Origin of the sequence: Emergencia sp. JLR.KK010 (genome assembly GCF_037018265.1) — a bacterium.
GTDB classification, from domain to species: Bacteria; Bacillota; Clostridia; order Peptostreptococcales; family Anaerovoracaceae; genus Senimuribacter; species Senimuribacter intestinalis.
The window spans coordinates 403038-460708 of record NZ_CP143550.1 but is presented as its reverse complement, the minus strand read 5'-3'; the positions used below and the strand labels follow the sequence as shown (position 1 = coordinate 460708).

The 57671-nt window shown below is 44.4% G+C and carries 57 protein-coding genes (2 of these 57 cut by a window edge); 46 read left to right on the top strand and 11 right to left on the bottom strand.

Annotation, left to right across the window (positions count from 1 at the left end):
• The 4 genes from oraE to orr form a co-directional block, all read left to right on the top strand.
• Positions 1-1118, top strand: the 3' portion of a protein-coding gene (gene oraE, locus V1225_RS02245; RefSeq protein ID WP_334296739.1) for a D-ornithine 4,5-aminomutase subunit OraE. The gene continues 1090 nt to the left of window position 1, outside the view; the window shows 1118 of its 2208 coding nt (coding positions 1091-2208); its start codon lies beyond the left edge, outside the window; it ends in the stop codon at positions 1116-1118.
• 370 nt (positions 1119-1488) lie between these two features.
• Positions 1489-2283, top strand: a complete 795-nt coding sequence (locus tag V1225_RS02240; protein ID WP_161908751.1) for a hypothetical protein — start codon at positions 1489-1491, stop codon at positions 2281-2283.
• A gap of 19 nt (positions 2284-2302) precedes the next feature.
• Positions 2303-4048, top strand: a complete 1746-nt coding sequence (locus V1225_RS02235; protein WP_330588323.1) for a GlmL-related ornithine degradation protein — start codon at positions 2303-2305, stop codon at positions 4046-4048.
• Between the two features lie 10 nt (positions 4049-4058).
• Positions 4059-5147, top strand: a complete 1089-nt coding sequence (gene orr / locus V1225_RS02230; RefSeq protein WP_338547492.1) for an ornithine racemase Orr — start codon at positions 4059-4061, stop codon at positions 5145-5147.
• Between the two features lie 41 nt (positions 5148-5188).
• Here the strand turns inward: orr and V1225_RS02225 are convergent, their stop codons facing one another.
• Both V1225_RS02225 and V1225_RS02220 read right to left on the bottom strand, forming a co-directional pair.
• Complete coding sequence (locus V1225_RS02225) at positions 5189-5869, bottom strand: hypothetical protein (RefSeq protein WP_338547491.1); 681 nt, start codon at positions 5867-5869, stop codon at positions 5189-5191.
• Between the two features lie 108 nt (positions 5870-5977).
• A complete protein-coding gene (locus V1225_RS02220) occupies positions 5978-6331 on the bottom strand; it encodes a cyclic-di-AMP receptor (RefSeq protein ID WP_161908744.1) in 354 nt (117 codons plus the stop codon).
• 309 nt (positions 6332-6640) lie between these two features.
• Here V1225_RS02220 and V1225_RS02215 point away from each other — a divergent pair, with 309 nt between their 5' ends.
• The 7 genes from V1225_RS02215 (at position 6641) to V1225_RS02185 (ending at position 14841) form a co-directional block, all read left to right on the top strand.
• Positions 6641-8158, top strand: coding sequence for an ABC transporter substrate-binding protein (locus V1225_RS02215; RefSeq protein WP_338547490.1), 1518 nt, complete (start codon positions 6641-6643; stop codon positions 8156-8158).
• An 88-nt stretch (positions 8159-8246) separates the two neighbouring features.
• Positions 8247-9236, top strand: a complete 990-nt coding sequence (locus V1225_RS02210; RefSeq protein ID WP_161908742.1) for an ABC transporter permease — start codon at positions 8247-8249, stop codon at positions 9234-9236.
• Positions 9217-10116, top strand: a complete 900-nt coding sequence (locus V1225_RS02205) for an ABC transporter permease (protein WP_160200947.1) — start codon at positions 9217-9219, stop codon at positions 10114-10116. The genes V1225_RS02210 and V1225_RS02205 overlap by 20 nt, the downstream gene beginning before the upstream one ends.
• A gap of 12 nt (positions 10117-10128) precedes the next feature.
• A complete protein-coding gene (locus tag V1225_RS02200; protein WP_338547488.1) occupies positions 10129-11139 on the top strand; it encodes an ABC transporter ATP-binding protein in 1011 nt (336 codons plus the stop codon).
• Between the two features lie 2 nt (positions 11140-11141).
• On the top strand, positions 11142-12098 hold the full coding sequence (locus tag V1225_RS02195; protein ID WP_161908741.1) for an ABC transporter ATP-binding protein: 957 nt from the start codon (positions 11142-11144) through the stop codon (positions 12096-12098).
• Positions 12099-13250 carry an amidohydrolase gene (locus tag V1225_RS02190; RefSeq protein WP_161908740.1) on the top strand — a complete coding sequence of 384 codons (1152 nt, stop codon included), beginning with the start codon at positions 12099-12101 and terminating at the stop codon, positions 13248-13250. It abuts the gene before it with no gap.
• Between the two features lie 238 nt (positions 13251-13488).
• Positions 13489-14841 (top strand): AAA family ATPase, encoded by a 1353-nt coding sequence (locus V1225_RS02185; RefSeq protein WP_338547486.1) that lies wholly within the window; start codon positions 13489-13491, stop codon positions 14839-14841.
• A 69-nt stretch (positions 14842-14910) separates the two neighbouring features.
• On the opposite strand, the gene V1225_RS02180 is transcribed toward V1225_RS02185, so the two are convergent.
• A complete protein-coding gene (locus V1225_RS02180; protein ID WP_161909354.1) occupies positions 14911-15138 on the bottom strand; it encodes a helix-turn-helix transcriptional regulator in 228 nt (75 codons plus the stop codon).
• A gap of 261 nt (positions 15139-15399) precedes the next feature.
• On the opposite strand from V1225_RS02180, the gene V1225_RS02175 reads away from it, so the two are divergent.
• The 9 genes from V1225_RS02175 (at position 15400) to V1225_RS02135 (ending at position 21804) form a co-directional block, all read left to right on the top strand.
• Positions 15400-16095: a LytTR family DNA-binding domain-containing protein gene (locus V1225_RS02175; RefSeq protein ID WP_338547483.1), complete on the top strand. Its 696-nt coding sequence runs from the start codon at positions 15400-15402 to the stop codon at positions 16093-16095.
• An 18-nt stretch (positions 16096-16113) separates the two neighbouring features.
• Positions 16114-17415, top strand: coding sequence for a GHKL domain-containing protein (locus tag V1225_RS02170; protein WP_338547482.1), 1302 nt, complete (start codon positions 16114-16116; stop codon positions 17413-17415).
• Positions 17416-17649: 234 nt separating this feature from the next.
• Positions 17650-18339 carry a hypothetical protein gene (locus tag V1225_RS02165; protein WP_338547481.1) on the top strand — a complete coding sequence of 230 codons (690 nt, stop codon included), beginning with the start codon at positions 17650-17652 and terminating at the stop codon, positions 18337-18339.
• Positions 18340-18582: 243 nt separating this feature from the next.
• Positions 18583-19464, top strand: a complete 882-nt coding sequence (locus V1225_RS02160; protein ID WP_338547479.1) for a hypothetical protein — start codon at positions 18583-18585, stop codon at positions 19462-19464.
• A 131-nt stretch (positions 19465-19595) separates the two neighbouring features.
• Positions 19596-19925, top strand: a complete 330-nt coding sequence (locus tag V1225_RS02155; RefSeq protein ID WP_160200938.1) for a hypothetical protein — start codon at positions 19596-19598, stop codon at positions 19923-19925.
• Complete coding sequence (locus tag V1225_RS02150) at positions 19918-20112, top strand: hypothetical protein (protein WP_160200937.1); 195 nt, start codon at positions 19918-19920, stop codon at positions 20110-20112. Before V1225_RS02155 ends, V1225_RS02150 begins: the two co-directional genes overlap by 8 nt.
• Positions 20113-20306: 194 nt before the next feature.
• Entirely contained in the window at positions 20307-20615 is a 309-nt protein-coding gene (locus V1225_RS02145; protein WP_338547476.1) for a hypothetical protein, read from the top strand.
• 121 nt (positions 20616-20736) lie between these two features.
• Positions 20737-21354, top strand: coding sequence for a hypothetical protein (locus tag V1225_RS02140; protein WP_338547475.1), 618 nt, complete (start codon positions 20737-20739; stop codon positions 21352-21354).
• Between the two features lie 69 nt (positions 21355-21423).
• Positions 21424-21804 (top strand): hypothetical protein, encoded by a 381-nt coding sequence (locus tag V1225_RS02135; RefSeq protein ID WP_160200934.1) that lies wholly within the window; start codon positions 21424-21426, stop codon positions 21802-21804.
• Positions 21805-22057: 253 nt separating this feature from the next.
• Here V1225_RS02135 and V1225_RS02130 read toward each other — a convergent pair whose 3' ends face one another.
• Positions 22058-23440: an ISNCY family transposase gene (locus V1225_RS02130; RefSeq protein ID WP_338545996.1), complete on the bottom strand. Its 1383-nt coding sequence runs from the start codon at positions 23438-23440 to the stop codon at positions 22058-22060.
• A gap of 616 nt (positions 23441-24056) precedes the next feature.
• Here V1225_RS02130 and thiS point away from each other — a divergent pair.
• From thiS to V1225_RS02075, 11 genes are all read left to right on the top strand, one after another.
• A complete protein-coding gene (gene thiS, locus V1225_RS02125; RefSeq protein WP_251613944.1) occupies positions 24057-24251 on the top strand; it encodes a sulfur carrier protein ThiS in 195 nt (64 codons plus the stop codon).
• Positions 24251-24901 (top strand): thiamine biosynthesis protein ThiF, encoded by a 651-nt coding sequence (thiF, locus tag V1225_RS02120; RefSeq protein WP_338547473.1) that lies wholly within the window; start codon positions 24251-24253, stop codon positions 24899-24901. Before thiS ends, thiF begins: the two co-directional genes overlap by 1 nt.
• Positions 24902-24916: 15 nt before the next feature.
• Entirely contained in the window at positions 24917-25690 is a 774-nt protein-coding gene (locus V1225_RS02115) for a thiazole synthase (protein WP_160200931.1), read from the top strand.
• A 12-nt stretch (positions 25691-25702) separates the two neighbouring features.
• Positions 25703-26956 carry a 2-iminoacetate synthase ThiH gene (thiH, locus tag V1225_RS02110; protein ID WP_338547471.1) on the top strand — a complete coding sequence of 418 codons (1254 nt, stop codon included), beginning with the start codon at positions 25703-25705 and terminating at the stop codon, positions 26954-26956.
• Complete coding sequence (locus V1225_RS02105; protein WP_251631459.1) at positions 26949-27500, top strand: thiamine phosphate synthase; 552 nt, start codon at positions 26949-26951, stop codon at positions 27498-27500. Before thiH ends, V1225_RS02105 begins: the two co-directional genes overlap by 8 nt.
• A 150-nt stretch (positions 27501-27650) precedes the next feature.
• Positions 27651-29441 carry a phosphoenolpyruvate carboxykinase (GTP) gene (locus V1225_RS02100; protein ID WP_275557657.1) on the top strand — a complete coding sequence of 597 codons (1791 nt, stop codon included), beginning with the start codon at positions 27651-27653 and terminating at the stop codon, positions 29439-29441.
• 239 nt (positions 29442-29680) lie between these two features.
• The gene (locus tag V1225_RS02095; protein WP_338547470.1) at positions 29681-31093 is read left to right on the top strand and encodes a transglutaminase-like domain-containing protein; all 1413 of its coding nucleotides are present in this window, start codon (positions 29681-29683) and stop codon (positions 31091-31093) included.
• A 158-nt stretch (positions 31094-31251) separates the two neighbouring features.
• Positions 31252-32649, top strand: coding sequence for an AbgT family transporter (locus V1225_RS02090; protein WP_160200926.1), 1398 nt, complete (start codon positions 31252-31254; stop codon positions 32647-32649).
• Positions 32650-32711: 62 nt separating this feature from the next.
• Positions 32712-33884, top strand: a complete 1173-nt coding sequence (locus tag V1225_RS02085; protein WP_160200925.1) for a M20 family metallopeptidase — start codon at positions 32712-32714, stop codon at positions 33882-33884.
• A gap of 2 nt (positions 33885-33886) precedes the next feature.
• A complete protein-coding gene (locus V1225_RS02080; RefSeq protein WP_160200924.1) occupies positions 33887-34132 on the top strand; it encodes a hypothetical protein in 246 nt (81 codons plus the stop codon).
• A 115-nt stretch (positions 34133-34247) separates the two neighbouring features.
• A complete protein-coding gene (locus tag V1225_RS02075) occupies positions 34248-35609 on the top strand; it encodes an amidohydrolase family protein (protein ID WP_251613928.1) in 1362 nt (453 codons plus the stop codon).
• Between the two features lie 740 nt (positions 35610-36349).
• Here V1225_RS02075 and V1225_RS02070 read toward each other — a convergent pair.
• Complete coding sequence (locus V1225_RS02070; protein WP_160200922.1) at positions 36350-38053, bottom strand: sigma 54-interacting transcriptional regulator; 1704 nt, start codon at positions 38051-38053, stop codon at positions 36350-36352.
• Between the two features lie 332 nt (positions 38054-38385).
• Between V1225_RS02070 and V1225_RS02065 the strand changes: the two genes are divergently transcribed.
• From V1225_RS02065 to V1225_RS02030, 8 genes are all read left to right on the top strand, one after another.
• Positions 38386-39744, top strand: coding sequence for a carboxyl transferase domain-containing protein (locus V1225_RS02065; protein WP_160200921.1), 1359 nt, complete (start codon positions 38386-38388; stop codon positions 39742-39744).
• 11 nt (positions 39745-39755) lie between these two features.
• Positions 39756-40091 carry an OadG family protein gene (locus V1225_RS02060; RefSeq protein WP_160200920.1) on the top strand — a complete coding sequence of 112 codons (336 nt, stop codon included), beginning with the start codon at positions 39756-39758 and terminating at the stop codon, positions 40089-40091.
• A gap of 12 nt (positions 40092-40103) precedes the next feature.
• On the top strand, positions 40104-40466 hold the full coding sequence (locus V1225_RS02055; protein WP_160200919.1) for a biotin/lipoyl-containing protein: 363 nt from the start codon (positions 40104-40106) through the stop codon (positions 40464-40466).
• Between the two features lie 15 nt (positions 40467-40481).
• A complete protein-coding gene (locus tag V1225_RS02050) occupies positions 40482-41606 on the top strand; it encodes a sodium ion-translocating decarboxylase subunit beta (RefSeq protein ID WP_160200918.1) in 1125 nt (374 codons plus the stop codon).
• A 12-nt stretch (positions 41607-41618) separates the two neighbouring features.
• Positions 41619-43022: an oxaloacetate decarboxylase subunit alpha gene (locus V1225_RS02045; protein ID WP_160200917.1), complete on the top strand. Its 1404-nt coding sequence runs from the start codon at positions 41619-41621 to the stop codon at positions 43020-43022.
• A 49-nt stretch (positions 43023-43071) separates the two neighbouring features.
• Positions 43072-44310: an aminotransferase class I/II-fold pyridoxal phosphate-dependent enzyme gene (locus V1225_RS02040; RefSeq protein WP_160200916.1), complete on the top strand. Its 1239-nt coding sequence runs from the start codon at positions 43072-43074 to the stop codon at positions 44308-44310.
• A gap of 114 nt (positions 44311-44424) precedes the next feature.
• Positions 44425-44853: an Lrp/AsnC family transcriptional regulator gene (locus V1225_RS02035; RefSeq protein ID WP_160200915.1), complete on the top strand. Its 429-nt coding sequence runs from the start codon at positions 44425-44427 to the stop codon at positions 44851-44853.
• Between the two features lie 25 nt (positions 44854-44878).
• A complete protein-coding gene (locus V1225_RS02030) occupies positions 44879-45076 on the top strand; it encodes a hypothetical protein (RefSeq protein WP_160200914.1) in 198 nt (65 codons plus the stop codon).
• Between the two features lie 394 nt (positions 45077-45470).
• On the opposite strand, the gene V1225_RS02025 is transcribed toward V1225_RS02030, so the two are convergent.
• Together V1225_RS02025 and V1225_RS02020 are read right to left on the bottom strand one after the other, a co-directional pair.
• The gene (locus V1225_RS02025; RefSeq protein WP_160200913.1) at positions 45471-45896 is read right to left on the bottom strand and encodes a DUF4430 domain-containing protein; all 426 of its coding nucleotides are present in this window, start codon (positions 45894-45896) and stop codon (positions 45471-45473) included.
• 69 nt (positions 45897-45965) lie between these two features.
• Positions 45966-47375: an amidohydrolase family protein gene (locus V1225_RS02020; protein WP_161909369.1), complete on the bottom strand. Its 1410-nt coding sequence runs from the start codon at positions 47373-47375 to the stop codon at positions 45966-45968.
• Between the two features lie 67 nt (positions 47376-47442).
• On the opposite strand from V1225_RS02020, the gene V1225_RS02015 reads away from it, so the two are divergent.
• The 4 genes from V1225_RS02015 (at position 47443) to V1225_RS02000 (ending at position 51393) form a co-directional block, all read left to right on the top strand.
• Complete coding sequence (locus V1225_RS02015) at positions 47443-47994, top strand: DUF2284 domain-containing protein (RefSeq protein WP_161909370.1); 552 nt, start codon at positions 47443-47445, stop codon at positions 47992-47994.
• Positions 47984-49357, top strand: coding sequence for an MATE family efflux transporter (locus V1225_RS02010; RefSeq protein ID WP_160200910.1), 1374 nt, complete (start codon positions 47984-47986; stop codon positions 49355-49357). The genes V1225_RS02015 and V1225_RS02010 overlap by 11 nt, the downstream gene beginning before the upstream one ends.
• Positions 49358-49439: 82 nt before the next feature.
• A complete protein-coding gene (locus V1225_RS02005) occupies positions 49440-50147 on the top strand; it encodes a response regulator transcription factor (RefSeq protein WP_160200909.1) in 708 nt (235 codons plus the stop codon).
• The gene (locus V1225_RS02000) at positions 50119-51393 is read left to right on the top strand and encodes a HAMP domain-containing sensor histidine kinase (protein WP_338547461.1); all 1275 of its coding nucleotides are present in this window, start codon (positions 50119-50121) and stop codon (positions 51391-51393) included. Before V1225_RS02005 ends, V1225_RS02000 begins: the two co-directional genes overlap by 29 nt.
• Before the next feature lie 97 nt (positions 51394-51490).
• Here the strand turns inward: V1225_RS02000 and cysK are convergent, their stop codons facing one another.
• A complete protein-coding gene (gene cysK / locus V1225_RS01995) occupies positions 51491-52423 on the bottom strand; it encodes a cysteine synthase A (protein ID WP_251613919.1) in 933 nt (310 codons plus the stop codon).
• Positions 52424-52783: 360 nt separating this feature from the next.
• Between cysK and V1225_RS01990 the strand changes: the two genes are divergently transcribed.
• Positions 52784-53197, top strand: coding sequence for an Rrf2 family transcriptional regulator (locus V1225_RS01990; protein WP_160200907.1), 414 nt, complete (start codon positions 52784-52786; stop codon positions 53195-53197).
• A gap of 4 nt (positions 53198-53201) precedes the next feature.
• Here V1225_RS01990 and V1225_RS01985 read toward each other — a convergent pair whose 3' ends face one another.
• Genes V1225_RS01985 through V1225_RS01975 form a run of 3 tightly spaced genes read right to left on the bottom strand, consistent with a single transcriptional unit; the run spans position 53202 to position 56311 of the window.
• Entirely contained in the window at positions 53202-54230 is a 1029-nt protein-coding gene (locus tag V1225_RS01985; RefSeq protein ID WP_251613916.1) for a serine hydrolase, read from the bottom strand.
• A gap of 60 nt (positions 54231-54290) precedes the next feature.
• Positions 54291-55898 carry a sigma 54-interacting transcriptional regulator gene (locus V1225_RS01980; RefSeq protein ID WP_338547459.1) on the bottom strand — a complete coding sequence of 536 codons (1608 nt, stop codon included), beginning with the start codon at positions 55896-55898 and terminating at the stop codon, positions 54291-54293.
• On the bottom strand, positions 55895-56311 hold the full coding sequence (locus V1225_RS01975; protein ID WP_338547457.1) for a hypothetical protein: 417 nt from the start codon (positions 56309-56311) through the stop codon (positions 55895-55897). Before V1225_RS01975 ends, V1225_RS01980 begins: the two co-directional genes overlap by 4 nt.
• A 250-nt stretch (positions 56312-56561) precedes the next feature.
• Here V1225_RS01975 and V1225_RS01970 point away from each other — a divergent pair, with 250 nt between their 5' ends.
• The gene (locus V1225_RS01970) at positions 56562-57260 is read left to right on the top strand and encodes an amino acid racemase (RefSeq protein ID WP_160201917.1); all 699 of its coding nucleotides are present in this window, start codon (positions 56562-56564) and stop codon (positions 57258-57260) included.
• Between the two features lie 187 nt (positions 57261-57447).
• Positions 57448-57671, top strand: partial view of a serine hydrolase domain-containing protein gene (locus V1225_RS01965; RefSeq protein ID WP_338547456.1) — the beginning only. It continues 1189 nt past the right edge of the window; 224 of the gene's 1413 nt are visible here — the first part of the coding sequence; it begins with the start codon at positions 57448-57450; its stop codon lies beyond the right edge, outside the window.

The following is a 57671-nucleotide window of genomic DNA, read 5'->3' as shown; positions in this document are numbered from 1 at the left end:
TGAAGAAAGATGGTCCGCTCCGTGAAATGGCTCGTGACCTGAAAGAAAGAGCTTGCCTGTTCATGGAAGAAATCATCGAAGTCGGCGGATATTTCCAGGCAGTTAAGGAAGGCTTCTTCGTTGACTCTGCAAAATATCCTGAAAGAAACGGCGATGGTATCGCAAGAAATCCAGAAGGCGGCGTAGGTTACGGTTATATCTTCGAAAGAGAAGAAGATTACATGGCTCCTGTAACTGCACACTTCGGTTACAATAATGTAGAACAGTACGGCGGAGATCCTGCAGATCCAGCAGCACTCATCGGCGGATGTACTTTTGAAGATAGAAGCAAAATCGTCTTCATCGATGAGCTGGATGAAGAAGACTGCGTAGATCGCAGACTTGAAAAAGTTGCTAAGTATCTGGACGGCGAAGCTATCAAGCCTGAAATGGAATGGTGCGGAGACGGCGTAGTCATGATGACTATGATGATTCCTGCAAATACCAGAACTGCAGAAGCTGCAGCGCTGGAAATCGGCAAGAAGCTTGGTCTTGAAAATCCTGAAGTAATCAGTAAGGAAGTAATGCAGGAAGCAGAAGGAACCAGAATCGAAATGAAGGGTAAGGTTAACTTCGATGTTGACCCTAGTGCTCTGGAAATTCCGCCTGAACCACATCATCTGGATGATGCAACTCTGTACAACGAATTTGAAAATCATCCGATGGTTGTCGTATGCGGTACTGTTGGTGAAGACGAACACTCTGTAGGTCTTCGTGAAATCATCAACATCAAGCACGGCGGTATCGAAAAATGGGGAATCAAAGTAAACTACCTGGGCACTTCCGTTCCGGTAGAAAAGCTGGTTGACGCTGCTGTAGAATTGAATGCAAATGCAATTCTGGCATCCACCATCATTTCCCACGATAATATTCACTACAAGAATATGAAGAGAATCAATGACCTGGCTGTTGAAAAGGGAATCAGAGATAAGGTAATTATCGCTGCCGGCGGTACACAGGTAATTCCTGATGACGCTGTAAAGACTGGCATTGACGCTGGATTCGGCAGAGACTCTCACGGTATCGACGTTGCAACTTTCTTATGTGAAGAAGCAAAGAGACGCAGAGGCGAAATGTAATGAAAGACCTAAGGGGCGGGCAAATGCCCGCCCCTGTTTTGCAAATGCCGCTGCTTAGGCAGTCATAGCGCAGGACATGGCGCTACTTGAACTGACTGATACAGGGAAAAAATTTAAAAAAAGGAAAATAATGGTTGAAAGCGATCTGCAAACATTGTACAATGAAAGTAGAACCGCTTTGTCATTATTATATTTTTGCAGTTACGCTTAACGATCCACAAAAAATTTTAGGAGTTGCGTTGAAATACTGACAAAGCAGACAAAATAGATGATTTTTGTCAGTTTTGTCAGCTTTTCCACCCAAAATCCTGACTAAAATGACAAAATAAAAGAAATACGTCAGTTTTGTCAGGAAGGGGGCTAAAAAACTGTGATTTTGGGGATCAAATTAGAAGAAATACTGACAGAAATACAAAAAAAGCAGGATTCTGTCAGCAAAGAATTGAGAACTTGTCCACCGGGTACATTGCTGCAGGTTAAAGAACGGGGTAGAACTGTGTATTATCATAATGTCTGGATAGATGGAAAAAGGCAAAGATTCAGCTTAAACAAACATCCGGAGATGGTGGCGCTTTTGGCAAGAAAAAAGTATTTGGAAATGGAAGCAAAAATACTGGAAAATAACTTGAGTGCATTGCGAAAAGCCATAGATGGATTTTCTGATACGACTCCCGAACATATTCTGAAACAGCTTCCGAAAAAATACAAAGAATTGCCTAACTCATTATTTTTTCAAACTACAGAGCAAACGGAAGCAGAACGTTGGCAAAATGAACTCTTTGAGCAGAGTGATTATATGCCGGAAAAGAAAATTCATTTGACATCGAAAGGTCTTGCGGTCCGTTCAAAATCAGAACTGATTCTTGCAGAAAAGTACTATGAATTCAAGGTACCGTTTCGTTATGAGCAGATTCTGAGAATCGGAAGGTATACGTTAGCGCCAGATTTCACCCTCCTTGCCGCCAGCGGCAAAATTTATTACTGGGAACATTGTGGTCTGACCGGAAATCCGGCGTATATGAAGAAACACAAATGGAAAATGGATGTATATGAATCAGCAGGTATTGTCCCTTGGAAAAACCTCATTGTTACCTATGATAATGAGCAGGGCACCATTGATATTCCGATTATAGAAAGTGAAATTAAAAATAAATTGATAATATAACAGATGGGGAGGTATACGAGTGAAAGTAGACGTTTTAGTAGCCGAAATTGGTTCGACCACCACAGTAGTAAATGCGTTTAAAGATTTGGATACAGAAAATCCATTATTTTGGGCGCAGGGGCAGGCACCGACTTCGGTCATGGATGGCGATGTACGTATCGGACTGCAGGGAGCTATTGATGATCTTTGCAGAAAAATGAAGATAGACAGTTTGGAGTATGATGAAATGCTGGCGACCTCTTCGGCAGCAGGCGGTCTGAAAATGACAGTGCATGGACTTGTCTATGATATGACTGCAAAAGCGGCAAAGGAAGCAGCGCTCGGCGCAGGCGGCATTATCCATTATGTAACTGCCGGAAAGCTGAGGAGAACTGACCTTGCAAAAATTAAAGAAGTCAACCCGAACCTGATTTTGATTGCAGGCGGTGTAGATTACGGTGAACGGGAAACTGCTATCGACAATGCGGAGAAAATTCGTGCATTAGGACTGAATACTCCGATTATTTATGCCGGAAATATCGAAAATCAAGAAGAAATGAAGCTGATTTTTGACGAGGAAAGCGGACAAAAGTTATATAACGTAGAGAACGTTTATCCTAAAATTGACGACCTCAATGTGGAACCTTGCAGAAAGGTAATTCAGGATGCTTTTGAGGAGCATATTACCAATGCGCCCGGTATGGAACACGTGCGGGATATGGTAAGCGGACCGATTATTCCGACGCCGGGTGCGGTGATGGAATGTACTAAGCTGCTCTACGACTGTTTGGGAGACCTGATCGTACTGGATGTTGGCGGCGCGACCACAGACCTGCATTCCGTAGCAACAGAATCCGATAAAATCGCTCGCATTATGGTTTCTCCGGAACCAAAGGCGAAACGTACAGTAGAGGGAGATTTAGGTGTTTATGTAAACCGAATGAAAGTCATCGAGTCCATCGGCGAAGAAAAGCTGCGTAAGGAATGTGAAAAAATGGGAATCGACCTCGACAAAACCCTGGAAACCTATGTTGCCATTCCTAAGACAGAAGATGAATTTAAGCTAGTAGAACGCTTAACAAAGGAAGCGGTTTTGAAAGCAGTAGAACGCCATGCAGGTATTATCCGCTATATCTACGGACCGTCCGGCAGAAGTACCGTAGCTGAAGGCAAGGACTTAACTCCGGTAAAATATATCATAGGAACCGGTGGCGCTCTGACCCGTCTGCCGCACCGCGTTGAAATTATGCAGGAAATTGCAAAACATAATGAGACCGGCATGATGCTGTTCCCGACTGAGCATGCACAGATTCTGGTAGACAATGACTATATCATGGCGTCTCTGGGCGTCTTATCTAAACACCATAGAGAAGGTGCAATTCGTCTGCTGGAAAAGAGCCTTGGCTTCAAGTTCCCTGAGAAAAAGGAGCAGGATTTTACTGCAGTAAGCAAAGCTATGGCAGATGTGAACCGAGAAGCAGAAGAAGCAAAGCAGAGGGACGAAGAATATCGCAAACACATTGAAGAAATGGAAAGCCTGGGTTATGATATGACAGCCTTCAAAGAGGAAGAAAAAATCGGCGGAGCCAGCGAAGAGGAACTGAAAGCTGCCCGTGATGCTGCTTTGGCGAAGAGCGAAGAAAAGGAAAAAGCAGAAATGCGAAGCGGTCAGGGTGTCAAAGGCAAATGGGCTGCAACAACTGAAGGAGGTGGGCAGTACATGGGAGACTGTACCCACGATTGTAAGCACTGTACGAGAAAAAATTGCCCGAACCGGGTAGAGTAGGAGAGTAACGATGTATCCAAAATTACAGATAAATTTAAAGAAACTGGAAGACAATCTGAACGCCTGCGCAGCTATAACCAAAGAACGGGGTGGCTGCTCACTGATGATTGTTACCAAAGGACTTTGCGCAGACAAAGAGATGGTAAAGATGGTGGCAGAAAATCCTCATGTGGATTTTATCGCTGATTCCAGAGTGAAAAACATTGCCAGTTTTTCGCAGATGGCACGTACAAACGGAAAAAAGACTGTGCTACTGCGTATTCCGATGCACTGCGAGGTTTCCGAGGTCGTCAAATATGTGGACTTGTCCTTTAATTCAGAGCTTTCAACCATCAGGCTGCTGAGTGAAGAGGCGAAAAAAGCAGGCAAGGTTCATGACATTCTGCTGATGATAGACTTGGGCGATCTGAGAGAGGGGATTTTCTTCCAGGATGAGGACCTGATTGACGAAGCAGTCGAAGAGATTTTGAAAATGGAAAACATCAATCTGTATGGCATTGGTGTAAATTTGACCTGCTACGGCGCAATTATTCCGAAGAAAGAAAACCTTTCCCAACTGGTTGCAATCGGTCAGCGCTTGGAAGAAAAGTACGGTATCAAGTTAGAAATGATTTCCGGAGGCAATTCCAGTTCCATCTATCTGGTGGACAAAGGGCAGCTGCCAGAGGGAATTAACAACTTGAGACTTGGCGAATCTTTCCTATTGGGCAATGATACTGCATATGAGACCAAACTGCCGGGTACTGTCAGCGACGGGCTGATTCTGCAGGCACAGATTATTGAACTGAAAGAAAAACCTTCCCTTCCTATCGGGGAAGTAGGCGTCGATGCTTTTGGAGAAAAACCTTACTATGAGGATAGAGGTATTATGAAGCGTGCCATCATTGGTATCGGTAAGCAGGACACCGACCTTGGCAGTATGACGCCCCTTGATACCCAGATTGAAATCATGGGTGGCAGTTCCGACCACATCATTTTGGACGTGACCCACTGCGATAAAGATTATCAGGTCGGAGACATTGTGGAATTTGAACTGGGATACGGCGGCATGCTGAAAACAGCAACAAGCCCGTATGTAGAAAAGGAATATCTAAGATAAAATAGAAGAGAGAAGCCAAAGAAACGGGCTTCTCTTTCATTTTATGCATATGCCGCCGGACAAGTTTCTCGTAGTCTACAGAAATCGCAGGCACGGAGTGATTCCTCTACATCGCGTCCAATACCGATGAAGCTGCTGACCGACTTTTGCGGGTGCATCATAAGGCTTGGTGACAGGGTGATGCCGATATCTTCAGGTCTGAGCAGGGCGAAAAGCTCCCGCTGAAGTTTGATATCCACTTCGTGCTGCCCTGGACTCCACGGAAACGAAACGCTTGCGCCGGTGTCGGAAAGCTGATTCTTTATTTTGTTTCGGAGCCAAGTGTGACCGCAGTCTGCTATGGCAGAACCCCAGCCGTCATAGAAAAGCTGTTTCAGATTATCACTTTCGCTTTCAGCTAGTTCATCGTAGCTAAGAACGGTGATGGCTGCAAATACGATTTCCTCTGCACCGGAAAAAAGATGAGACAGCATTTCGCTGCGGATAGTCGTACCATCAACGAGGCGGATATTCTCCCCAGAAATAGTATCAACGGCAAAGGACTCACATATGCCCCTTACAGTAACCGAGTCGAAAATCCGCTGCCGGGTTTCTTCGTACTGGGCAGAAAAACGCTTCAGCGCTTTTTCTTTCTTCATCTCGATGAGTTTGAAAAACATGTCGTCAAGACCTTCGATCTCGGTAATGGGAATATCAAAGGTCTGCCTTTGCAAAAGTGCCATGGAAATCACCTCTCTTAATTTACTGGTATTTTCGATTGAAAAGGACACGTTGGGGAAGTCGGACTTCTTAAAAGTGTGTGCTTATCAATCGAAGATACATGTTGAAATTTAGAATTTCTCAATACTGCATAAATCCATGATGAATACGGTTATGCCGCCTGCAGGCTTTTTAATAGGAATTGGCGGAACCAGACTCATCTGTTCGCATCCTGGCGCAGTCACGTTTTGATAGGTGGTCTTTTCACGCACACCGGCGTTAACCTTGAGTATTTCTAAAACTTCTGCACACTTAGACTCGTCAGTACCAATCATAATTGTTACATTCTTTTTACGAAAAAAGCCGCCGGAAGAGTTAAGTACAGTGACGAAAAATCCGTTCTGTGTTAAATCATGAATGGTGTCCTCATAGTCATCTCCGTTTAATACAGCCATAATTAACTTTTGCTGTTCTTTTTCTTTCATTAGTCTACCTCCCAATTGATTCTTGATTTATTATACCATGGCGAAACCTCTAAATATAGAGTCGCAAGCCATGATTCAATGTTCTCTCAGGCGTCAAAATCTTTGATTTTATTTGCGCCGTGAGGTTATTATACCACAAAATATGACCAAAACTGAATAAAATATTTTGGTAAAATGGGAAAATACATAGGGAAAATAGTACTTTTGTGAGGTCAGGAGAAGTAGTGAATTGATTTTAATACAAAAAAATGTTAAAATAGTCTCACATTACTTTAAATGGCTAAAGAAAAATGAAAGGAAGACAGTATTATGAAAATGAAGAAATTAATTGCTGTACTGATGGTTGCAGCCCTTCTCTTCACGACAGCAAGCTGCGGTGGCGGCGATAATGGTGGCGGCGGAGAAGCAAAAGATTCTCTGACCATCGGTATTGATGCGGACGCTGTAGCACTTGACCCGCTCCGTATCAATGATACATTGACAATGTCCATTCTGTCTAACGTATATGAACCACTGGTTCGTATGACTAACGATGGTGAAATCGTTCCTGCGCTGGCAGAAGAATGGAAAGTTTCCGATGATGGATTGGTGTATACGTTCACAATCAGAACGGACGCAACTTTCCACAATGGAGATCCAATTACAGCAGAAGATGTAAAATATTCACTGGAAGCTGCTGCAGAATCCTCCTACACCGGACCGTACATGAACTTTATCGATTCCGTTAAAGTCGTGGATGAAAAGACAGTAGAAGTTACACTGCAGTACGCATATGCACCGTTCCTGGCACTTTGTACAACTTATTCTCAGGTTGTAAAAGAGGACTTCTATAAAGAAGGCGGCGAAGTAGATATGTCCAAGAGCCCGATTGGTTCCGGTCCTTATAAGTTCAAGAACTGGGCACAGGGTGACAAGATTGAATTCGAAGCATATGACGGATACTATAAGGGCGAACCTAGCATTAAGAATTTAACTTATAAGATTATCCCGAACTCCAGCACTGCAACAATGGCACTGGAAAGCGGCGAAATCGACCTGTCTCTCAATGTTTCAGAGGCTGACATTAAGGCACTGGAAGAAAAAGACGGTATCACATTACTGCAGAAACCGTCCACTGCGTTCTACTTTATCGGTATGAACACTAACGTAAAAGAACTGAGCGACGTAAGAGTTCGTCAGGCTATCGCAAAATGCATCAACAAGCAGAATATGATTGATGGCGCACTGAACGGTTACGGAACTCCGACCAACACTTTCATCGCTGAAGGTGTTTTAGGCTATGATCCGGATTTCAATCCGCTGCCTTACGATGTTGAAGGAGCGAAGAAGCTGATGAAGGAAGCAGGATACGAAAATGGATTCAAGATTTCCATGAGTATTCCTGAAAACCGCAGCACCCACGCACAGATTATCAAATCCGACCTGGCTCAGATTGGTATCGACTTAACAATCAATATCATCGAAACCGGTAAGTTCTGGGACGATCTTGAAAATCTGGATTACGAAATGATGATTATGGGCTGGTCCTACGTTGTTATGGACCCAGATGTTGGTTACTATTCTCTGTATAAGAAAGACGATATGTCTGGTAACTATACTGGATTCGGTGATGCAGAGACTGATAAGCTTCTGGCAGACGGTCGTGTAGAAAGCGATCCTGATAAGAGAGCCGCTATCTACGCAGAACTGGAAGAAATTTATCAGACCGCAGCACCTTACGTTCCGCTTTACTGGAGAGTAGACGCTGCAGCACACAACTCCAACCTGACAGGCGTTGATATTCCTCCATGCGGATTCTACTACGTATACGACTACGCATGGAAATAAAAAAGACAAGTAAATCAAACTAGAAGAAGAAACGCCGGACCCTTCGGCAGGATGCGGTCCGGCATCTTGTATTTTACGGAGTGAACTTATGTATAAATATATCTTAAAGAGACTGGTAATGATGATACCGGTACTGATAGGTATCTCGATCATCATCTTTACCATCATCTCGCTGACACCGGGAAACCCGGCGAGACTGATACTGGGAGAGCGAGCCACGCAGGAAGCCATAGACAAGCTCAATGACGAACTGGGATACAACGACCCACTTCCAGTAAAATACGTCAACTATATGATTGACCTGGTACAGGGCGATATGGGAACCTCCTACAGAACAGGAGGCAGCGTAGTCAGCGAAATTGCAGAGCGATTCCCAACCACACTGCTGCTTGCAGTGCTGGATATTTTTCTGACATCAGTCATATCCATACCCCTGGGGGTATACATAGCAATAAAGAAAAATTCCATAGCAGATAACGTGTTTACCATAGTCGCGCTGATCTTTACAGCCATGCCGTCCTTCTGGCTGGGCATGCTTTTGATGCTTGCCTTTGCGGTAGGGCTAAACTTGCTTCCGGCAACAGGTTCAGATTCCTTCGCCTGCTTTATCCTGCCGGCATTTACCGTAGCGCTTTTATCGGTAGCACAGATCATGAGAATGACACGATCCAGCATGCTGGAAACCCTGCGTTCAGACTACATGAGAACCGCAAGAGCAAAAGGCGTAAAAGAAAACAAAATCATCTGGAAACACGCAATCAGAAACGCACTGCTTCCAGTTGTAACGACAATGGGCGTAAACTTTGGATGGGCACTGGGCGGCTCAGTCATCACAGAAACCGTATTCGGCATGAGCGGCGTCGGAACACTGACCCTGCTTTCCGTTCGTTCCAAAGACGTACCGCTGGTCATGGGATGCGTACTGTTCATGTCCCTTCTGTTCAGCGTCATCACCCTGATCGTAGACATATCCTATGCGTTCATCGACCCAAGAATCAAAGCGCAGTACGGATTTAAGAATAAGACGAGAAGAAAGACCAGAAGAAAGGAGACTAGTAATGTTCAACCGCAAAGCTAAAAACCTGGAACTGGCGCTGGAAGTGCAGGAAAGCCGCAGCTTCTGGCAGGACGTAGGCAGAAGATTTATCAGAAACAACAAGACCATCATAGGCCTTGTGATGCTTGCCATCATCGTACTGATGTGTCTTTATGGAATGATTTTCCTGGATTACGAGACACAGGTCATCAACCAGGATATCCCAAACAAACTGCAGACACCTTCCCTGGCGCATCTGTTTGGAACAGATGACCTGGGACGAGATATCTTTAACCGTATCGTATACGGAGCCAGATATTCCCTGTTTATCGGATTTTCAGCCACCATTATCAGCCTTTCAGTAGGTAGTATTCTGGGCTGTATCGCAGGATACTTCGGCGGAAAAACCGACAACATCATCATGCGTTTAACCGACGTATTCATTGCCATTCCGTCCACACTGATGGCAATCGCAGTAGTGTCCGCACTGGGACCGAACTTCGCAAACCTGATCATCGCCATCGCCCTTGGAGATATACCGGGCTATGCGAGAATCATCCGCTCTTCCGTACTTTCCATCAGAGACAACGAATTCGTAGAAGCCTCTGTGGCAGTCGGTGGAAGCAGCATACACATTATGGCACAGCACATCTTCCCAAATACCCTGGCAGCACTGATTGTACAGGCGACCCTAGGCGTAGGATATGTAATCATCGCGGCCTCCGGACTGAGCTATCTGGGACTTGGTGTTATGCCACCTGCACCGGAATGGGGCGCAATGCTCAGTGAAGCGCAGGCACAGATTCGTTATTTCCCTCATCAGGTAATATTCCCGGGTATCGCAATTGTAGTAACCGTACTGGCATTGAACCTTTTGGGCGATGCACTGCGCGATGCGATTGACCCGACCCTAAAAGACTAAGGAGGAGACAGTATGGAAAACATGGAAAATAAGAACAACGACATCCTCCTGAACGTTGAGGATTTACACGTACAGTATGATACCAGCGATGGAACCGCCTATGCCGTCAATGGAATTTCATTCCAGATTAAGAGAGGGGAAACCTTTGGACTTGTCGGAGAGACCGGCGCAGGCAAAACGACGACAGCCCTTTCCATCCTGAAACTGCTGCCCCAGAAAGTAGGGAACATCAGCAAAGGAAAAATCGAGTTTGAAGGAAAAGACCTGGTACAGTACTCAGAAGATGAAATGCGAGATATCAGAGGAAGCCATATCAGCATGATTTTCCAGGATCCGATGACATCACTGAATCCAGTACTGACCGTAGGAGACCAGATCGCCGAAGCCATCGAAACCCATCACCCGGAGCTTTCCGATGAACAGGTAGAAGCCCGTGTAGACGAAGTATTGAAGCTGGTTGGCATCACAGAAGACAGAAAATATGAATATCCGCACCAGTTTTCCGGCGGTATGAAACAGCGCGTTGTCATCGCCATGGCGCTGGTGTGCGATCCGATGCTGCTCCTTGCAGATGAACCGACCACAGCCCTTGACGTAACCGTACAGAATCAGGTACTGGATATGATGAGTAATCTGAAGGAAGAGTTGAACACTTCCATGATTATGATTACTCACGATCTGGGCATCGTATGTCAGATGTGCGACAATGTAGCCATCATGTATGCAGGAGAAATCATCGAAATCGGCAGCGTATATGATATCTTTGACTTTGAAAAACCGCACCACCCTTATACCAAAGGACTCTTCGGATCTCTGCCGAGTCTGCAGGGAAGTTCAAACCGCTTAAAACCGGTAGACGGTCTGATGCCAGATCCGATGGATCTGCCTGGCGGCTGCAAGTTCCATCCAAGATGCAAACATTGCGAGGAAATCTGTAAGAGCAAGGCGCCGGAGGTGTTCACTGAAGGAAGTCATTCTATCAGATGCCACCTTTACGAAAAATTAAAGGCAGGTGAGATTTAAACATGGGAACACCACTGATTGAAACGAAACATTTAAAGAAATATTTTAAGACCGGTTCCGGCATGCTCCATGCAGTAGACGATGTCAACATCAGCATTGAGCGGGGACATACTTTGGGCGTAGTAGGCGAATCCGGCTGCGGAAAAAGTACCCTTGGAAGAACCATACTGAGACTGCTGCCTGCAACATCGGGCAGCGTGCTTTACGAAGGCAAGGACATTCAGAAGCTGGGCGCTTCCGATATGAAGAAAATGCGTTCCGAAATGCAGATTATCTTCCAGGATCCTTATGCCAGCTTGAATCCGAGAATGTCAGTCAGCCAGATTATCGAGGAACCGCTGAAGGTAAATCATATTTACAAGGATAAGGCGGCAAAGGATCAGAGAATTCTGGAGCTGATGGATACAGTAGGACTTGCAAGAAGGCTTGCTAACAGCTACCCACACGAACTGGACGGCGGCCGCCGTCAGCGTATTGGTGTAGCAAGAGCTCTGGCGCTGAACCCGAGCTTTATCGTCTGCGATGAGCCAGTATCTGCACTGGATGTATCCATTCAGGCACAGGTTCTCAATCTGATGATGGATTTGCAGGATTCCATGGGGCTGACTTACATGTTCATCACCCATGACCTTTCGGTCGTACGTCACATTTCCACCCATATTGCAGTGATGTATCTGGGGCAGGTTGTTGAATACGCACCGTCGCAGGAACTCTTTGATGATCCGAAGCACCCGTACACCAAGGCGCTTCTGTCTGCCATTCCGATTCCGGATCTAGCGTACAGAGGAAAGCCGAGAGAGTTGATTAAGGGTGAAATCACAAGTCCAATTGATCCGAAGCCGGGCTGCCGGTTTGCGACTCGCTGTCCTTATGCGACGGAAAAGTGTACGGGCAGAAATCTGGAACTGACAAATGTAGGGACTGAGCATCAGGTTGCCTGCGTGCTATATGAGGAGTAAATGATGATTATTAAAAATGCTAAATTGTTTTTAGATGAACCTGGCATTTTTGAGCAGCTGGATATTCGATTAGAAGGTGAGAAAATCGCTGAAATCGGTGCAAATATCATGGGTGGCGTCGATGAGGAAATCATCGACGCCGCCGGCTGTTTTGTGACGCCGGGACTCATCGAAGCCCACTCCCATATCGGTATGTATGAAGAAGGTATCCAGTGGGAAGGCGATGATATCTGCGAAAACGAACCGGTAACGCCGGAAATGCGTTCTATTGATGCACTTTTTCCGGGCGATGTGGCTTTTGCAGAAGCCTTGACCGGCGGCGTTACAACCATGTGCACAGGCTTTGGCAGCGGCGGTGTTGTAGCAGGGACTGCGGTTATCGTAGAAAATAACGGTTCTTTGATTGTTGATGACATGGTTTTGGTTTCCGATGCGGGTATGAAGTGTGCCTTTGGGGAAAATCCGAGAGATTTTGGTCGCAGAGGAAAGCAGCCTAACACCAGGGCTTCAGTGGCATTTATGCTGCGGGAATGTCTGCAGGACGCTGTTGACTATAAGGCGGAAAAAGAAGAGGCATTGAAAAAGGGTGATCACTTTAAGATTGACCTGGGCATGGAAGCAATGGTTCGGGTCATCGATGGTGAAATTCCAATCAAAGCTCACTGCCACCGCTCTGATGATATCTGTACGGCAATTCGAATCTGCAAGGAGTTTGGAGTTCGTGCGACTTTAGATCACTGCACTGACGGGCACCTGATTGCAGAGCATATTGCAAAATCAGGCTATCCTGCCATCGTAGGACCGACCTTTGGTTCCAAATCTAAATATGAGCTTAGAAACAAGTCCTTTGATACTGCAGCGGTTTTAGTCAATGCAGGGGTTAAGGTTGCAGTGACTACGGATCACAATGTGACGCCGCAGGAATCTCTCAACTGGCTTGCCGCCATGTATATGAGAAATGGACTGTCTGAGGCAGATGCCCTTCGCTGTATCACCTGCAATCCTGCCGATATATTGGGAATTGCAGAGCGAAAAGGCAGACTGGCTGCCGGTCTTGATGGCGATGTTGTCATTTGGGATAAACACCCGCTTGATCTGCAGGCGAAGCCAAAACGAGTTTACGTCAGGGGAAAGGAAATGTACCGGGCGTAAATTTTGATTGAAAAGTGCATAGAAGGTAAGAATATAAAACGGAGTTGTCTGTGCGGACAGCTCCGTTTGGGCTATATGATGTGAATTATGAAGGAGTAGTTAAGCTTTCGAAAGAGGTATGAGAGGGAGAAATCAGGGTGGAATTTAAAAAGATTTTTGATTTTCGTACATTTTATGATAAAAAGATTTGCGATTTTCGTACAAAAGTGATATTATGTAGGAAAAGAGGAGGAATGAGATGGTCTTTAAACGGAAAATTTACGAGAAAATGATGGAATGGAAAGAACTGTCCGGTAGCGAGAGTGCACTTCTAATAGAGGGAGCGCGTCGAATTGGAAAGAGTACCATTACTGAAACTTTTGCACGCAGTGAATACGAAGACTATATTCTACTCGATTTCGCAAAAGAGAAGAAAGAGATTTTAAGGAACTTTGAAGAAAATATAGGCGATTTGGATACTTTTTTTAGAAATCTATTTCTCTTAAAAGGGAAATCTTTGAAACCGAAGCAATCCGTAATCATTTTCGATGAAGTGCAGCTTTTTCCATTAGCAAGACAGGCAATCAAGTACCTGGTTGCAGATGGAAGGTATGATTACATTGAAACGGGGTCATTGATTTCGATTAAGGAGAATGTAAAAGATATTTTGATTCCATCGGAGGAGTATAAACTGAAAATGTATCCGATGGATTTTGAAGAATTTTTATGGTCGACGGGCGATGAAATTACATTCTCTGTTGTGAAAGAAGCTTTTGAAAGAAAAAAAGCTTTGGGTGGGGATATTCACAGGCAAGTTATGCAGAAATTCAGGACTTATATGGCGGTAGGAGGCATGCCACAGGCAGTAAGCGCGTTTGTAAATGGCAGAACTTATGAAGAAATTGATTTTGTAAAAAGAAATATCTTGGATTTATATGAAGATGATTTAAAAAAGCATGATACCAATCACAAGGAAAGGGCCTCCGTTGTTTTTAAAACGATACCGGAGCAGCTTTCGAATCATAATTCTCATTTCAAGTTATCTATTTTAGATAAGAAAGCAAGATATGAGCGTTATGTGGACGCAATTGATTTTGTTGCGGAGTCTATGATGGGTAATGTATGTATTAATGTAACGGCACCGGAGGTTGCGTTGGAACTGTATGCAGATAGGGGAAACTTCAAACTCTACATGGGGGATACTGGGCTGCTGGTGACTCAAATTATGAGGACAGGTGATACCTCTGATGAGAACCTGTATAAATCGCTGATATTCGATAAGCTGGGAATCAACCAGGGTATGATTATGGAAAATATGGCAGCGCAGATGTTGCGTGTAGGTGGTAGTGCGCTGTATTTTCATGAGTTTAAGTATCAAGGGGCAGATGCAGCAAAGGAAAGTAAGTATGAGATTGATTTCCTGACAGTGAGAAAGAGAAAAATTGTTCCCATAGAAGTAAAATCATCAGGATATAAGCAACATAAATCTTTTGATTATTTGCTGAAAAAGTATGACTTAAAAGTGCAGGATAAATATATCCTGTACACAAAGGATTTGCTGTATGAGGATGGAATCACATATCTTCCGATTTATATGGCGGGATTAATATAAGGACAAAAAACAGAGGCGGTCATATATGACCGCCTAAACTTTTTAATTCTGATTGTGACAACGCAACCATTAGTCCTTTTTCTTTGGTTTCGGATATGGGGTCGGGTCATCGGTGAATCCGTAAATATAGTCGACACTGGTCTCAAAAAGATGGGATAAGAGCTCTGCCTGGTCGGAAGTTGGCTTGCGTTTACCTGATTCCATCTTAGAATAATTGGACTGATCGATACCGGTCTTGAGTTGCACTTGGAGCTGTGTCAAATCTTTGTTTTTTCTTAACTGTTTAAGTCGACTCATTGCAAGTTAACCTCCTTTCTAAGAAATATTATGACAAATTACCATACAAAAAATAGGTCAATTTGACCTATTTTTGGAAAAGACGCAGGAGGCTGGAATAATATCCCATTTTTGACCAGTTATCCGAAAAAACGACCAGTTATCCGAAAATGTTTGTAAGGCGCTTGACGTTATGCTAGAATTAGGGTGAATTAACATATTCATATACATATTTTTATGGTATAATTTCATTAAGAATCATTATGATTAAGGGGAATTACAATGAAAGTATGTATTTGTGATGATTTAGCAGAAGAACTTGAGCTGCTGAAAGCAGCTTGCCAGACATTTTTTGCAGAGAGAAATGTACAGGCGGAGATTGTATGTACGCAGGATCCGGAACACCCCATCAAGCATGAATATGATCTTTTGATTTTAGATGTGGAAATGCCAAAGAAGAAAGGTACTGCTGTAAAGGATCAGTTGATGGGAAGGGAGCGGCCGTTGATTATTTTTGCAACCAGCTATCAGGAAAACATCGTGGATGCTTTTGGAACTAATGTGATTGGATTTTTAGCAAAGCCTTTGGTATGGGAAAGTTTTGAGCTAAAGATGGATTTGGCTGTACGGCTGCTTTTAGCTGGCAGGATGCTGGAACTTTCTCCTGTGCTGTATGAGCATAGCGAGAAGATTATTATGTTTTATACGGAGCAGAGATATACGAAAGCGCTTCTGGCAGACGGCGAAAAAACGCCTTTATCCACGAAAAGCCTCTCCACATGGGAGAAGGAGCTAGAAGATTTGTATTTTGTTCGAGTGGATACATCTCATCTGGTAAACTGCAAGCATATTGTGGATGCATATGACGATATCTTTGTACTGCGTGACGGGCAAAAGCTGAAAGTCAGCAGAAGGCGAAAAAAGGACTGCTTTGAGAAATTGCGGCAGTATAACTTGCGGTTTTCTAAATTTGCATAAAGAATAGGAGGAAACGGTATGACACCACTTGCACAGCTACTGGAAGTATTAGTTTTACTACTTTTGTTTAAAGGCGTTCTTGGCTATGAGTTTAGAGAAGAGAATCGGTTTCTTTGTGTAGGTTTGGTGATTCTGTTTGTTCGCTGTGCTATGCTGTTTATCTTGCCGGAAGATTATACTTATTTAATCTGGCGCAGTATACTGTTTCCGGCAGCGGCGATGCCGTTTTTCTTTCATGGCAAGTGGAAAATCAATCTGGCAGCGGGAATCTGTATGATGCAGATGGTTTGGGTCATGTATAGGCTGAATATGGGAATCTGGATTGTAGCAGTCAAAGGTGATGTCATTAAAGTTGAGCTACCTCTTTGTTATTATCTGGGTCTTGCAGAGTGTCTGGTGGCTCTCTGTGTGCTGAGCTTGATATTAAGGAGAAAGAAGGAAGGAATTTTCACGCATATGGAGCTTTTGAATGTGTGGATGTTTGTTCCTTTTTTTGTTTGTATTTGGGGAATAAATAATACTGGCTGGTCTTTTAGCACAAGTACTACCGGAAATATTGCTGAAATTGTTCAAGGAAAAAATTTAATTAGAGACGGATTTTTAGGAGTCTTAGTCCTTTTTATTTTTATTCTCACCTGCTGCATGCAGTCTCAGCGGAGAGAGATGAAGCGTCTGCTTTTACTGAATCAGAAATGCCTCGCCGAGCAGACGGAGCAGTATAGCAGGCAGAGCCTGATGGATGAGGAGCTGCGTAAGTTCAGGCATGATTACATCAAACAGATTACAACGCTGCAGCAAATTGCTGAGGGAACGGATATGGACAGAGTTCGGGTTTATCTGGAGCAGATTGCCGGAGAAAAGATAAAGAGTGAATCTTTCTTTTTAACCAATCATTTGGTCTGTGATGCGATTCTGAACAGATATGGGGATGCCTGCAGGAAACAGAAGATGAAAATCAGCGTGGAAGGAAAGTTCCCGGAGCATCTGCATATCCCTGAGGTGGATTTGTGTGTCATTCTTACCAATGGGCTGCAGAATGCTTTTGAAGCGGCAAGCTTTTGCAAGGAGGGAGAAATCTCTGTAAAGGTTGAGAATAGAGAAAACTTTGTTACGATTTCCATTCGCAACAGCACGCTGCAGAAACCGCAGCGGCAGGGAGACGGACTTGCAACGACTAAGGACGATAAAAGGAATCATGGGATTGGAACCAGAAATATGGCAGACGCCGCGCGGAAAAGTGGTGGAATGGTTGAATGGAATTTAGAGGAAGAGGGATATGTTACGGCAAATATTCTGATTCGAGGAAAAAAGAAAGAATAGAAAAGGACGAAAGGCAATTGGGAAAACCACCTGATTGCCTTAAAATTTTGACATAATCTGGAAAATTTGACCAGTTGACCGAAAAAATGACCAGTTATCCGAAAGTTCTTGCAATTTTGCTGACATGATTTTATACTTGAGACATAAAGAAACACAGAATAAAAAACAAAATTGAAAGAAAGGCAAAAGATGAAAAAGAAATTATTATGCGCAATATTAGGATTATCATTAATTATGACAATAGCAATTATGCCGGCATTTGCAGTATCCGTCCCCGTAGGTAATACGAGTGGAGAACAGGACGCTGCAGGAAGTGTTTCCATTTCAAAGCAGGAAGCGGAGGAGCTTTTGTCTGAAAAGCTGGATGAAGTAGCGGATGTGCTTGGCGATGAAAACCTGGACACGGCGATGTGCCCGATGAGCGATGGAAGTCTATATGCAGTGAAGGCGTACGATATGGGAGATGGCTGTACGTTGACTGTAGAATTGAGAGACCAAAGTGAACTTGCCGTGGAAATTCCGTCTGTCATGCCTCTTGCGACATCAGGCAGCAATGAGATGTGGAAAGACTATGGAAATCGCTACTTTACAGGAAAGGCGACGGTGACAGTTGGAGGAGCTAGTGTTACTTTGGGATTAGAAAATCATTATATATTGTCTGCAAATGGGATTGATGAGAACTTTGGCAAGGATGTGAAAGATGCACCTGTGGGTTATATTGTTAATGCAGGAACGCCGGTTGTCACCACCAGCACAGCGAGAAGCGTAGGTTCCTCAGTCAGCATGTACTGCAATTTCACTTGCAAAGCAGGTATGACAACCGCCAAATACAAGATGAATACCAGTGTTAAATACCTGGCGCAGAACAAGACCGATAAACAGGTCAAGGTGGGACATTCTTGGAATTTGACAAAGACATCATAAGGAAGAATGAGGGTATTGGGAAATAGAGAAATCTAGCGAAAGGAGGCGGGAAAATTGAGAAATTTTCAGGGAAGCGGATAGGCAGATGAAAACCTGCAAAGAAAAAGAGTTTTCTAAAATAGCAAGTTGGATTAGGAGCCCAATTTAAGTTATTTAGGAAAACTCTATGGAAAAATTATACGATAAATTTGATGAAAAAGCAAGACTTGAGAGACTTTGATTAGGAATCGAAAGGAGAACGGCATGAGAAAGTTTTTATGCATGATATTAGTATTGTCTTTGGTTTTAGGAATGGGAACGGCAGCGTTTGCGGAGACATCGAATGACACAACGGGCAAATTAGGTCATACAGTGGAAACATCTACTTGTAATGAATATGCAATGCTGAAAGAGCTGGCTAAAGAAAGTGAATTTAGTCTTGTTAAACAAGGCTACACAAAATCTGAGATTGTAGAAATCAAGGATTACAAAGAAAATTATACCAAGCATCTTGAAAAGTTGGATAAACTGGAGGATCAAGGGCTAACTAATCTCGGGTATGATGAAGAACAAATAAAAATGATTAGAACATTTAAAGGAAGTGAAGCAGAATTGTATGGACTCTCAGCAACACTGTCTTTAAATGTCGTAAAGACTGACTTTCGATACAAGGAAACAGAACGTTCAAGAGGGACTTTTTCATACGAATGGACATGGAGTGGGATTCCGATGTCGACCTCAACGGATATAGTTGCAGCAAGTTGGAATGACTGGGAAATCGTTTCCCGTAGTAGTACAATTAAGTACTATGATATGACGACTGGTAGTTATGAAAAATCCACTACTGGTACAAGAAAAGATCCAACCTCTTCAGGAGGGATAGCAGGTGCAGGGTATACATTTCCGTTAAGAATTTCGAAAGAAAATTTATTTGCTAAAAATGGAAAAGTTTCTCTTAATTTGATTTCAGATGTATTTTCAAGGAAAGTTTTCTATTATTATGCAGCTTATGGGCATACGGTACTATCAGTATCTCCATCGTTTGCATTATCTGGTTCAGGTATAAATGTCGGAATTGAATTCAGCTCGGGAGTTGAAAAGTTGAGTCCTAAAAAAGGAAATAGTACACCAAAAGTTATTTCTTAGAGCATTGCAAAAATAAGAAAAGCAAAGATTGATGTTAAATAACATATAATAAAACATACAGGGGGGTTTTAATGAAACCCCCTATATATTTAAAAAGAATTGCTTAAAACGAAAATCAAGGAGATGCGGTCATGAAATTGGAACACTCAGAAAACAAAAAATTTTTCCATGTTGAGGGGGAGCGTATTAAAGACGAATTTGCCGCCAAGAAAATTGCTGACGGAAAAAATTCCTTTAGGGAAAATTTGCGTAAAGGGATAAAAGAATTGGAATTCGATATCTGGAGCGCACTGATTATAATTACAATTGTGGCAATTTTTGTAATGCAGGGAAAGATAGAGGGACAGATTGTAAAAACAAGAGATGCCATTGATGCCTTTGAGAGAAAAGCGATGGTACAGGCTGAAAATTTGAACTATTTTATGAATGAGTTAATTGAGGAGGGAGACAGTGATGATTAAAAGAAGCACATTGAAAAAAATAATTCTTGTGGTTCTTGTAATCATTTTAATCAAGCAAGTGCTCTTTTATGAAGATTTGCTGAAATGGTGGGAATGCTACGGTGCTCAGGGGAAAAATTATGATGACAGCATGTTGGGAGGCTATTTGGAGCGCTTGCAGGAGCGAATTCTTGAGTTTTTTTGCTGAGAGATAAATAGATTTATATAAGAAAATCATAGAAGGAGAAACTGGATTAAGAAGAAAAACGTCTATTTCTTTGCCGCTGTATCGGGTCTCTGCTACTTTTGCACATTTATCTTTTTCGTTTTCATCAGCCCGAGACAGCCGGAATATAAAAATGGCCTACTGTAGAATACATATATACTACAGTAGATGGTGAAATGAACGTTCCGGACAATCGGTTTTGCGGTTGTGACTGGGATTTCGATGGGTATGAAAAGTCGGTAGAAGTTGATACGAGCAATCGCAAGGTGACGATAGTTTTAGAAGAAACGACTGGCCTTGCGTTGAATGTAATTTATCCGAAGCAGCCTGAGCGAATCGTCGTAAAAAGGTTTTCAAACGGTGACTTTCCGGAAAATGCGGAGGAAAAAAGTATTACAAAGGATTCAAAGCATTTTTCCATCAGCCCGGGTTATAATATTTGTTTGAATTGTGGTATGACGAAGAGCACGTTACTTATGCGCTGAGATGTGAGCCTTTTGACGAAATGAGTGAGGCTTGACCGGTTGTCTTGAAGAACGGGCTAGGCGCTAAGAGTTTTCGATATCCTTAAGAAAATTGTAAAAGTGTGATAGGGAAAGCAAAGAGATGAAGAAGAAAACGAACAGGGGAACGCTGGTAACCTGGATTGTCATTGTGGTAATCCTACTGGTTTTAAATGTTCCATGGCCGGTACACAAGGAACTGACCGGTATTATGATAAAAATGGATGACTCGGAATTTTGTGAAGAGGTTTCCATTGAACTTGACGGAAGCTACTACGTTAATTTCCTAAAGGAAGATGAATACTGGGGATATTTTCGCCTTTCCAATGATAAAATGACACAGAACGAGCAGGTCGCTTTCAATCTGTCAATTGGTGCGGATTATGAAGAAGACCTGAGCTATCGATTTTACGAAAAGGAAAATCCGTGGGAATTCGCACAAGCCTGCAATGAGTTAGGCGCATATGAGTCGGGACGGCTTTTGTCCAAACGATTCCTTCGCAAAATCTGCATAGAGGTGCCGGATTATGTGGAAAATGGATATGGTATCTATGATGGGATAGAGGAGCGTACCGGATACATGATTGTCACCGGTGTAAGCAATTATAAAGAGGCAATGAATAGGATAGATGCATGCTACAGCGATATCGTATTCATGCCGGAGCATTTGAAAGAGTGGCCCAACCGGGTGAAATTTTCCCACAAAATTCATACTTCGTAGTGTGTTTTTTAGGCATGTGACAGGAAGTATATGAAAAGATCGGAGATTCGGTAAAGGAGGACGAATCCTATGAACAAAAGCACCACATCTATGTTTGCTGTATTAATCATCGTTTCCCTGTTCGCGTCAGCTTTTGCGGCATATGACATATTCTGGAAAGAAACGGTAAAAGAAAAAGAACTGGGAAAACTCGAAAAAGGCGAAGTTTTTAGTTTGCGGACGAATAAGAAGCTGGTCGGCGGTATAGCAAATGAAGAGGATCACAGCATTATTCTTTCTATCAGATATAATAAAAATCGAAACCGGACTTTTGAATGGCAAATAAAGGATTATCCAACGGAAAAGTTTGCACCGGAGGAAGAAGCGTTTTGGCATGATGTGATTGACTATGCGGAGAAACGGATTACCGAGGCTAATGTAATCGAAGTACAGCATTTCCTTTTATGGTAGGCGATTGAAAATGGAATCAATGCCATAGTTGACGCAAAAGGGATTGTTTAGAAAAATAAATACAGATTTTTAAGAGGGGGTGCAAGAATATCTGAATTTCAAAAAAACATGGCGGATTATTTTGTGATATGTGTAAATGAATTTAGCAACAATGATTTAATCGCTCACCAAATCTCTATCTGTCAACCGTAATTGAAAAAGTCCAAAAATAAGTGCAATATTAGCACCAAAAAGCAAGGGTTACCGTGAGCAGTTAAACAGCCCAGGTTGCTTCGTTACCATACATAGCGTAGACATGTTTCATAAAGTTATCTTTGCGCCAAGGATGATGCATAGGCGGGATATTTTGCTTCTTTGGCTTCTTCGCTGCTGCAAGTTCTTTTTCTGTATTGAAATTCCGAGATACTTCTTCATGCAACGGAATCTCTTCCAAGGCGTAAATTCGCCCGTTTACGTTGCAAAACAGCCTGCCGCTAAGGGTCTGCGCTACCAGCACCTGCGTTCCTTTGTAGTAGTTTGTATGCATGCCGGATTCATCCAACATTTTGTACCGATGGTTGTTGAACCGAATGGAATGACCGGCATCCACTATACGGGGTGTGAGCAAGGAAAGAAACAGGTCGATTTTGTCTTTTGAGGGTTGTGTTTCAAATACAGACGTGGTAGGATTAAGGGGTAGAGCGAACTGTGCGTTGAATTTCTTTATGTAGGAGTGAAGGAATTCATTTGCCTGCTCCAGGTTTTTCACGCCTGCCAGTCGTAATTCGACAGGCAGGCGTGATTGTAAGGTTTTAAAAAGACGTTCAACTCTGCCCTTGGCTTGTGGTATACTGGTTGTTTTTAAATCGACACCGAATTGCTTGCATGCATAAGCAAACTGCGTAAATGTATCATTCTCCAAATTTGGAGAATTTTTCTTTTTGTATTCAAATACGGTTCTGCGGTCAGTGTAGAACATATAGGGAATGCCATAATTTTCAAGAATTTGGCGGAAGACCTGGTAGTATCCATGTAAGGTTTCCTGGCTGTCAAAATATGCGCCGACAAGGGTTCCCGTGGCATCGTCAATGGCGGCATGCAGATGGCTTTTGTTTTCGCCAAACCAAAGATGTACAGACGCATCCATTTGAATCATCTCACCGGCATAGGAACATCTGGCTCTGGTAGGATGTGCATCTTCCAGGTCAACGATTGCAGTCTGAAGGCTTTCTTTTTCTGTCTTTGATGTTGCAGTATCCTTTTGGGTTTTTAGCTTGTCTTTGAGTTTCCTGCGAGTCCGTTTCCATGCAAGGGGAGAGAGAATGTCATGAGAGTAAAGCAGATTTCTGACGGTTCCCTCTGAGACCCGGATATCTTCATTCTCAGCCAATTTTTCTGTGAAATGCGTAAGGTTCGAATCATAGTATTTGTTCTGGTAGAGAAGCAGGATAGACTCTTTTAACTCCTCAGAGAGAGCAGATGCAGGTCTTCTGCCTTTGTTTCCGTGGGAAAAGAATTCTTTTCCCTGCGTCTCATAACCTTTGAGCATTCGGTTTACGTGGCGGACGGTACAGCCTAGCTCGACGGCAGCTCTTTTCTTGTTTCCGTTTGTTTCTTTTAGCTTTTTAATCACTTCGTACTTTTTCTGTTCTTTCATTCTAAGTTCAACCTTTCTGATAAAAACCACCTCCGAAGAGATAGTTTACTATGATATGTGTTTTTTAGGAATCCTTTTGGGACATTTTCTCTTGCGCTTTCTTAAGACATTATCACTTTTGGAGCAGATGATTTAATCGCTCACCAAATCTCTATCTTGACTTTCTATAAAAATCACAGTAAAATATAACTAGAGTGTTGGCTATAGCCGCACGAAGGGGCACACCACCGCGGGTGTGAACTTTCGTGCGGTTTTTTATTGTCAGAGGACCCGGGCACCCACCCGAAGCGTTGCGTCTGGAAAAGGTGGGGGGCTTATCTTAGAAGCAAGATGCGAAATTAACTTAAAAAGCGCTTTTTTGAAAAAAGTGTATAAAAATTTTAGCAAAATTGTCGCTATAAGAGGGAAACCAAAGCTGTAGTCGGTGTAATTCAATGAAAATTGCAGGATTTTTAAGCTTCATCATATGAAAAGCAGGAGTGCGTTATACATTTTTTAGCGATTTTATTAATTTTGGTTAAGTTTTGGCGTTTCTTTTATACATAAAAAAGGATTTTTTGGAATTTAGGTTAAGACGGCTTAGTACAAAGTGAAGAAAATCAGAAAGGAGACCGATATGGTAAGAATCAACGGTATTGATGTCAACGCCGCAGGAAAAAGTCTGGCGGCGTACATTGATGAAAATGATTATCCCCGCATGCGCATTGCGGTGGAGCGCAACGGAGAAATTGTGCCAAAGGCGAGGTATGAAGAAACCATTCTGACGGATGGCGATAAGATAGAAATTGTAAGTTTTGTAGGAGGTGGCTGATGGCAGAAAGGAGCGGAATTTTACCGGCAGAAGAAGAAATCAGAAAGTGTCTGGAACTTCGTCATACGAAGGCTGTGCAGGATAAGTTGGCGGCTGCAAAGGTTGCTGTTTGCGGGCTTGGAGGACTTGGCTCTGCGATTGCCATTGCGCTGGCGCGAAGCGGTATCGGGCAGCTTCATCTCATTGATTTTGATAGGGTGGATTTGTCAAATTTAAACAGACAGCAGTATGCGGTCAGCCAGCTGGGACAGCCTAAGCCGGAGGCACTGGCAGAGGAAATCAGGAGATTTTCTCCTTATGCAAAGTTTATTACCGATTTTATAAAGCTGACAGAGGAGAACATTCCACAGCTGCTGGCAGAAGATACATATATCTGCGAAGCCTTTGACAGCGCGGAACAAAAAGCTATGCTGACCAACTGCGTACTGACAGAATTACCGGGGAAATATCTGGTAGGCGGCTCCGGCATGGCGGGATACAGCGACAGTAATACAATTCGAACGAGAAAAATCACAGAGCACTACTTTCTTTGCGGTGACGGCGTTTCGGAAATCAGAGAGGGCTGGGGACTGATGGCGCCGCGAGTCATGATCTGTGCGGCGCACCAGGCGAATATGATAATCAGATTGATTCTGGACGAAGAGGTATAGAATAGGAGGAACAATATGGAAAAGAAAGACACGTGGAGCTTAGGCGGAAGAGAATTTTCTTCCAGATTTATTTTGGGCTCCGGCAAGTACTCTATGGAGTTGATTAATGCGGCAGTGGAGCAGGCAGGTGCTGAAATTATCACCCTTGCGGTGCGCAGAACTAACACAAAGCAGAGCGAAAATATACTGGACTTTATTCCGGAACATGTGACCCTGCTGCCAAACACCAGCGGCGCAAGAACTGCGGAAGAAGCGGTGCGAATTGCCCGCATGGGAAGAGAATTGGGCTGCGGTGATTTTGTAAAAATCGAAATCATGAAGGACAGCAAATACCTGCTGCCGGACAATGTGGAGACGGTGAAAGCGACAGAGATTCTGGCAAAAGAAGGGTTTATCGTAATGCCGTACATGTATCCCGACCTCTATACGGCAAGAGATTTAGTCAGCGCCGGTGCGGCTGCCGTGATGCCGCTTGCGGCGCCAATCGGTTCCAACAAGGGCTTAGCAACTAGAGAGTTTCTGCAGATTCTCATTGATGAGATTGACCTGCCGATTATTGTGGACGCAGGAATCGGCAAACCTTCACAGGCATGCGAAGTGATGGAAATGGGAGCGGCGGCAGTGATGGCAAACACCGCCATTGCGACGGCAGGCGATATTCCAGCCATGGCGTCGGCCTTTCGAAAAGCCATCGAAGCGGGAAGAAGCGCACATTTGTCAGGTCTTGGCAGAGTGTTGGAACGCGGCGCCAGTGCATCCGACCCATTGACTGGATTTTTGAGAGATTAGGAGGAAAATCCCATGAAAGAAAATCAGTTTTTTGTGGACTCGGAGAAGTTGAGTCCAAAGGCGCTGGCGCGGAAACACCAGATTGAGGAAGATCCGTCGGCGAGAACCAACCACATGGAATATATGGAAGGCATGGAGCAGATTGACTCTGACGTGATGGAGAAGGTGCTTAGCCAGATGCACACCTACGACTACGAACGCTACACAGAGGTTGACGTAAAACGGGCGCTGGCGGCCAATACCTGCTCGGTGGAGGATTTTAAGGCACTCCTTTCTCCAGCAGCACAGCCGTATCTGGAACAGATGGCAGAAAAAGCCAAAATTGAAACCGGTAAACACTTCGGCAATACCGTGTACTTTTTTACGCCGATTTATATCGCCAACTATTGCGAGAACTACTGTATTTACTGCGGTTTTAACTGTTATAACGATATTCGGCGGAAAAAACTTTCTCCGGAAGAGATTGAAAAGGAGATGCGGGTAATCGCAGATTCCGGCATGGAGGAAATCCTGATTTTGACCGGGGAGAGCCGCAAGGTCAGCAGTGTGGAATACATCGGCGAGGCGGTTAAAATTGCCCGAAAATATTTCCGCAATATCGGAATTGAAATTTATCCTGTCAATGTGGCTGAGTACCGCTATCTTCATGAGTGCGGTGTAGACTATGTGACGGTTTTTCAAGAGACCTATAACGCTGACAAGTACGAAACACTGCATTTGATGGGGCATAAGCGGGTGTTCCCGTACCGTTTTGAAGCGCAGGAGCGAGCGCTGATGGGAGGCGTGCGAGGCGTTGCCATGTCAGCACTTCTCGGACTTTCTGACTTCAGAAAAGACGCTTTGGCATCGGCGCTACATGTTTACTATTTGCAGAGAAAGTATCCCCATGGGGAATTTTCGCTGTCCTGTCCGCGGCTCCGCCCTATCGTAAACAACGACAAAATCAACCCGCTTGACGTGGGCGAGCGGCAGCTTTGTCAGGTACTGTGCGCGTATCGGATCTTCCTGCCTTATGTGGGAATTACCGTGTCCACGAGAGAGGAAGAACATTTTCGCAACGGCATTGTAAAGATTGCCGCCACAAAGGTCTCCGCTGGCGTTTCCACCGGGATCGGAGACCATGAGAGCAAATATGACGGAAAGGACGCAGGTGACACCGGCGACGAACAGTTTGAAATCGCAGATGAGAGAAGTTTTGAGCAGATGTATCGGGACATTGAAAAAGAAGGTCTGCAGCCGGTAGTCAACGAATATATTTATGTGTAAAAAAATAGTAATCACAAATCGCCATTTGGTACATGGCGATTTTTTGACCCAAATCAGTAAAGTACTTGAAACAAAGCCTGCGGCGCTGATTCTTAGAGAAAAGGACCTGCCAGACGCAGAATACATGCAGCTGGCGCAGAAGGTGCTGCCTCTTTGCAGAGAACATGGCGTACCGTGTTTTTTCAACAATCGAGTAGCTCTTGCAGAAAAGCTGCACCCGGATGGGCAGCAGCTGTCTTTTGCTGCATTCTGTGAGAAGGAGGTGGGCACTGCCGGCATATTCGGGGTGTCAGTACACAGTCTGCAGGAAGCAAAGACTGCAGAAGCACTGGGCGCAAGCTTTGTCATTTTTGGTCATATTTTTGAAACGGACTGTAAGCCGGGTCTGCCGCCGCGGGGTCTGGCTGCCCTGAAAGAAATCTGCGCCAGCGTATCGATTCCTGTTTATGCCATTGGCGGCGTGAATGGGGAAAATTCCCCTTTGTGCGTGGAAGCCGGTGCGGCGGGTGTCTGCATGAGGAGCGGATTTATGGAGATGGAGTAAAGTGGAAAAAATTCACCGCAAATATTTTGCCGAAAAAAGAAATATGTGCGTGACAAACCAGTATAATTGGTATAGAATGAATTTGTATACACAAATTCAAGCGTGTATCGCTAAATTGAATAGACTGCTTCCGCCGAAGCGGCCTAAGTTATAAAAAGAGAAAAGGAGAAAAACTTTATGACTATGGTAACCAACCAATTGGTAAACGATTGGGTAAAAGAAATGGCGGAATTAACCAAACCGGATGAGGTTGTCTGGATTGACGGGAGCAAGGAACAGCTTGATGAAATTAGAAAATTATCCCTTGCAACCGGTGAGATGATTGAGCTGAATCAGGAAAAATTGCCTGGCTGCCTCTACTACCGCACTAATCCCAAAGACGTTGCAAGAGATGAAAAGAGAACGGTAATCTGCACCAGCAGAAAAGAAGATGCTGGCCCTACTAACAACTGGGTTGCACCGGAAGAGATGTATGCGAAGATGAGCAAACTCTTTGACGGCTGCATGAAAGGCAGAACTATGTATGCCATTCCGTTTTCCATGGGCGTACCGGGAACAGAATTTGCTAAGATCGGTATCGAACTGACCGATTCTATTTATGTAGTACTGAGCATGGCGATTATGACCCATGTAAATCAGAAGGTAATTGATTTGCTCAACGAAGGCGCAGACTTCACAAAATGTCTGCACTCCAAAGCACAGATTAATGAACAGGAAAAGTACATTGCACATTTCCCTGAAGACAATACAATTTGGTCTATCAACTCAGCTTATGGCGGAAACGTGCTGCTTGGCAAAAAATGCCTGGCGCTGCGCATCGGTTCTTACCTTGGAAAACAGGAAGGCTGGATGGCAGAACATATGCTGATTCTGAAGATTGAGAACAAAGAGGGCGAAGCGAAATATGTTTGCGGCGCATTCCCAAGCGCTTGCGGAAAGACCAACCTGGCAATGTTGACGCCGCCTGACTATTTTAAGAAAAAAGGATACAAGATTTCTACCGTTGGCGATGATATTTCATGGCTGCGTATCGGTGATGATGGAAGACTGTATGCAGTTAATCCAGAAAACGGTTTCTTTGGTGTTGCGCCGGGGACTAACGAAAAGTCCAACCCGAATGCACTTAGAACCACACATAAAAATACCATCTTTACTAACGTGGCGAGAAACTTAGATGATAATACCGTATGGTGGGAAAAACTCGACAAGAATCCTCCAGAAAACGGTGAAGATTGGCTGGGCAATCCTTGGAACGGAAAGACTTCCGAAGAAAAGGGCGCACATCCAAATTCCAGATTTACAGCGCCGGCAGCAAACTGCCCGACCATCGCTGATGAATTTGCAACAGGAGAAGGCGTGCCTATTTCCGCAATTATCTTCGGTGGAAGAAGAGCAAAGGCTGAGCCGCTTGTTTACCAGGCAAGAGACTGGAACCACGGCGTATTTATCGGTTCTGCTATGGCATCAGAAACAACCGCTGCTGCCAATGGAAAAGTTGGCGTAGTGCGTCATGATCCGATGGCAATGCTGCCGTTCTGCGGATACAACATGGCAGAGTACTTCCAGCACTGGATTGACATGGGTAAAAAGATGACCAATCCACCGCAGATTTTCCATGTAAACTGGTTCAGAACTGACGAAAACGATGAGTTTATGTGGCCTGGGTTCGGTGATAACCTGAGGGTTATCCTGTGGATGCTGAACCGCTGCGAGGGAAGTGTTGACGCGGTGGAAACTCCGCTTGGTTATGAACCAAAGGCAGAAGATATCGATACCAATGAACTGGATATTGAGCCAGAAGTACTGGGGAAACTCCTTCGCGTAGACAAGGAGATCTGGAAAGAGGAAATCGCAGGAATTGAAGAATTTTACAGTCAGTTTGAATGGCTGCCTGAGGAAATTACCGAAAACCTCGACAGGCTGAAGGCGCAGATCTCATAAAAAGAAAAATTTACGAGGCTGTCTCAAGGAAAAATGAGGCAACCTCGTTTGTATGTGCACCATTTAAGGCTAATTTACTATAAATGGTGCGGAAGAAGCGAAATTCATTTTGCAGTAGCTTCCCGGCATTCATGGGAAGGAATGTTTTTAAAACTTTTGCTAGGAATTTTTTAGAAGTATGGTATACTGTATTTAATTTGTTACCCCATGAAAGAAGTAGGAGGCATTTTGAGTACGAAATGAAACACGAGGATCTGAAGTATCTGGCAGTAGCTTTGCCGGAGGATATTTTAAAAGAGAAGTGGAGTGGTCATTTTGATCGCGTGAGAGAAATTATTGCAAGACGTTTGGCGGGAGAACTGACTTATGATATGCGCTGCCGGCTGGAGTTGGAACTGACCAATCTAGAACATCTGGAAAAGTGTTACAACAGAACGGAAGCGGAAGCGCTAGAAATGGTGCAGGAGAGGATTCCATCTTTTACTGCGGAGGAACTTGATGAGCTGCGCCTTGAGAATAAAGTGGATTTTATTTATTTGAATGGAGAAGTGCGCTACTTGAGAAGCTTCTGCAGTACGCTTTTTAAGGTATATCCTGAAATGGAAGAGCGTGAGGCTCGGGAAAAGGGCGACGCTTATGAAAAGCAGGCGGCGAGAGCCGAGGAAGTGGAGGCTGTTGACCAGCTCGTTGAGAATTTAGTGGATGGACAGGAAACTTCAGCGCATATTCATATTCGCCAGAAGGTCTGGATTAATGAAGATGCCTTGGAAGAAGGAAAGCCTGTGCGCATTCACGTGCCGCTTCCTGTGGAACGACAGCAGATGAAAAATGTGAAAGTGATAAGCGTAACACCGCAGCCGAAGGCAATGCCTTCTCTGGAAGACGGTCACCCCGTTGCATACTTTGAGGAAAAAGCGAAAGCCGGTCAGGTATTTTCTGTGGAGTATAGCTTGGATCATGTGACGCATTTTGTAGACCTTTCCTGGGAAGCCATTGAGAAACTGGGTGAGGAGAAAGGCGACATTCCAGCAGAGGAAGCCCAGTATCTCTGCGAGCAGCTGGCGCACATTCAGTTCACACCGTATCTGAGAGGCCTGGCAGAGAGTTTAAAAGATCCTTCGGGCAATCTGCTGAAAACGGCAAGACGCATTTATGATTATGTGACAACCAAAGTGACCTACCGCTTTGTCAGAGATTATGCGGCAATCGACAATCTTAGCGAATACTGCGCAGTGAATCTTCGCGGTGACTGTGGTATTCAGGCGCTTTTGTTTATTACACTTTGCAGAATTTGCGGCATACCGGCAAGATGGCAGTCCGGGCTTGACACGAAACCGGGTAGTTTAGGCCAGCATGACTGGGCGCTGTTCTATCTGCCGTCCAAAGGCTGGCTGGGTGCAGACCTGTCCTACGGCGGGAGTGCCTACAAAAAAGGCAAGACGAAGCGCTGGGATTATTTCTTTGGAAATGTTGATCCGTTCAGAGTGCCGATTAATGATTCTTTCCAGGCGGAAATGGTGCCAGTGAAGAAATTCCCTAGAGAAGATCCTTGCGACAATCAGTGCGGAGAGCTGGAATACGAAGATCGCGGTTTGTACGGAAGCGACTGGGGCTGTGATTACGAGGAAATTGATATTCATAGGATAAAATAAATACGTTGTTATAGATTATTTGAAAACTGCATGGACGGTAAATTACCGCTCATGCAGTTTTAGCTTTTGATTAAAGATGCCTAATATCTTAAAAACCACTTGAAAAAATATGTCGGGAGGGGGTATAATATATATAAATTTTATAAGGAGGTAAACTAATGGAACAAAAGAAAAAGAAATTTGCGGTGCCTCATGTATACATCCTGCTGCTAGCACTTATTTTGTTATGCAGTATCCTTACGTATATTATACCAGCAGGATCATATGACATGATGACACTGGAAGACGGAAGAGAAGTTGTCAATGCAGAGACTTTTCACAATGTCGATTCGACACCAGTGAGCTTTTTGCAGTTCTTGACCGCAGTACCCCGCGGTATGCAGGAGTCTGCACAGATCATCTTCTTCATCTTTATTGTTGGTGGAACTATGGCTGTAGTACAAGAAACCAGAGCGATTGAAGCCGGCATGGGAAGATTGATTAAGGCGCTGAAGGACAAGTCTATTATAATCATCCCGATTATTATGGTTCTGTTCTCCATCTGCGGATCCGTATTCGGTATGGCAGAAGAGACCATCCCGTTTATTCCGATCTTCGTATCACTGTGTATTGCCATGGGATTTGACTCTATCACAGGTGCGGCTATCGTGCTGTGTGGTGCCGGTGCAGGATTTGCAGGTGCCTTCATGAATCCGTTTACGATTCAGGTTGCACAGGGTATCGCAGGCCTGCCGCCGCTTTCAGCTATGGGTTTCAGAGTAGTTCTATACATCTGCTTCGTATTGCTGGCAGTCACATTCGTTATGAGATATGCATTGAAGATTAAGAAGAATCCGCAGCTCTCCAACATGCATGAATTTGACAAAACCAGAGAAGAATCTGTAGATCTCGATTCCTTACCGGAATTTGGCGGAAAGGAAAAAGCAATTTTGATTGTTTTTGTCGCTTCTATTATCATATTAGTCTACTGTGTCATTCAGTATGGTTGGTATATGGACGAGATTGCAGCGCTGTTCCTGTGCATGTCTTTCATTGTTGCGACAATTGCAAGAATGGGATTCAACAACTATGCAAATGTACTGGGAAAAGGCATGGCTGACATCGCTTCCGGCGCACTGGTTGTAGGCTTTGCAAGAGGTATTTTGGTCGTGATGAATGATGGACAGATTTTACATACGATTCTGCAGGCTGCTGCTTCTGGACTGAGCAAACTACCTTCGATGGTATCTGCTGTCGGAATGTACATTTTCCAGTGCCTACTCAACTTCATTGTGCCTTCAGGTTCCGGACAGGCTGCTGTTTCTATGCCGATTATGGCTCCTTTGGGTGATCTGGTAGGCGTAACAAGACAGACTGCTTGCCTCGCATTCCAGATGGGTGATGGTATCTCTAATATCTTCACACCAACCTCCGGCTATTTTATGGCTGGACTGGCTATTGCAAAAGTGCCTTGGAGCAAATGGGCTAAGTGGATTCTACCTTTAATTGGATTAGAATATCTGTTAGGTGCAATTTTTATCGTCATTGCACAGGCAATGCAGTTAGGACCATTTTAAAAAATGTTTACAGAAGAAAGGGCATATTGGATGATATGCCCTTTTTCCTAAGAGGAGATAAAATGAATTACAGTGAATTAAAAGAGAGAATTTTTTCTGAAATTGAAAAATATAGAGAAGAATTGACCGCACTGAATGACAATATCGCTGACAATCCTGAAATTTCCGGAGAGGAATATGAAACTTCTAAGAAAATCGTCAAACTATTGCAATCTCACGGTTATCAGGTGGAATATCCCTTCGCCGGGCGTGATACCGCTTTTAAGGGAATTTATGGGGAGAACCAGCATAAGCATAAGGTAGCAATTCTGACTGAATACGATGCTCTGCCTGAGATAGGACACGCCTGCGGACACTGCCTGTCAGGTTCGATTAGCATTCTTGCAGGTCTGGCAACGAAAGAGATGCAAGATGAGCTGGACACGGATATTCATATTATTGGCACACCTGTGGAGGAAACAGACGGGGCTAAGTGTCAGATGGCAGAAGATGGTGTTTTTGATGGGTACGATATGGCAATTATGGTACATCTGTACAATACCAGCCTGCTGACACCAAAATTACAGGGCTTGGCAGCTTACATGTACTGTTTCCATGGCAAAGCAGCTCACGCTTCAGCAGCACCGTGGGAGGGACAAAATGCGTTTAATGCAGCGCAGCTGATGTTCCACGCAGTAGATATGCTGCGTCAGCATAGTACACCGGATGCGCAGTTTCACGGCATCATTAGAAACGGAGGAGAAGCGCCGAATATTGTTCCGGAAGAGGTTACAGCAGAATTTTATATTCGTGCCCTGGATAAGCATTATCTGAAAAAGCTGATCGATAAGGTAGACGATTGTGCTGCAGGGGCGGCTATTGCGACCCAGACAACCTGGGAAAAATATCCTACGGCAGCCATCTATGATAATATGAAACCAAATCCTACCGGCGCAGCGGCTCTGGCTGAAATCTATGATGAGCTGGGAATTGAAGTAAACGGAGACCACGATAAAATCTTCGGATCCTCCGATGCTGGAAATGTCAGCTTTGCCTGCCCGGGTTTCCATCCTTGTCTGCAGATTGTTGATGAAAATATTCCGATTCATACCAGAGAATTTGCAGAGGCAATGAAAAGTGAGCGAGCCCATCAGGGTCTTGTAGTTGGAGCTAAAATTATCACACTGCAGATCGCAAAGATTTTCAGTGATGAAGAAAAGCTGAACGCTATGAAAGCGGATTTTGCGGAGAAGTAAATATGGGCTATGTATTGTTCTTTTTGCCGCCGGCACTGGCTCTAATCGCTTTTATTGCAGCAATTAAGAGAGGATTTAACAAGGCGGCATTTTTTGTATCTGCCGGTATTACTATGATCATCAACATGTTTGCGATACACAGTTTGACTTGGTATGGTCTTCTTTGTACATTGACTATACCCTTCGCAGGCATATACATCGTCATCTGCCTGGTGTTGTCTATTCAGGAGCATCGCAGCGGTCAGTAAACTTGAAAAAATACTGGATGAAAATAAAACCAATTGCATGACGATAGAAAAGTTGTATAAAGGTTATAAAGGCGTACACTTTAAATCTAAAAAAATTCATAGGAGGTGCTTGCGCATGTTGGACTTACTGATAAAGAATGGACAGTATCCGGATTTTGCGACCGGAGAGATGAGAAAAAGCAATATTGGTGTTGCTGACGGTAAGATTACCTATATCGGATCTGCGTGTCCGGAAGCTGCCAATGTCATCGATGCTTCTGGAAGTGTAGTTTCTCCTGGTTTTATAGATATTCATATGCACGAGGAGGATTTTAAGCAAGAAGGGGAAACCTATGTCATTGCACAGATGATGCTGAATATGGGAGTCACCACGGCGGTAGGCGGTAACTGCGGTATGCAGAAGCAGGACTTGGCTTACTTTAAAGAAGTTATCGATAGACTGGGCGGGTGTCCGATTAATTATATTATGCTGGCAGGGTATAATACCTTCCGCTATCAGCTGAATGTCGGAAGATATGAGGCTGCGACAAAGGAGCAGAGAGAGCAGATCAGAACCTTACTTAGAAGAGAACTAAGCCATGGCGCATACGGTATTTCTTTTGGTATTGAATACGATCCCGGCATTACAACCGAGGAAGTTCTGTATGCTATCGGTTGTACCGATGATCCGAACCTGCTGGTATCTGCCCACTACAGGGAGGATTGTCTGCGGGATATCGAACCGATTTACGAGATGATTAAAATTGCAGATGCGATTCCGATGAAATTCCAGATCTCTCATTTGTCCAGTTGTTCCGCCATGGGGTTGATGCAGGAATCATTGGATGCTATTAACCAGGCAATGGAGAGGAACCCGAGGCTGGATTATGATACTTATCCGTATAATGCCTTTTCTACCCATATGGGATCTGCTGTTTTTGAGGACGGCTGCATTGAAGGCTGGCATAAGGATTACAGTGACATACTTCTAACGGACGATCCTTACAAGGATGTTCGCTGTGATAAAGAGACCTTTGAAAAAGTCCGGGAAGAATACCCTGACATGCTTGCGGTTGCATTTGTCATGAACGAAGAGGAAATTGCCGGCGCCATCGCCAATAAAAATGGAATGGTGGGCAGTGACGGCATTATCAATAACGGCAATGGTCATCCAAGAGCTTCTGGCACATTTCCGAGAGTGCTCGGAAAGTATGTCAGAGAAGACAAAGTTCTGCCGATGATTGATGCTATTCGAAAGATGACCTTAGAGCCGGCAAAGCGATTGAATCTGGATAATAAAGGGAGAATCGAAATCGGCTGTGATGCAGATTTGACAATATTTAATCCGGATACCGTCAAAGACGGCGCTACTTTTTCTGATTTGAATATTTTGCCGGAAGGCATCGAATACGTATTTATCAATGGAGAGAAAGCAGTGGATCATAAAATGGTTGTAAACGACAGACTAGGTACATTTATCAGCTATCAAAAGCATTGATAAAAATATAGGGTATTCATGTAATCTGCCCCTTTTTAGCGTTATATGCGATGAAAGGGGCGGATTTTTATTTGTGTAAATTTGGAAAGAAGGGATAGAATAAAGGGATTAAGTCTGTAAACTGGTGTAAATTAGAAAAATAAAAAAGAGCCACAAGTGTTCACCATTCGGTTAAAATATAAAAAACAAAACACGAATAACTAAATGGAGGTTCAATATGGCTCAACTTAATTTTGCACTAAATCAGGAGTTTTTGTAGGTCTTTTTTTTAGTAGAGAAGAAGCTTTTGGAGAACTTATGGAATGTTTACTTAACCAGTTTCTTCAAGCAGAATCTGCTGAAAAATTACAAGCCGGCACCTATGAGAAGTACTGAACGCACTGATTATGGAAACGGAATCCGCCCCAAAATACATTACCACCCGTATTGGTAAATTAAAAATGGAAGTTTCCCGCCATCGTTACAACGTATTTCACAGCAGCATGCTTGATAATTATCAACGTAACGAATAAGCATTTATCAAAACGATGATGGAAATGGTCGTGCAGGACTGGTTGTGGCAATCCGAAAGGTATTTTAAACGGCAGGCAGGCAATGCTGCCAGTCCGGGTTGGAAACCTGTCTGATAGCGTTTTTTGTGCGTAAATTTTGAGTTTTTTAGAAAAATATGCAGGAATGTGTGCATATTTTTGATGCTTTTTCAAGAAATATGCATAGCGGGCACCAAGACAACACTAAATCTATTTTCGGCTTTCTAAAATCATCAGCCCCTTGTCGGTCAGGGACATGCCGTACTTTCCATGGGTTGCAGAAATTAGCCCCTGCTCAGCTAGCATGGAAATATATTTGCGGATTTTGTATTCGGATATGCCGTAGCCGGCATCATGGAGAAACCAGTAAATTCGGCTTCTGCCGGCAATTTCGCTTCTTTGGTTAATTTCCCGAATGGCAGACAAAATAAGCTTAGAGATATCATCAGTTTTTTCAGCAGAAGCAAAGTGGAATCCGCTTTCAGCAGTGGAGGCACTATCATAGGGAAAATCCTCGGGCGTGATGGTATCGCTTTCGCAGACCGCAAGAGTAAATTTAATGGTGGCAAAAAGCTCGCGAATATTGCCCTGCCACTCCCTTTGCATCAGAGCCTCCATGGCAAGAGGCGTGATTTCCTTGTTGATGCAGAACAGGGTGTTCATCCAGTGGGTAACGAGAAGGGGAATATCTTCCTTATGCTGAGAAAGGGGCGGTAGATAAAGATAGCCTTCTTTTAAGCGGTAGAACAAATCTTTACGAAAAGTTTTTTCTGCAGTCATTTCTTCTAAGTTGCAATTGGTGGCGGCAATGATACGGACGTCGACGGGGAAGTGACGCTTGCCGCCGGTTTTTATGATTTCGCCAGTCTGCATGATTTGAAGAATCTGGGCTTGCACTTTCAGGGAGGCTTCGTCTATTTCATCGAGGAAAATGCTGCCGCCTTCTGCCAGCTGAAAAAGCCCGATTGTGCCGTCTTCTTCGCAGCCAAAAAGTTCTGTCTCGATTTGGGCGTCAGACAGCGCAGCAAAGTTGATGGAAACAAAAGGTGCACCTTGTCTTGCGGAAGCGTGGTGAATTGCGCTTGCAAAGATAGACTTTCCGGTCCCGCTGTCGCCCTCAATGAGAACAGACATATCTGTGGCAGCAATTTTTTCGGCGGTAGATTTCACCTTGGAAATGCAAGGACTTTGCCCAATAATGTCTCGGAATTTATATTTTGCATAGCAATTAGGTCCGCAAAGAGCGGTGCGCACTGCCTTGGAAGTTTTGCCCGCTTCGTTGGCAGCATCGGAGATTCGTCTTGCAAAGATTAAGAGGTCGTCCAGATACTGCTTTGCGTAGGATTGCAGGTTGGATTCCAGCAAATGATAGGAATCCATAATTTGTATGATGGTGGAAAAATCGAAAATTTTTGCGCCGATATTGTAGACGTTTTCAACGCCGGCAGGCACGTGAATCATGGCATCGGCAGTAATCGCGATAGGCCTTGCTTTTGCGGAAAAATCGCAGTCTGGTGAGTATGGTACGAACTGATAAAAGTTAAAGCCGCTTCTCTGCAAATCGCTGATGACTTCCTCGGCGGAAGTGCGGGATTCCATGACGACGAGGATTTCCCGATCGCGAGGCAGGAAAAGAATCTTGTCCAGCTTGTGGCTGGTAATGGTACGGCTGCCGACTAAAGTTTCTTCCAGATAATCCGAAAGCCCACTGTCAAGAAATTGCTGGTAAACTTTTTCGCCGGAAAAAACACCAAAGTACTGTCCGCTAAGGACAGTAGAATCTCCTGCGGAGACATTGTATAAGGTGATAGAAACTTCTTTTGGAAGAAAAGACCGAAGTTGTTCCTCTAAAGTGCGTAATGTGAAGAAGTGGTCTGCAACTAATAGCAGACGGGGATTCGTTTTGAAAGCCATAGTAACTCCTTTTGCATTTTGATTGCGGCAACGCCGATTCAATTACATGCGTTCATTATACCATGCCGATACCGCTGAAAGTAGAATCGGAAGGCGTGATTCAATGAACGCGACATTGCGGCAACGCCGATTCAATTACATGCGTTCATTATACCATAGCTATGGAGAGGTGAATATGGATTTTAAATTATTCTTCTGGAAAAATTAAAAAAATTAACTGAAAGTAGCGGCATTCTTAAAAAATCAAGTACTTTTTTTGAAGTATTGCAATTGGGGTGCCTGCTATATAGAATAAAGAAAAAATTCCAAAAGAAAGATGGGGAAATAAAATCGTGAGCAATAAAAAAGAATTTACCGGTGCACAGAAAATGATTTGTCAGATTTTGGATCCGGGCAGCTTTATGGAAATCGGAGAGGCGGTTACTGCAAGACTGACCGATTTTTATACGCCGGATACGCAGGACAAACCATCTGATGGTGTTATCACAGGATACGGCACCATCGACGGACAGCTGGTTTATATATTCAGTCAGGATGTGGAAGTGCTGGGCGGCACTTATGGTGAAATGCACGGACAGAAAATCAACAGGCTCTATCAGCTTGCTATGAAAGCAAAAGCACCGATTATCGGGCTTTTGGACTGTCATGGGTTCCGTATTGAAGAAGGTCTTGACAGTCTGGACAAATTTGCGAGACTTTATGCTTTGCAGGCGCAGGCTTCAGATTTGATTCCTCAGATTATGGCGGTAGTCGGTATGTGTGGCGGCGGCATGTCCATCGCAGCAAACATGGCGGACTTCGTCTTTGTTGAAAAAGAACACGGACAGCTTTTCGTAAATTCGGCAAGTTCCATCGACCGTAGTTTTGACGAAATTGTAGACCAGGCGGACTTCACTGACGCAAGTATGAGCTTTGATGAAATAAAGGACTCCATTCGGACGCTGGTACACACGCTGATTCCGGCGAATACAGAAAGAAAGCCGCGGCAGAAGCCTTGCAACGACGATTTGAACAGACTTTGTCCGAATCTGGCTGGGCTGAGTGGTGACGGCAGAGCGATTTTGAAGGAGATATCCGATAACGGCTTTTTCTTTGAAACCAGAAGAGACTGCGGCGAGGATATGGTAACCGGATTTATCATGCTGGACGGTATAGTAATCGGTGCGATTGCAAACCAGAAATCCAAGTCAGGTATGAGAAGAATCAGTGCTGAAGGCTTTGATAAGGCGGCAACTTTTATAGAACTGTGCGATAAATTCTCCTTCCCGATTTTGACCCTAACCGATACAGAAGGCTTCGACACATCGGAGGAACAGGAAATCTATCTGCCGAAGGCAGCCGGTCGAATGATTAGGGCTCTGACGAAGGCGAAGGCGCCGAAAGTAAATCTGATTACAGGAGAAATTTACGGAAGCGCTTACAGTATCATGAACAGTAAAGGACTGGGTGCTGACTATGTATTTATGTGGGACGGCGCAAAAGTAAACCTGATTAATGCAAAACAGGCCGTTGAAATTCTTTACCCACAGGCAGATTCCACGATGATAGAGCAGCGCATTGCTGACTATGAGAAGAGCCATAGCGGGGCAAGAGCACTGGCAAGACATGATTATGTCGATAAAGTAATTGACCCGGCGGACAGCAGAAAATATCTGGTTGGCGCTTTTGAGACCTTTGCTAATTTGTATTAGGGAGGCAGTCAATGACAATTACAGAAATATTATCGAAAGCGGGAATGAATACGCTGCTTGGTATGGGCACCGTATTCGTCATGCTGGTTTTAATCAGCTGCATTATTTCCCTGTTCAAGTTCATACCGCAGCCGGGTGCCTCTAAGAAACAGAAAGAAGAGGCGGCAAAGACGGATGCAGCAAGCAGTCCTGCAACTGCTGCAGACGGCAAAGATGACGGCGCTTTAATTGCAGTCATTACGGCGGCTATTGCAGCAGCAAAAGCCGCAGAAAATGGCGGAGCATCTTTTGAGAATGAAGCCGATGGCGCATATATTGTTCGATCTATAAAGAGAAGAGGAAAGTAAGAGAGGAAAACTATGGAAACATATATCATTAAAGTCAATGGAGTGACATACGAGGTAGAAGTAGAGAAAAAGGGGGCGGGAGCACCTGCCGCGCAGCCAGCAGCGTCTGCTGCTGCGCCTGCACCTGCTGCGCCTGTGCAGACAGCCGCTGCCGAAGGTGAGGGTGAAGCTGTTACTACAGGAACTGCAGGAAAGGTATGGAAAATCTCTGCAAAAGTGGGCGATAACCTGAAAAAAGGTGATACTATTCTGATTCTGGAAGCGATGAAGATGGAAATTCCAGTAGTAGCGCCAAAAGACGGTCAGCTCACCTCCATTACCGCTGCAGAGGGAGACAGCGTAGAATCCGGACAGAGTGTAGCAACCATTGCATAAACTTAGGGGAAAAACATGGAATATATTATCACAACTTTAGGAAATTTAATCCATCAGACTGCCTTTTTCGATTTGACCATAGGCAATCTGCTAATGCTTGCGGTTGCATGTGGATTCTTATACTTAGCGATTGCCAAGCAGTACGAACCGCTTCTGCTGCTGCCGATTTCCTTCGGCATGCTGCTTGTCAATATTTATCCTCCCATCATGGAAGAGGGAGGACTGCTCCACTACTTTTATCTGCTAGATGAGTGGACGATTTTGCCATCACTCATTTTCCTGGGCGTTGGCGCAATGACAGACTTCGGGCCGCTGATTGCAAACCCAAAGAGTTTTCTGCTTGGTGCGGCGGCACAATTTGGAATCTTTGGCGCATACATGCTCGCCATGCTTATCGGATTCAACGATATGGCGGCAGCGGCAATCGCTATTATTGGCGGAGCCGACGGCCCGACTTCTATATTTTTAGCGATGAAACTGCACCAGACTGACATCATGGGGCCTATTGCCGTAGCAGCATATTCCTATATGTCACTGGTTCCAATCATCCAGCCTCCTATTATGCGAGCTTTGACCACAAAGGAAGAGCGTTCCATTAAAATGGAACAGCTTCGTCCGGTCTCCAAAAGAGAGAAAATTCTTTTTCCTATTGTGGTTACCATCGTAGTGTGCGGCCTTCTGCCGTCCACTACGCCGCTCGTAGGTATGCTGATGCTGGGAAATCTCTTTAGAGAAAGCGGCGTTGTAAGACAGCTGACTGACACAGCGTCCAATGCACTGATGTATATCGTCGTTATATTGCTTGGAACTTCCGTGGGAGCAACCACCAGCGCAGAGGCTTTCCTCAACTGGAGCACGCTGAAAATCGTGGGCATAGGGCTTGCAGCCTTCTGCTTTGGTACAGCAGCTGGCGTACTCTTTGGAAAACTGATGTGTAAGATTTCCGGCGGTAAAATCAACCCGCTCATCGGCTCCGCAGGAGTTTCCGCTGTGCCGATGGCAGCCCGCGTATCCCAGAAAGTCGGCGCAGAGGAAGATCCGACCAACTTCCTGCTGATGCACGCTATGGGGCCTAACGTGGCAGGCGTAATCGGCACTGCTGTTGCTGCAGGCGTATTTATGGCAATCTTCGGCGTATAAAGGAGTAATAACATGAATAATAAAAAGTTAAAAATAACCGAGACCGTTTTGAGAGACGCACATCAGTCTCTCATAGCAACAAGAATGAAAACAGAGGATATGATTCCAATTCTGGAAAAGATGGATCAGGTTGGATATCACTCTATTGAATGCTGGGGTGGTGCGACTTACGATGCTTCTCTTCGGTTCTTAAACGAAGATCCGTGGCAGCGCCTTAGAACGCTGCGTCGCAGACTTAAAAACAGTAAACTGCAGATGCTGTTTCGCGGACAGAATATCCTCGGATATAGACATTATGCTGATGATGTAGTGGAATACTTTGTACAGAAATCCATTGCAAACGGCATTGATATTTTGCGAATTTTTGACGCATTTAACGACTTGCGCAATGTGGAGACAGCTGTGCGTGCCGCAAAAAAAGAAGGCGGCAATGTGCAGCTTGCAATGTCTTACACTACTGGCAGTGCGTACACACTAGATTATTGGAAAAAACTCGCCTCAGATATGGAAAGCCTGGGTGCAGATTCTATCTGCATCAAGGATATGGCAGGCATTTTAACCCCGGATATGGCTGACCGCCTGGTAAGAGAACTGAAAACCCAGGTGAAAGTTCCCATCTCTCTGCACAGTCACTGCACTAGCGGCGTTGCACCGATTACTTATGTAAAAGGTGTAGAAGCTGGCTGCGATGTGATTGATACAGCAATTTCCCCATTCTCTATGGGAACCAGTCAGCCGGCAACCGAGGTTATGGTGGCAACTTTTGCAGGAACACCTTACGACACAGGACTTGATCAAAATCTTTTGGCAGAGATTGCAGACTATTTCAGACCTCTTCGTGACAGTTCCATTGCCAGCGGACTGCTTGATCCGAAAATGCTGACAGTTGATGTAAAGACGCTGCTTTATCAGGTGCCGGGCGGCATGCTGTCCAATCTGGTTTCTCAGCTGAAGGAACAGGGGGCAGAAGATAGATTTTATGAAGTGCTGGAAGAAATTCCAAGGGTGCGTGCCGATCTCGGCGAACCGCCGCTGGTAACGCCGTCCTCACAGATTGTGGGTACCCAGGCGGTGCTCAACGTGCTGACCGGCGAGCGCTATAAAATCATGTCTCAGGAAACGAAGGCAATCCTACGTGGTGAATATGGTAAGACTGTAAAGCCGTTTAATCCGGAAGTGCAGAAAAAGGCTATTGGTGATGCTGAGCCGATTACCTGCCGTCCGGCGGATCTGCTGGAACCAGAGCTGGAAACTTTGGAAAAAGAAATTTCCGTGTTTAAAACGCAGGACGAAGATGTACTGTCTTACGCACTGTTTCCGAAGGTGGCAACGGAGTACTTCAAATACAGAGACGCAAAGGCGCATAAAATCGATCCGGATAAATATGATTTGACAAACAGAGCCTATCCGGTATAACATAGAAAGCAAATAATAAAGATAGAAATTTTTAGGAGGTATGTGCGAAATGATTATGGCACAGCAAAACGGAAGAAAAACCATCGGAGCGCCAGATAAGCTTTTCGGAGTTTCTTCCAAAGCAAAAGCAAGAATTGCAGAAAAAGGAAAAGAGAACGTAATCGATTCCACCATCGGTGTACTGCTTAACGATGAAGGAAAGTTGGTTGTGCTGGAGTCGGTTATGGAATGTATCCGCAGTCTGCAGCCGGAAGACTATGCAGCTTACGCACCGATTCTGGGATTGCCTGAATATAGAGAAGCAGTAAAAAAGGCTGTTTTCCTAGACGATATGCCGGAGGGGGTATTCGTAGAAAGCTGTTATACGCCGGGCGGTACCGGTTCCATCAGAAATGCCATTTCCGCATATACAGCTTTCGGAGATAAAATTTTGGTCAGTGATTGGCACTGGAATCCATATAATCTGATAGCATCAGAAATCGGCCGCAGCGTTTCTACTTATCGTCTTTTCAATGAAAAACTGAAATTTGACAGCAAGTCTTTTGAGACAGAACTTGCCGCTATTTTAGCAGAGCAGGATGAAACGCTGATTATCATCAATACACCAGCGCACAACCCAACTGGCTATACTTTCACGGAGGAAGACTGGAATCAGGTGCTGGCTGTGCTTGATACGTATGAAGGTAAAGGTAAGAAGATTGCACTCCTTGTTGATATCGCATATCTGGATTTCTCCGGTGACGCAGTAGAATATAGATTTTTCTTAAAGAAACTGGCAGGTCTTCCTGCGCACATTCTGCCGCTGATTGCATTCAGTGCTTCCAAAGGCTATACAATGTACGGCATGCGCTGCGGCGCGCTCCTTTGCATGGCGCAGACTGCTGAAGTTGCAAAGGAATTTGTGGATGTGATGAGCGTGGAATGCAGAGCATCCTGGTCTAACGGCAACAGAGCTGCTATGAAGGTGCTGGCAAATATCGTGGAAGACCCAGCGTTGATGGCGAAGGTGACTGAAGAAAGAGAACATTATCTGCAGATTCTCAGAAGACGCGGCGCCATTTTTATGGAAGAGGCAGAAAAAGCAGGTCTGACTGCCTGCCCGTATGACAGTGGATTTTTCATCACAATTCCTTGTGAGAAACCGGAGGCAGCAGGAGAACTGCTGCAGGAAATGGATATTTTCTGTATTCCAATGGGCAGAGGAATTCGTGTTTCCGTGGCTTCCAACACAGAAGACGAATGCAGAGTAATGCCTGCAAAAATTAAAGAAGCAATCACCAAAGCATAATAATAGTTCCTAATAATCAAAAAGCAGAACCTAAAAAGTTTTTTAACTTTTGGGTTCTGTTTTTTGTGGAGTTGTGGTATAGTTAGTATTGAAATTTGACGAAGGCAGGGTTTTATGAGAAACTTAGACGATATCGATATCAAGATTTTAAATCAGCTTAGAAAAAATGCACGCACGCCGATGAAGGAACTGTCAGCTCTGGTATATCTGACAACGCCGGCGGTTTCTGCCCGAATTGATAAATTGGAAAAGGACGGATATATTAAAGGATATCACGCCAATTTGGATTTGGAGAAACTGGGCTACGGAATTAAGGCGTTTATCATGATTACTGTGGAGCCGGAGGACTGCCCGAAATTCTATGATTTTGTCAAGTCAGAAAAGAGCGTGTTGGAATGCAACCACATCACGGGCCCCTATTCTATGATTTTGAAGGTAGTGTTTTCCTCCACCAGCCTTTTGGACGAGTTCCTTGGCAAACTGCAGGTTTTCGGGAAGACCGAAACCCAGGTGGTATTTTCCACCGCCTTGGAGAGACATTAGAGCAGACTTGAATTGAGGCGAAAGCATGAAAAATCAATATCTTACAAGAATTTTAGCGGCACATCTCTTGGAGTTAAAGGCGCTGGTTCAGAGATATAACCAGAGTGGAAAAGGAAGTAAACTTGAAGAACCAACTTTTTTGATGGTTCTTACGAGGGGGGAGTTTGCATATCAGAGAAAAGACGGTGTATATGTGGTACCTGTTGGGTGTTTGAGAGACTGAGAGCAGGTTACAATAGCGCTGATAAAACAGCCTTTGTGCAATATAAAGTGAAGAATTACAAATTGCATATTTTCGAGAAAAATCTCCGAAATATGCACGATACTCTACATATTTTTTGAAAAAATCCTCAAAATATGTACAAATAAAGCTGCTGGATGAAAATTTTACTGTTCTTTCGGCAGCTTTTTTCGGTTTTTATAAGACAAATATGCATATTAAAGGCATTTTCTTTAAAAATATGCATACGGTTGTGCATATTATCGACATAATTCTTCAAAATATGCATAGAGACAGATTCTACAGTCTTGCAGTGTAGGAGAGACGTGGAGACTGAGTGAAAGGAAAGAAACGGCCGGAGCATTTAGCTCCGGCTGTTAATTTGCATTAATCTACATCAATCTATTTTCTTATAAACCCATTCCAGCACATCGCCGTCCTGCAGGACATAGTCGCCGGCAGAATCGGCGCACAGCTGTCCGTTGACTTTGTACTGCCAGATTCTGTTCGGATGAAAATCCCCATTGTTTAGGTCATTAATGCCTACGATTGTTCCATCGGTAGTTTCTACATTAACTGACATGTCGTTGACGTTGCAGTAAATCTGAATTGCCTCCAACACAGAGGAATTTTCTTCGATTTTAAAAGCAGTGGTTTCGATGTCAGGGAGTTCCGATTTTTTTGGATAGTCAATGCTGATGGTGATTGTAATCGGATGGATAATTTCTGCAGTGTCGCCTTTATTTTCGCAGCTGGTTGTGCATAAGACAGCAGCAAACAAAGTCAGACACAGGGTCAAACAGATAAATTTACTCTTGTTCATGAAGTCTCCTTTGGGATTGCCCTATGGATTTAGTGTTATTATCTATATTCTACCACAAAACTCCTAAATTTATAAGCGCATTGTGACTAGAAGGTCATACATTTCGTTATCGCAGGCAGTTTCCAGATCGTAGACCACTTGGCTGTCGACAATTGTCATAGAAGCATGCATGGAAGAAAAGTACTGCACACTTTTTTCAAATGGATTTTCTGAAAAGACAGTGAAGTCAGCACGTTTTCCTTGCTCGATACTGCCGTACTCTTTGCCGCAGCCCAAAAGCTCGGCAGCGCCGACAGTCAGCATGTCGACTGCTTCAGAAACACTTCCTACATGGGAATAAACAGACTGATTCAGGCAGTCCGTAGACCAGGTAGTCAGGAATCCTTCCTCTGTAGAATTTACTTCAGAATTAGAAACCGCATTGTCCGCCGCCAGCACCAGGGTGTTATGCTTGCAGCCCTTTGAGCGCAGGAAAACAAAGGCAGCACGGGCTTTTTCTATAGAAGTCTGATCCAGTGCGTCCAAGTGAATATTGTAGCCTTTGTCGCAGACTGCCTGACAGATGGTCTTCAGCGCATCCTCTGAGAAAAAGGCGAGATTTTCGTCGTCGCAGACTTCCAGCTTCAGGAAGTCATAGGTAATCAGGTTGTCCAGCTCAATGCATGCGGTTTTTCCGGCGGTCAGCTTGTGTAAAATCAGTTCCGGTGCAATAGGGCGGTTGATGTAGAGACTGGAAAACAGCCGCTGTTTGACAGGTATACTCTCACCGATGAGGGCAACCAGACAGTCCCGATAAAGGTGCTGGAAATAGTCTGGGGTATTGAGCGGAAAGATTGAAGTAATGCCTCTGTCGCAGAGTGCGCCAGAGGACGCAATCACCGCAGCCTCCACCTCTTCAAAATCGAGAGGACTCAGCACGCTTAGCACATAGTCTGCAGAAATGTACTGCATGCCGTCTTCCTCCGCAGATTCGCTGACCATATCCATTGCCAGAGAGTTGAACCAGCAGTGCACACCACTGGTTCCAAGAAGCAGCACCGGCTTGTCCTGCGTAATCTCGTCCAAAAGTCCCTGCACTTCCTCAGCTTCTTCATAGTCAGCGAGAATGTTTTCGTTGTAGCCGTATGCAAAGATGATATCGCGATCCGTATTTTCAGCATAAGCGGCGACTTCCTCTAAAACAGTGTCCAGATCCCATACCGGGTCGATTTCCAGATACATGTCCTCAAAAGCTTTCAGGATATCCGTATTGTGTACCTCCATGAAACCCGGGAACAAGTACTGCTCTTTTAAGTCAATGACCTGGGTGTCGGAAGATACAATTTCGTCCATCCCCTCAAAATCGCCTACGGCGAGGACTTTGCCGTCTTTGCAGGCAACAGCGCTTGCCCACGGAAACGCGGGGTCCTGGGTATAGACGTGTCCGTTCATATAGATAATATCTGCGGTATGTTTTTTCTTAAATAATCCAAATGCCATGTGCAACCTCCAGAAGAATGGTATATAACCAGTTTACCACAAAATCATTTTATGGTAAACTGGAACTATGAAAATTGAAACATTTGAAAAGACAATTGACATGCCGACTTATATCGAAGGCTACGTCAATGTGGAGGAATTTTTAGAATGCTGTAAAGTCTGCGGAAATTATGACAGAAAATGGTCTTGCCCATCCTATGACTTTGACCCGGTAGAAGACTACTGGAAACAATTTGACACCTTGCATGTCGTTGGAAAGAAAATGATTCTTGCAGAGGAGGAAAAAGATGACTGGGAGAATCTGATGACTGAGGTGAAGAAGGCGTTAACAGCAGAACTTTTCGCAGCAGAAGAAAGGCAGCCGGGCAGCAGATCCCTAAGTGCAGGAAGCTGTCATATTTGCGGTGAGGATAACTGCAGCAAACCCCTTGGACAGCCGTGTCGCTTTCCGGAAAAAATGCGCTATTCAGTGGAATCCCTTGGCGGCAATGTAGGACTGACTGCAAGCAAGCTGCTGGGAATCAATCTGCAGTGGATTGAAGAGGGGAAAGTGCCAGACTACTTCGTGCTGGTCGGAGGTCTGCTTTGCAAAGGAGAGTATAACGGTAATGAGGCTTAAACAGGCTAATGAAGTGGATTTAGGGCAGACGTCTGTAGGGCGTCTGCTGTTTGTGCTGGCTGTTCCTGCCATTACATCGCAGGTAGTCAATGCGCTGTATAACATGGTGGACAGAATGTATATCGGGCATATTCCGGGAGAAGGTGCAGCAGCGCTGACAGGTGTGGGGATTTGTTTTCCGATTATCATGATTATATCGGCTTTTGCCTATTTGATGGGCATGGGCGGTGCGCCCCGCGCCAGCATTTTTATGGGAAAACAGGATAATACCACAGCGGAGAAAATTTTGGGAAACTGCTTTTCTGCCCTTTTGATGACTGCGGCGGGGCTGACCGCAGTGGTGCTGGTGTTTAAAGAGCCGCTTTTGTTTCTTTTTGGTGCTAGTGAGAACACCATAGACTACGCCCAGCAGTACATGACTATTTATGCCATGGGCACAATCTTTGTACAGGCGACGTTAGGCCTTAATGCCTTTATTTCGGCACAGGGCTTTGCGAAGATTAGCATGATGACCGTTGTCATCGGCGCTGTAACGAATATTGTATTGGATCCGATTTTCATCTTCGGACTGCATATGGGCGTGCGGGGCGCAGCAACTGCAACGGTAATATCCCAGGCTATCAGCGCCCTGTGGGCATATCGATTTTTGCGGGGGAGAAAGACGGTGCTGCGTCTAAAGAGAGAATATTTGAAGCCGGAAAAATCAATTTTGCTGCCGTGTGTCGCACTTGGCATTGCGCCTTTTGTGATGATGTCTACAGAAAGCCTTCTGACCTTGTGTTTCAATACGTCGCTGCTGAAATATGGAGGCGATATAGCCGTTGGCTCTATGACGATTCTATCCAGCGTTATGCAGTTTTCTATGCTGCCTATGCAGGGGTTGACGCAGGGCGGCCAGCCGATTATCAGTTACAGCTTTGGCGCAAAAAATATGACCAGACTGAAGCAGGCGGTTAAACTGCAGACGGTCAGCTGCTTTGTATATGCGGCAATAATTTGGCTTTTGGCGGAACTGGTGCCTTCTGTCTTTGCGGGAATATTCACCGATGATCCGCAGCTGGTAGAATTTACAACATGGGCGCTGCGCATTTATATGGCGACCTCTCTTTTAATGGGATTGCAGATTTCCTGCCAGCAGTCGTTTATTGCTTTTGGCAATGCGAAAATTAGTGCATTTTTGGCGATTTTTAGAAAGATTATCGTATTGATTCCGCTGATTTTCCTGCTGCCGGTATTCTTTATGGACAAAGTTTTTGCCGTATTTTTGGCAGAACCGGTGGCGGATGCAATCGCCGTAGCGGCGACAGTTACATTATTTTTGCGGGAAATGCGCCGTATGCTGCGAGATGATCCGGAGAATTAAGGTTTTTTTAAGAATTTCATTATGTTTTTTATAAAGGGAATTTTGTAAAGTAATGACAGGATATGGAGGAGGTTAAACTGACATGGATGCAGAGACCATTTTAATTGTAGATGATAACAGGGAAATTGTTGACTCTCTGGGGAAGCTTTTGAAATTGGAGGGATATTTCATTCTTACAGCCTATGATGGAATGGAAGCGTTAGAGGTTCTTGAAAAAAATCCGGTGGATCTGATTCTGCTGGATGTCATGATGCCGCGGCTGAACGGACTTTCTGCGCTGATGAAAATCAGGGAGAATCATAAGATTCCCTGTATCATTTTGTCAGCGAAGACGGAAGAAAGCGATAAGGTGTCCGGCTTGATTCTGGGAGCAGATGATTATATCAGCAAGCCGTATAATGCGGCAGAACTCATTGCCCGTGTAAAGGCACAGCTGCGCCGTTACCACATGTGGGGCGGCGGCAGTCCTAAATCTGACGAGGATAAAGTTGTCAACGGCGGGCTGGTTTTGGACAGACGCCAGAAGAACGTCATCGTGGAGGGCGAGGAGGTTAAGCTGACGGCGACGGAGTACAAAATCCTCAAACTGCTGATGGAAAACGCCGGAAGAGTTTTTCCTGCCGAACAAATCTATGAAAACGTTTGGGGTGAAGAGGCGACCTTTGCTGTGGAAAACACCGTCATGGTACACATCAGACATATCCGGGAAAAAATTGAAATTGATACGAAAAATCCAAGATACATAAAGGTGGTGTGGGGAATTGGATACAAAATGGAAAAGTTCAATTAAAAAAGTAAAGGGAGTATTGAAAGAAAATCGTAAGCTTTTTTTTGGAATCGTCCTGGCAATTATCGGTATCTTCACGGCAGTGCTCATACTGCACTATCTGGGGCGTCTGACAACTAAGGAGGTTTGGACAATCGGAATTGTGGGGTATTTTCCCATGGCAGGTGCGATGGCGCTGTTAATTCCTGAGGCGCTTTCGCGCATTTATCGGAGCTGGATTCCGCAAAACGGTGACTTTTATCAGGAATGGAAACAGAAGCAAAGGCAGCAGCAAAAAATTCTTCTGATCATATTTGTTGTACTCCTTATAGTTGCGCTGCTGTTTTATCGCTTTCAGCAGATGACATCGTATTACTATTATTATTACGCGAATCTGGCGACTAGCTACTATCTGATTGGGACGGTCATTTTGCTCTATATGCTGTGTAAGGTTCACGTGGAAAAATTTATGCGAGGGCGCCTTGATATGATGATGGAAAAGGTAACTGATATCAACAAGGCAAGGCTTTTGGAGGCCATCGAACTGGAGCGTAAGAGTCTGGAAAAAGAGGCGAAGAGCGAGCAGCTGAAGGTAGATTTGATCTCCAATGTATCTCACGATTTAAAAACGCCGCTGACTTCTATGGTGGGATATTTGGAACTTTTGAAAAAAGAAGAACTGGATGAAGTTGCGAGGGATTACGTGGACGTAATTTCTGACAAAGCGCAAAAACTGAAGGAAATGATAGAAAGTCTCTTCTCTTTGGCGAAAGCCAGCAGTGGCAATATCCAGATTAACCTAGAGCCGGTGGAAATCAACATGCTAATTAAGCAGATTTTTGCTGATATGGACAGTCAAATTCAGGAGAGCGGGCTGTACTTTGTTACTTCCATGACTGAGGAAGACACACACCTGACGACGGACAATTTGCACATGTACCGTATCTGCCAAAATTTGATTGAGAATGCACTGAAATATTCCGCAAAAGGAACGAGAGTTTTTGTACGAACCTATTTTGCAGACAGGGCTACAGAGAGAAGACTTTGCCTGGAAATTACCAATACTGCGGGCTACTTTATGGACTTCAATGCGGAGGATATTGTGGAGCGGTTTGCCCGCGGTGATAAAGCTCGTTCCAGCGAGGGGAACGGACTGGGACTTGCTATTGTCAGCACCTATGCAGGTGCGCTTGGAGGGGCTTTTGACATTAACATCGACTGTGACCAGTTCAAAGCGACTTTGAGCTTTCCTGTTGAAGAGGTACAGTGAAAAAACGAGATAAAAATGCACCATTTTAAGCGAAAATGAGCTAATGGTGCATTTGAATTTTTTGAATCAATGATGCACATTGCGCGCTTTAACATGATTATTTTGCAAAGAGAGGCGTGGACAGATACCTGTCGCCCGTATCTGGAAGAATGGCGACGATAGTCTTTCCCTCGTTTTCCGGACGTTTTGCAAGGGTTACAGCAGCATGAAGGGCAGCACCGGAGGAAATGCCAACCAGGATTCCTTCTCTGCTTGCGATAAGGCGACCTGCGTGAAAGGCGTTATCGTCTGATACGGTAATGATTTCATCATAGACTTGGGTGTCCAGTACCTCCGGAACAAAGCCGGCGCCGATTCCTTGAATTTTATGGGAGCCGGCAGCGCCGGTGGATAAAACTGCTGAAGAAACAGGTTCAACAGCGACCACATTGATGGCGGGATTCTGCTCTTTCAAATATTGACCGGCTCCGGTAATGGTGCCGCCGGTGCCGACTCCTGCTACGAAGATATCAACCTGTCCATCGGTGTCTTCAAAAATTTCGGGTCCGGTAGTTTCATGATGAATCTTTGGATTAGCAGGATTCACGAACTGACCGGCAATGAAACTATTTGGAATAGTTTCTGCAAGCTCTTTCGCTTTTGCGATAGCGCCTTTCATGCCTTTTGCGCCTTCTGTCAGCACCAGCTCTGCGCCATAAGCCTGCATGAGCTGCCTGCGTTCAATGGACATAGTTTCTGGCATTACAATGATAATGCGGTAACCTCTTGCGGCAGCAACAGCTGCAAGCCCGATACCGGTATTGCCAGAGGTAGGTTCAATAATGACTGAATTTGGATGCAGTTTTCCGGACCGTTCAGCGTCATCAATCATGGCTTTGGCAATGCGGTCCTTGACTGAACCGGCAGGGTTGAAATACTCCAGTTTTACCAGGACTTTTGCTTTTAAATTCAGTGCACTTTCAATATTCTTAAGCTCTAAAAGCGGTGTGCCGCCGATGAGTTGGTCGGCGGAAGTGTATATCTTTGTCATGTTAAAACCCCTTTCTGTTTGTTTTATGGGAATATCATACAACCATAAACCTATTTTGTCAATAGGTAAATAGGAAAAATCCGGCGTCTGCTCAAGTTTTCTTTTACAGCTGTCGATATTGACAAATTATGCTCATCTGCGGGTTTTTGTCAATTTAGTGCCTTAAAATGACCGGAAAACCCTCTGTTTTCTTCGTGCTTGTTGACAAAAATACAAAAAATTCAAGGATTTGTCAATGTTTCTCTATGTCACCTATTTGTTAGAAATTTTTTATGGATTTGCCGTAGAAAACAGACTGGCGCCCTTGAAAAAACCTAAAAACTTGTAGTATAATAGGTTTAACCCAAAAGGAGGCGCACTATGATTTCTACGAAAGGCAGATATGCACTGCGGGTAATGATTGACCTTGCAGAGCAGAATACGGATAAATTTATACCACTGGACGAAATTGCCATGAGGCAGGGAATTTCCAAAAAGTACCTTGAAATTATTTTAAAGGTGTTGGTCAAGGAAAAACTCCTTGTCGGTGCTCGCGGCAAGGGCGGCGGCTATAAGCTGACCCGCAGACCGCAGGAATACACCGTTGGAGAGATTTTAGAACTGGCGGAAGGAACGCTGGCAACTGTAGCGTGTTTGCAGAAAGGAGCGGAAAGCTGCCCGCAAAGGAGCAAATGCAAAACGCTGCCGATGTGGCAGCGCTTTGACGATATGGTATATGATTTTTTCTTCCATATTACTTTGCAAGATTTAGTCGAAGGGTTTTTTAAGGACTAGCTGTTTAGCTGGTCTTTTTCTTCTTCATAGCGAAGAATACTAAAATGATGATGGCGATTGCGGCAACAGCGATACCTCCGATGAGAAGCGGGCTGATGGGCTTTTTTAAATCATCGGCAGTTAGTCCTTCGGTCTGTTCGTAAAGAGCAATTGTGTCAATGAAGTCACCCTGCAGGATTCGTCCATCGCCGTTATCCAGTTCATCTCCACCCATGACAACGGTATACCACACCAGACCGTCTTTTTCCATACAGCTGGACAGACACCAGCCGGCAGCAGGGGTATAGCCAGTTTTGATACCTGTTACGTACTGAGAATAAGGGCTTTCGTAACGGTCGTCGGGATACTTTACGTAGTTGGTAGTGTAGTAGTCAAAGCCTTTTTCTCTCACGTTGGAAGCAGGAACTGCACCGTCTTCCATAGCGACGATTTCGCGGAATTTATCAAACTGCATTGCGTATTCGCAGATTTTTACCATGTCGCGCGGCGTGGTGTAATGATCGCTGGAAGATAGCCCGACAGGATCTTTGAAATTGGTATTTTTGCAGCCGATTTCTTTTGCTTTTGCGTTCATCATGTCGACGAATTCGGAGAAAGTATCGCACAGTTCGAAGGCGAAGGCGGTAGCGGCTTCGTTTCCTGATGGAATCAGCAGGTATTTCATGCACTCCTCGTAAGAGATGACTTCGCCGGCGAGGAGGTGCCTCTGCGGTTCCATGTAACTGCAGTAGTAGTGTCTGACGGCGTTTTTGTTTACTGTAAGCTCGCCTTCGAGATTAGGGTTTTGTTCCAGAACCAAAATGGCGGTCATAACTTTAGTCATGCTGGCGGGTGGGAGCTGCATATCTGCATTTTTCTCACAGACAACAGTTCCTGTCGTTGCTTCGTACAAAATGCCTGCTTTGGAATTTTTGATGACGTCTTCGCCGGTAATTTCGCTAGCAAAGGCGTGTTGGCTGCCTGAGAGGAGCGCAAAAGCAGTGAAGAGTGCAATCAAAAGGACTGCATAAAGTTTTTTTTCTACGTTGGTCATAGTTGAGTTCCCTTTCGTAAATTTAATGGTTTCTATTTAAATATTTATACGTGGACAAAGCTACATGGCGTCATTGGAATGAGCAAGAAAGTCAAGACCGGTTTCGGTAATTTTTGTGCCAAGACGACCTTTTCCGACTTCGATATAACCCTTTTCCTGCAGTGCAGCCAATTCGCTGCGCAATCTAAAATCGCTGATTTTTATGTTTCGCTGGCTCAGACTTTGAATCAGTGCAACTCTGCCAATGCCGTGAGAGAGCTGCGTGTGGTCTCGGATTTCCTTTAAAATAGCGAGATTGATGCTGACACCGGACAGCCTCAGTGGAATTCCGTTACCGTTCTGCTGGCTAATCTGAGGAGGTAAAGCAGAAAGTGTCTGATAATAGGTCGCTATATTTTCAAGTTCTCTGATATTACCGGGCCAGTTGTAGTCAGTAAGTTGACGCAGCTGTGCGGGAGGGATATTCTTAAAAGTCGTGCCAAGGAAATGCTGCAGCAACGGCAGAATATCTTCTTTTCTCTTTCGCAGCGGCGGTATGATGATGGGCAGCACGTTGAGTCTGTAAAATAAATCGCTTCGGAAACTTCCCTCTCTGACAGCTGCTTCCAAATCTCGATTGGTTGCAGTAATCAGGCGAATGTCGACATCAATGAGTCTGTCGCTGCCAACTCGCATAACCTGTCTTTCCTGAATGGTTCTGAGTAGTCTTGACTGCAGCTTTGGGGAAATATCCCCTATCTCATCAAGAAAAATAGTGCCGTGGTTTGCCTGTTCAAAGAGACCGATTTTCCCCTTAGCCTGTGCGCCGGTAAAAGCGCCTCCTTCGTAGCCGAACAGTTCGCTTTCCAGCAGATTGTCAGGAAGTGCTGCACAGTTTATGGCAACAAAAGGAAATTTGTTGCGGTAGGAGGCGTTGTGGAGAGACTGAGCAATCAGTTCTTTTCCGGTTCCGCTTTCCCCTCGAATCAGTACAGTGTGGTCGGTCAGTGCAATCTGCTTGGCGGTCTTTATGACGTGTTTCATGCCGGGAGATTCGTGGATAATATCCTTAAAATGATATTTAGCGATGTGACCTTTTTGTCGATTGAGTTTATTGGCGATAGAAACTTCTGCTTCATCCTGCAGGGTGATATAGTAGCCCGTAACTTCATCCATCAGGGTTAGGGGATATTTGCTGTAATAATAGCTGCCTCCATCGATCATGAGGGGATCTTGTGGAGTGTCAGCAGCGGTTAGTATGGCGGGTTCGATAAACCGCTCCAGCTGGATATCGTTTTTGTCATCTGCCTGAAAAATCTGCAGCGCCTTGCTGTTGGCGTAGACAATCTGGTTGTATTTGTCGATCAGCAGCATGGCAATTTTGCTGGAATTGACAATGTGGCTGAGCATTTCGCTCTTCAGATGACCATAGACGTAGTTGTCGTGGAAAGCACTGTTGGATTCTACTAAAGACTGCATGTAGCGGAACAGATTCCGGTTGATGATGCTGATGTCAAGATCCAAAAGCTTCATCAGCTTGAACATGGTTTCAAAGCTGACCTGGCGATAGCCGATATCGATGATTTCTTTGATATGAGAAGGAACCAATTGCGGCTCTGCCGGTGTGATGGCAATGTTTAAATGACTGTAAATACCGGTGTGTGCTAAGGATTCATCGAAAGCAATCATATGTGTGCTAAGGATTCATCGAAAGCAATCATATTGATATGGCTGATGCCCACCTCGTAAAAGGAGTTAAGTGTATCAAGGGAGCTGTTATAGGAGTCATTGACGATGAGGACATCGGTTCCAGCTGGGATTTTGGAAATTTTTTTGAGCGCTTCACGCTCCGGACTTCTGGTGATTTTGATGATTTTGTTGAAATCTCTGATGTAGGCGGAGGCCTGCTGGTAAATGTATTCGTCAATGGCAAGAAAAGCATCGGCATGGAGTTTCTGTCCATCTGCCAAATCGTTTAAGTAGCAGTTGGTGAATACGATATGTTCGCCAAAGATGTCCTCCAGATTATTTTTGATAAAATCAATAGCGTTCTTGTTGTTGGACGTTCTATATATAATGATAACTCTTTTTGAATTGTTCATGAAAACACCTCGCTTGAGCAAAAAATGCACGGGATAATTTAATAAGAATAGTATAGCCTAAAACGAGCAAAAACAAAAGGGAAAATGTGGTGAAATATGATTTAATAGGATTATAACACAAAATACTGGAAGAAGCGTGATGAAAAAAGGGGGAAAACAGCGATATAAAAAAATTGAATACTGTGGTAAAATTGGCATATAAATTGCTCTTTAAATTAAGACAGCCTAAAAAATAAGGAGAAGTAACAATATGGACAAAAAGATTGGAGTGTTAGGCGGCATGGGACCGATGGCATCGCAGCTCTTTTATAAACTTGTAACAGAAAAGACTGCTGCAGATTGCGACCAGGATCATGTAAGGATGGTCATTTACAGTGATTCATCTATGCCGGATCGAACTGGCGCCATTTTAAGCGGTGAATATGATAAAGTGTATTCTCAGCTTTTGGAAGACGCAAAAGTTCTTGAGAACTGCGGGTGCGAAGCGATTTGTATTACCTGCAATACAGCACATTTCTTTGGAGAAATGATGGTAGATCAACTCAAGGTTCCTTTTATTCACATGATTAAAGAAACTGTTGATGCCATTGCAAGAGAAACGCCGGGCGCAAAAGTTGCTGTCCTTGCAACGGATGGGACCATCAAAACAGGACTCTATCAAAAACATATGGAAGCGGCGGGGCTTACAGCTTATGCGCCGTCTGAGGAAATACAAAAGGAAGTCATGTATCAGATTTATGACCGAATTAAGAGTGGACTTGTCTGGGATGCAGCCTCTTGGGATAGAATTGAAGAAGCGGTAAAGAGTGCCGGGTGCCAAAAAGCAATTATGGCATGCACGGAACTGTCCGTCATCAAAGCCGATAACGGATTGTCAGATTTTTATGTAGATCCGATGGAAGTGCTTGCTGAAAAAGTGATTTTGTTCAGCGGAAGAAGATTAAAATGAGTTGAAACAGGATTTAATTATTAATGTATCCTATTATGGGGTGCATTAAGGATAGAAAATCGTTAGAAGTACGTCAGGAATTTAGATAAATAAGTTTGGCATAAAAATTGCTGTTTATATATGCAAATAATCTGTCAGATTATTTTTATAAGTTCGAATGACGTATGGACAGACAAAAGGAAAGACAATGAAACAGGATAAAGAAGTATTGAATCAGTATTTAGAGAAGCTTTTTCAGGAAAAAGGATATGCGGGCATGGCTGTATCCCTTCGCGGACCAGAGGGACCCATCTTCGAAAGAGGCTTCGGATATAGAAGTATAGAAAAGAATTTGCCGACAGACGAAAATACGGTTTTTGGCATAGCCTCTATGAGCAAATCCATGACAGCGCTGGCATGTTGTATTCTTCA

Excerpts from the sequence above, each read along its gene's own strand:
- thiF (WP_338547473.1), top strand. The coding sequence starts at position 24,251 with ATGGCAGAAAGGAGCGGAATTTTACCGGCAGAAGAAGAAATCAGAAAG.
- V1225_RS02005 (WP_160200909.1), top strand. The coding sequence starts at position 49,440 with ATGGATGCAGAGACCATTTTAATTGTAGATGATAACAGGGAAATTGTT.
- V1225_RS01985 (WP_251613916.1), bottom strand. The coding sequence starts at position 54,230 with ATGACCAACGTAGAAAAAAAACTTTATGCAGTCCTTTTGATTGCACTC.
- V1225_RS02055 (WP_160200919.1), top strand. The coding sequence starts at position 40,104 with ATGGAAACATATATCATTAAAGTCAATGGAGTGACATACGAGGTAGAA.
- V1225_RS02030 (WP_160200914.1), top strand. The coding sequence starts at position 44,879 with ATGAAAAATCAATATCTTACAAGAATTTTAGCGGCACATCTCTTGGAG.
- V1225_RS02010 (WP_160200910.1), top strand. The coding sequence starts at position 47,984 with ATGAGGCTTAAACAGGCTAATGAAGTGGATTTAGGGCAGACGTCTGTA.
- V1225_RS02170 (WP_338547482.1), top strand. The coding sequence starts at position 16,114 with ATGACACCACTTGCACAGCTACTGGAAGTATTAGTTTTACTACTTTTG.
- V1225_RS02140 (WP_338547475.1), top strand. The coding sequence starts at position 20,737 with ATGAAGAAGAAAACGAACAGGGGAACGCTGGTAACCTGGATTGTCATT.
- V1225_RS02095 (WP_338547470.1), top strand. The coding sequence starts at position 29,681 with ATGAAACACGAGGATCTGAAGTATCTGGCAGTAGCTTTGCCGGAGGAT.
- V1225_RS02015 (WP_161909370.1), top strand. The coding sequence starts at position 47,443 with ATGAAAATTGAAACATTTGAAAAGACAATTGACATGCCGACTTATATC.
- V1225_RS02045 (WP_160200917.1), top strand. The coding sequence starts at position 41,619 with ATGAATAATAAAAAGTTAAAAATAACCGAGACCGTTTTGAGAGACGCA.
- V1225_RS02200 (WP_338547488.1), top strand. The coding sequence starts at position 10,129 with ATGGAAAACATGGAAAATAAGAACAACGACATCCTCCTGAACGTTGAG.
- V1225_RS02220 (WP_161908744.1), bottom strand. The coding sequence starts at position 6,331 with ATGAAAGAAAAAGAACAGCAAAAGTTAATTATGGCTGTATTAAACGGA.
- V1225_RS01990 (WP_160200907.1), top strand. The coding sequence starts at position 52,784 with ATGATTTCTACGAAAGGCAGATATGCACTGCGGGTAATGATTGACCTT.
- V1225_RS02075 (WP_251613928.1), top strand. The coding sequence starts at position 34,248 with ATGTTGGACTTACTGATAAAGAATGGACAGTATCCGGATTTTGCGACC.
- V1225_RS02185 (WP_338547486.1), top strand. The coding sequence starts at position 13,489 with ATGGTCTTTAAACGGAAAATTTACGAGAAAATGATGGAATGGAAAGAA.
- V1225_RS02105 (WP_251631459.1), top strand. The coding sequence starts at position 26,949 with ATGTGTAAAAAAATAGTAATCACAAATCGCCATTTGGTACATGGCGAT.
- V1225_RS02215 (WP_338547490.1), top strand. The coding sequence starts at position 6,641 with ATGAAAATGAAGAAATTAATTGCTGTACTGATGGTTGCAGCCCTTCTC.
- V1225_RS01980 (WP_338547459.1), bottom strand. The coding sequence starts at position 55,898 with ATGATTGCTTTCGATGAATCCTTAGCACACACCGGTATTTACAGTCAT.
- V1225_RS02155 (WP_160200938.1), top strand. The coding sequence starts at position 19,596 with ATGAAATTGGAACACTCAGAAAACAAAAAATTTTTCCATGTTGAGGGG.
- V1225_RS02145 (WP_338547476.1), top strand. The coding sequence starts at position 20,307 with ATGAACGTTCCGGACAATCGGTTTTGCGGTTGTGACTGGGATTTCGAT.
- cysK (WP_251613919.1), bottom strand. The coding sequence starts at position 52,423 with ATGACAAAGATATACACTTCCGCCGACCAACTCATCGGCGGCACACCG.
- V1225_RS02020 (WP_161909369.1), bottom strand. The coding sequence starts at position 47,375 with ATGGCATTTGGATTATTTAAGAAAAAACATACCGCAGATATTATCTAT.
- V1225_RS02150 (WP_160200937.1), top strand. The coding sequence starts at position 19,918 with ATGATTAAAAGAAGCACATTGAAAAAAATAATTCTTGTGGTTCTTGTA.
- V1225_RS02135 (WP_160200934.1), top strand. The coding sequence starts at position 21,424 with ATGAACAAAAGCACCACATCTATGTTTGCTGTATTAATCATCGTTTCC.
- V1225_RS02130 (WP_338545996.1), bottom strand. The coding sequence starts at position 23,440 with ATGAAAGAACAGAAAAAGTACGAAGTGATTAAAAAGCTAAAAGAAACA.
- thiS (WP_251613944.1), top strand. The coding sequence starts at position 24,057 with ATGGTAAGAATCAACGGTATTGATGTCAACGCCGCAGGAAAAAGTCTG.
- V1225_RS02040 (WP_160200916.1), top strand. The coding sequence starts at position 43,072 with ATGATTATGGCACAGCAAAACGGAAGAAAAACCATCGGAGCGCCAGAT.
- V1225_RS02160 (WP_338547479.1), top strand. The coding sequence starts at position 18,583 with ATGAGAAAGTTTTTATGCATGATATTAGTATTGTCTTTGGTTTTAGGA.
- V1225_RS02190 (WP_161908740.1), top strand. The coding sequence starts at position 12,099 with ATGATGATTATTAAAAATGCTAAATTGTTTTTAGATGAACCTGGCATT.
- V1225_RS02225 (WP_338547491.1), bottom strand. The coding sequence starts at position 5,869 with ATGGCACTTTTGCAAAGGCAGACCTTTGATATTCCCATTACCGAGATC.
- orr (WP_338547492.1), top strand. The coding sequence starts at position 4,059 with ATGTATCCAAAATTACAGATAAATTTAAAGAAACTGGAAGACAATCTG.
- V1225_RS02050 (WP_160200918.1), top strand. The coding sequence starts at position 40,482 with ATGGAATATATTATCACAACTTTAGGAAATTTAATCCATCAGACTGCC.
- V1225_RS02080 (WP_160200924.1), top strand. The coding sequence starts at position 33,887 with ATGGGCTATGTATTGTTCTTTTTGCCGCCGGCACTGGCTCTAATCGCT.
- V1225_RS02090 (WP_160200926.1), top strand. The coding sequence starts at position 31,252 with ATGGAACAAAAGAAAAAGAAATTTGCGGTGCCTCATGTATACATCCTG.
- V1225_RS02165 (WP_338547481.1), top strand. The coding sequence starts at position 17,650 with ATGACAATAGCAATTATGCCGGCATTTGCAGTATCCGTCCCCGTAGGT.
- V1225_RS02035 (WP_160200915.1), top strand. The coding sequence starts at position 44,425 with ATGAGAAACTTAGACGATATCGATATCAAGATTTTAAATCAGCTTAGA.
- V1225_RS02175 (WP_338547483.1), top strand. The coding sequence starts at position 15,400 with ATGAAAGTATGTATTTGTGATGATTTAGCAGAAGAACTTGAGCTGCTG.
- V1225_RS02205 (WP_160200947.1), top strand. The coding sequence starts at position 9,217 with ATGTTCAACCGCAAAGCTAAAAACCTGGAACTGGCGCTGGAAGTGCAG.
- V1225_RS02115 (WP_160200931.1), top strand. The coding sequence starts at position 24,917 with ATGGAAAAGAAAGACACGTGGAGCTTAGGCGGAAGAGAATTTTCTTCC.
- V1225_RS02060 (WP_160200920.1), top strand. The coding sequence starts at position 39,756 with ATGACAATTACAGAAATATTATCGAAAGCGGGAATGAATACGCTGCTT.
- V1225_RS02210 (WP_161908742.1), top strand. The coding sequence starts at position 8,247 with ATGTATAAATATATCTTAAAGAGACTGGTAATGATGATACCGGTACTG.
- V1225_RS02195 (WP_161908741.1), top strand. The coding sequence starts at position 11,142 with ATGGGAACACCACTGATTGAAACGAAACATTTAAAGAAATATTTTAAG.
- thiH (WP_338547471.1), top strand. The coding sequence starts at position 25,703 with ATGAAAGAAAATCAGTTTTTTGTGGACTCGGAGAAGTTGAGTCCAAAG.
- V1225_RS01970 (WP_160201917.1), top strand. The coding sequence starts at position 56,562 with ATGGACAAAAAGATTGGAGTGTTAGGCGGCATGGGACCGATGGCATCG.
- V1225_RS02085 (WP_160200925.1), top strand. The coding sequence starts at position 32,712 with ATGAATTACAGTGAATTAAAAGAGAGAATTTTTTCTGAAATTGAAAAA.
- V1225_RS02070 (WP_160200922.1), bottom strand. The coding sequence starts at position 38,053 with ATGGCTTTCAAAACGAATCCCCGTCTGCTATTAGTTGCAGACCACTTC.
- V1225_RS02180 (WP_161909354.1), bottom strand. The coding sequence starts at position 15,138 with ATGAGTCGACTTAAACAGTTAAGAAAAAACAAAGATTTGACACAGCTC.
- V1225_RS01975 (WP_338547457.1), bottom strand. The coding sequence starts at position 56,311 with ATGAACAATTCAAAAAGAGTTATCATTATATATAGAACGTCCAACAAC.
- V1225_RS02025 (WP_160200913.1), bottom strand. The coding sequence starts at position 45,896 with ATGAACAAGAGTAAATTTATCTGTTTGACCCTGTGTCTGACTTTGTTT.